The 55,190-nt window shown below is 71.6% G+C and carries 57 protein-coding genes and 1 pseudogene (2 of these 58 cut by a window edge); 25 read left to right on the plus strand and 33 right to left on the minus strand.

Annotated features, from left to right (window positions below):
• A protein-coding gene (locus ACZ4Z1_RS20245) for an aldehyde dehydrogenase (NADP(+)) (protein ID WP_468487971.1) crosses the window boundary here: on the minus strand, positions 1-566 show its start. It extends 985 nt beyond the left edge of the window; 566 of the gene's 1,551 nt are visible here — the first part of the coding sequence; it begins with the start codon at positions 564-566; the stop codon falls past the left edge of the window.
• Positions 567-693: 127 nt separating this feature from the next.
• Between ACZ4Z1_RS20245 and ACZ4Z1_RS20250 the strand changes: the two genes are divergently transcribed.
• The 6 genes from ACZ4Z1_RS20250 (at position 694) to ACZ4Z1_RS20275 (ending at position 6,071) form a co-directional block, all read left to right on the plus strand.
• Positions 694-1,464, plus strand: a complete 771-nt coding sequence (locus ACZ4Z1_RS20250; protein ID WP_468487972.1) for an IclR family transcriptional regulator — start codon at positions 694-696, stop codon at positions 1,462-1,464.
• Between the two features lie 93 nt (positions 1,465-1,557).
• A complete protein-coding gene (locus ACZ4Z1_RS20255; RefSeq protein ID WP_468487973.1) occupies positions 1,558-2,286 on the plus strand; it encodes a hypothetical protein in 729 nt (242 codons plus the stop codon).
• Positions 2,277-3,608, plus strand: coding sequence for a sensor histidine kinase (locus tag ACZ4Z1_RS20260; protein ID WP_468487974.1), 1,332 nt, complete (start codon positions 2,277-2,279; stop codon positions 3,606-3,608). Before ACZ4Z1_RS20255 ends, ACZ4Z1_RS20260 begins: the two co-directional genes overlap by 10 nt.
• Positions 3,605-4,318, plus strand: coding sequence for a response regulator transcription factor (locus ACZ4Z1_RS20265; RefSeq protein ID WP_468487975.1), 714 nt, complete (start codon positions 3,605-3,607; stop codon positions 4,316-4,318). Before ACZ4Z1_RS20260 ends, ACZ4Z1_RS20265 begins: the two co-directional genes overlap by 4 nt.
• 349 nt (positions 4,319-4,667) lie before the next feature.
• A complete protein-coding gene (locus tag ACZ4Z1_RS20270) occupies positions 4,668-5,171 on the plus strand; it encodes a hypothetical protein (protein WP_468487976.1) in 504 nt (167 codons plus the stop codon).
• Between the two features lie 207 nt (positions 5,172-5,378).
• Positions 5,379-6,071, plus strand: a complete 693-nt coding sequence (locus ACZ4Z1_RS20275) for a class F sortase (protein WP_468487977.1) — start codon at positions 5,379-5,381, stop codon at positions 6,069-6,071.
• Positions 6,072-6,110: 39 nt separating this feature from the next.
• On the opposite strand, the gene ACZ4Z1_RS20280 is transcribed toward ACZ4Z1_RS20275, so the two are convergent.
• The 3 genes from ACZ4Z1_RS20280 to ACZ4Z1_RS20290 all read right to left on the minus strand — a co-directional run bounded on the left by ACZ4Z1_RS20280 (position 6,111) and on the right by ACZ4Z1_RS20290 (position 9,417).
• On the minus strand, positions 6,111-7,019 hold the full coding sequence (locus ACZ4Z1_RS20280) for a DUF7916 family protein (RefSeq protein ID WP_468487978.1): 909 nt from the start codon (positions 7,017-7,019) through the stop codon (positions 6,111-6,113).
• Between the two features lie 272 nt (positions 7,020-7,291).
• Positions 7,292-8,506 (minus strand): hypothetical protein, encoded by a 1,215-nt coding sequence (locus ACZ4Z1_RS20285; RefSeq protein WP_468487979.1) that lies wholly within the window; start codon positions 8,504-8,506, stop codon positions 7,292-7,294.
• Positions 8,506-9,417, minus strand: a complete 912-nt coding sequence (locus tag ACZ4Z1_RS20290; protein ID WP_468488140.1) for a 5-dehydro-4-deoxyglucarate dehydratase — start codon at positions 9,415-9,417, stop codon at positions 8,506-8,508. Before ACZ4Z1_RS20290 ends, ACZ4Z1_RS20285 begins: the two co-directional genes overlap by 1 nt.
• A 403-nt stretch (positions 9,418-9,820) precedes the next feature.
• On the opposite strand from ACZ4Z1_RS20290, the gene ACZ4Z1_RS20295 reads away from it, so the two are divergent.
• From ACZ4Z1_RS20295 to ACZ4Z1_RS20315, 5 genes are all read left to right on the plus strand, one after another.
• Positions 9,821-10,630, plus strand: a complete 810-nt coding sequence (locus ACZ4Z1_RS20295) for an NAD-dependent epimerase/dehydratase family protein (protein WP_468487980.1) — start codon at positions 9,821-9,823, stop codon at positions 10,628-10,630.
• Between the two features lie 150 nt (positions 10,631-10,780).
• Positions 10,781-11,053: a GlsB/YeaQ/YmgE family stress response membrane protein gene (locus tag ACZ4Z1_RS20300; protein WP_468487981.1), complete on the plus strand. Its 273-nt coding sequence runs from the start codon at positions 10,781-10,783 to the stop codon at positions 11,051-11,053.
• An 83-nt stretch (positions 11,054-11,136) separates the two neighbouring features.
• Positions 11,137-12,366, plus strand: coding sequence for a TerD family protein (locus ACZ4Z1_RS20305; protein ID WP_468488141.1), 1,230 nt, complete (start codon positions 11,137-11,139; stop codon positions 12,364-12,366).
• 1,047 nt (positions 12,367-13,413) lie between these two features.
• Entirely contained in the window at positions 13,414-14,418 is a 1,005-nt protein-coding gene (locus tag ACZ4Z1_RS20310; RefSeq protein WP_468487982.1) for a hypothetical protein, read from the plus strand.
• Positions 14,415-14,972 carry a flavoprotein gene (locus ACZ4Z1_RS20315; protein WP_468487983.1) on the plus strand — a complete coding sequence of 186 codons (558 nt, stop codon included), beginning with the start codon at positions 14,415-14,417 and terminating at the stop codon, positions 14,970-14,972. Before ACZ4Z1_RS20310 ends, ACZ4Z1_RS20315 begins: the two co-directional genes overlap by 4 nt.
• Before the next feature lie 11 nt (positions 14,973-14,983).
• Here ACZ4Z1_RS20315 and ACZ4Z1_RS20320 read toward each other — a convergent pair whose 3' ends face one another.
• Positions 14,984-16,024: an LLM class flavin-dependent oxidoreductase gene (locus tag ACZ4Z1_RS20320; RefSeq protein WP_468488142.1), complete on the minus strand. Its 1,041-nt coding sequence runs from the start codon at positions 16,022-16,024 to the stop codon at positions 14,984-14,986.
• 169 nt (positions 16,025-16,193) lie between these two features.
• A complete protein-coding gene (locus ACZ4Z1_RS20325) occupies positions 16,194-17,660 on the minus strand; it encodes an alkaline phosphatase PhoX (RefSeq protein WP_468487984.1) in 1,467 nt (488 codons plus the stop codon).
• Between the two features lie 474 nt (positions 17,661-18,134).
• On the opposite strand from ACZ4Z1_RS20325, the gene ACZ4Z1_RS20330 reads away from it, so the two are divergent.
• Together ACZ4Z1_RS20330 and ACZ4Z1_RS20335 are read left to right on the plus strand one after the other, a co-directional pair.
• On the plus strand, positions 18,135-19,292 hold the full coding sequence (locus ACZ4Z1_RS20330; RefSeq protein ID WP_468487985.1) for a chymotrypsin family serine protease: 1,158 nt from the start codon (positions 18,135-18,137) through the stop codon (positions 19,290-19,292).
• A gap of 23 nt (positions 19,293-19,315) precedes the next feature.
• Positions 19,316-19,756, plus strand: coding sequence for a hypothetical protein (locus tag ACZ4Z1_RS20335; RefSeq protein ID WP_468487986.1), 441 nt, complete (start codon positions 19,316-19,318; stop codon positions 19,754-19,756).
• Between the two features lie 100 nt (positions 19,757-19,856).
• Here ACZ4Z1_RS20335 and ACZ4Z1_RS20340 read toward each other — a convergent pair whose 3' ends face one another.
• A complete protein-coding gene (locus ACZ4Z1_RS20340; protein ID WP_468487987.1) occupies positions 19,857-21,356 on the minus strand; it encodes a hypothetical protein in 1,500 nt (499 codons plus the stop codon).
• A gap of 188 nt (positions 21,357-21,544) precedes the next feature.
• Here ACZ4Z1_RS20340 and ACZ4Z1_RS20345 point away from each other — a divergent pair, with 188 nt between their 5' ends.
• Together ACZ4Z1_RS20345 and ACZ4Z1_RS20350 are read left to right on the plus strand one after the other, a co-directional pair.
• On the plus strand, positions 21,545-23,476 hold the full coding sequence (locus ACZ4Z1_RS20345) for an endonuclease/exonuclease/phosphatase family protein (protein WP_468487988.1): 1,932 nt from the start codon (positions 21,545-21,547) through the stop codon (positions 23,474-23,476).
• 153 nt (positions 23,477-23,629) lie between these two features.
• Positions 23,630-23,849 (plus strand): annotated as a pseudogene (locus ACZ4Z1_RS20350) (dihydrodipicolinate synthase family protein); the annotation flags it as partial.
• Positions 23,850-23,998: 149 nt separating this feature from the next.
• Here ACZ4Z1_RS20350 and ACZ4Z1_RS20355 read toward each other — a convergent pair.
• The 7 genes from ACZ4Z1_RS20355 to ACZ4Z1_RS20385 form a co-directional block, all read right to left on the minus strand.
• Entirely contained in the window at positions 23,999-24,808 is an 810-nt protein-coding gene (locus ACZ4Z1_RS20355) for an EI24 domain-containing protein (RefSeq protein WP_468487989.1), read from the minus strand.
• Positions 24,809-24,865: 57 nt separating this feature from the next.
• Positions 24,866-25,576 carry a hypothetical protein gene (locus ACZ4Z1_RS20360; protein WP_468487990.1) on the minus strand — a complete coding sequence of 237 codons (711 nt, stop codon included), beginning with the start codon at positions 25,574-25,576 and terminating at the stop codon, positions 24,866-24,868.
• Complete coding sequence (locus ACZ4Z1_RS20365; RefSeq protein ID WP_468487991.1) at positions 25,573-25,737, minus strand: hypothetical protein; 165 nt, start codon at positions 25,735-25,737, stop codon at positions 25,573-25,575. The genes ACZ4Z1_RS20360 and ACZ4Z1_RS20365 overlap by 4 nt, the downstream gene beginning before the upstream one ends.
• A 223-nt stretch (positions 25,738-25,960) precedes the next feature.
• Positions 25,961-26,962: a 2,3,4,5-tetrahydropyridine-2,6-dicarboxylate N-succinyltransferase gene (dapD, locus tag ACZ4Z1_RS20370; protein WP_468487992.1), complete on the minus strand. Its 1,002-nt coding sequence runs from the start codon at positions 26,960-26,962 to the stop codon at positions 25,961-25,963.
• Between the two features lie 189 nt (positions 26,963-27,151).
• Complete coding sequence (locus ACZ4Z1_RS20375) at positions 27,152-27,427, minus strand: hypothetical protein (RefSeq protein WP_468487993.1); 276 nt, start codon at positions 27,425-27,427, stop codon at positions 27,152-27,154.
• Positions 27,428-27,475: 48 nt separating this feature from the next.
• A complete protein-coding gene (locus ACZ4Z1_RS20380; protein WP_468487994.1) occupies positions 27,476-28,021 on the minus strand; it encodes a TetR/AcrR family transcriptional regulator in 546 nt (181 codons plus the stop codon).
• Positions 28,021-28,341 (minus strand): DMT family transporter, encoded by a 321-nt coding sequence (locus tag ACZ4Z1_RS20385; RefSeq protein ID WP_360126518.1) that lies wholly within the window; start codon positions 28,339-28,341, stop codon positions 28,021-28,023. The genes ACZ4Z1_RS20380 and ACZ4Z1_RS20385 overlap by 1 nt, the downstream gene beginning before the upstream one ends.
• Before the next feature lie 130 nt (positions 28,342-28,471).
• On the opposite strand from ACZ4Z1_RS20385, the gene ACZ4Z1_RS20390 reads away from it, so the two are divergent.
• Entirely contained in the window at positions 28,472-29,347 is an 876-nt protein-coding gene (locus tag ACZ4Z1_RS20390; RefSeq protein ID WP_468488143.1) for an alpha/beta fold hydrolase, read from the plus strand.
• A gap of 10 nt (positions 29,348-29,357) precedes the next feature.
• Here the strand turns inward: ACZ4Z1_RS20390 and ACZ4Z1_RS20395 are convergent, their stop codons facing one another.
• From ACZ4Z1_RS20395 to ACZ4Z1_RS20405, 3 genes are read right to left on the minus strand one after another with little or no spacing between them, the layout of a single operon-like run.
• Entirely contained in the window at positions 29,358-29,723 is a 366-nt protein-coding gene (locus ACZ4Z1_RS20395; protein ID WP_468487995.1) for a VOC family protein, read from the minus strand.
• A 40-nt stretch (positions 29,724-29,763) separates the two neighbouring features.
• Positions 29,764-29,979 (minus strand): DUF397 domain-containing protein, encoded by a 216-nt coding sequence (locus ACZ4Z1_RS20400; RefSeq protein ID WP_468487996.1) that lies wholly within the window; start codon positions 29,977-29,979, stop codon positions 29,764-29,766.
• On the minus strand, positions 29,972-30,790 hold the full coding sequence (locus ACZ4Z1_RS20405) for a helix-turn-helix domain-containing protein (protein WP_468487997.1): 819 nt from the start codon (positions 30,788-30,790) through the stop codon (positions 29,972-29,974). The genes ACZ4Z1_RS20400 and ACZ4Z1_RS20405 overlap by 8 nt, the downstream gene beginning before the upstream one ends.
• 119 nt (positions 30,791-30,909) lie before the next feature.
• Between ACZ4Z1_RS20405 and ACZ4Z1_RS20410 the strand changes: the two genes are divergently transcribed.
• On the plus strand, positions 30,910-31,134 hold the full coding sequence (locus tag ACZ4Z1_RS20410) for a hypothetical protein (RefSeq protein ID WP_468487998.1): 225 nt from the start codon (positions 30,910-30,912) through the stop codon (positions 31,132-31,134).
• A 69-nt stretch (positions 31,135-31,203) separates the two neighbouring features.
• On the opposite strand, the gene ACZ4Z1_RS20415 is transcribed toward ACZ4Z1_RS20410, so the two are convergent.
• The 8 genes from ACZ4Z1_RS20415 to ACZ4Z1_RS20450 are packed head-to-tail and all read right to left on the minus strand — an operon-like array spanning position 31,204 to position 37,874.
• The gene (locus ACZ4Z1_RS20415) at positions 31,204-31,536 is read right to left on the minus strand and encodes a metal-sulfur cluster assembly factor (RefSeq protein WP_073760145.1); all 333 of its coding nucleotides are present in this window, start codon (positions 31,534-31,536) and stop codon (positions 31,204-31,206) included.
• Positions 31,533-31,991, minus strand: a complete 459-nt coding sequence (sufU, locus tag ACZ4Z1_RS20420; protein ID WP_003983960.1) for a Fe-S cluster assembly sulfur transfer protein SufU — start codon at positions 31,989-31,991, stop codon at positions 31,533-31,535. Before sufU ends, ACZ4Z1_RS20415 begins: the two co-directional genes overlap by 4 nt.
• Positions 31,992-32,011: 20 nt before the next feature.
• Complete coding sequence (locus tag ACZ4Z1_RS20425; RefSeq protein WP_468487999.1) at positions 32,012-33,268, minus strand: cysteine desulfurase; 1,257 nt, start codon at positions 33,266-33,268, stop codon at positions 32,012-32,014.
• Positions 33,265-34,029 (minus strand): Fe-S cluster assembly ATPase SufC, encoded by a 765-nt coding sequence (sufC, locus tag ACZ4Z1_RS20430; protein ID WP_468488000.1) that lies wholly within the window; start codon positions 34,027-34,029, stop codon positions 33,265-33,267. The genes ACZ4Z1_RS20425 and sufC overlap by 4 nt, the downstream gene beginning before the upstream one ends.
• A gap of 6 nt (positions 34,030-34,035) precedes the next feature.
• Positions 34,036-34,371, minus strand: a complete 336-nt coding sequence (locus ACZ4Z1_RS20435) for a non-heme iron oxygenase ferredoxin subunit (protein WP_125056971.1) — start codon at positions 34,369-34,371, stop codon at positions 34,036-34,038.
• A complete protein-coding gene (sufD, locus tag ACZ4Z1_RS20440; RefSeq protein ID WP_468488001.1) occupies positions 34,368-35,552 on the minus strand; it encodes a Fe-S cluster assembly protein SufD in 1,185 nt (394 codons plus the stop codon). Before sufD ends, ACZ4Z1_RS20435 begins: the two co-directional genes overlap by 4 nt.
• A 55-nt stretch (positions 35,553-35,607) precedes the next feature.
• The gene (gene sufB, locus ACZ4Z1_RS20445; protein ID WP_468488002.1) at positions 35,608-37,029 is read right to left on the minus strand and encodes a Fe-S cluster assembly protein SufB; all 1,422 of its coding nucleotides are present in this window, start codon (positions 37,027-37,029) and stop codon (positions 35,608-35,610) included.
• Complete coding sequence (locus ACZ4Z1_RS20450) at positions 37,026-37,874, minus strand: helix-turn-helix transcriptional regulator (protein WP_468488003.1); 849 nt, start codon at positions 37,872-37,874, stop codon at positions 37,026-37,028. Before ACZ4Z1_RS20450 ends, sufB begins: the two co-directional genes overlap by 4 nt.
• A gap of 306 nt (positions 37,875-38,180) precedes the next feature.
• On the opposite strand from ACZ4Z1_RS20450, the gene ACZ4Z1_RS20455 reads away from it, so the two are divergent.
• The 3 genes from ACZ4Z1_RS20455 to ACZ4Z1_RS20465 all read left to right on the plus strand — a co-directional run bounded on the left by ACZ4Z1_RS20455 (position 38,181) and on the right by ACZ4Z1_RS20465 (position 41,092).
• Positions 38,181-39,143: an ABC transporter ATP-binding protein gene (locus ACZ4Z1_RS20455; protein ID WP_468488004.1), complete on the plus strand. Its 963-nt coding sequence runs from the start codon at positions 38,181-38,183 to the stop codon at positions 39,141-39,143.
• Positions 39,140-39,946, plus strand: a complete 807-nt coding sequence (locus ACZ4Z1_RS20460; protein ID WP_468488005.1) for an ABC transporter permease — start codon at positions 39,140-39,142, stop codon at positions 39,944-39,946. The genes ACZ4Z1_RS20455 and ACZ4Z1_RS20460 overlap by 4 nt, the downstream gene beginning before the upstream one ends.
• Positions 39,947-40,054: 108 nt before the next feature.
• Entirely contained in the window at positions 40,055-41,092 is a 1,038-nt protein-coding gene (locus ACZ4Z1_RS20465) for a COX15/CtaA family protein (RefSeq protein WP_468488006.1), read from the plus strand.
• Here the strand turns inward: ACZ4Z1_RS20465 and ACZ4Z1_RS20470 are convergent.
• The 3 genes from ACZ4Z1_RS20470 to ACZ4Z1_RS20480 form a co-directional block, all read right to left on the minus strand.
• The gene (locus ACZ4Z1_RS20470; RefSeq protein WP_468488007.1) at positions 41,056-42,111 is read right to left on the minus strand and encodes an amidohydrolase; all 1,056 of its coding nucleotides are present in this window, start codon (positions 42,109-42,111) and stop codon (positions 41,056-41,058) included. The two genes, ACZ4Z1_RS20465 and ACZ4Z1_RS20470, sit on opposite strands and share 37 nt — an antisense overlap.
• A 176-nt stretch (positions 42,112-42,287) precedes the next feature.
• Entirely contained in the window at positions 42,288-42,662 is a 375-nt protein-coding gene (locus tag ACZ4Z1_RS20475; RefSeq protein ID WP_468488008.1) for a hypothetical protein, read from the minus strand.
• Between the two features lie 135 nt (positions 42,663-42,797).
• Positions 42,798-43,748, minus strand: a complete 951-nt coding sequence (locus tag ACZ4Z1_RS20480; RefSeq protein ID WP_468488009.1) for a heme o synthase — start codon at positions 43,746-43,748, stop codon at positions 42,798-42,800.
• Positions 43,749-44,267: 519 nt separating this feature from the next.
• Here ACZ4Z1_RS20480 and tkt point away from each other — a divergent pair.
• Genes tkt through pgl form a run of 5 tightly spaced genes read left to right on the plus strand, consistent with a single transcriptional unit; the run spans position 44,268 to position 50,930 of the window.
• The gene (gene tkt / locus ACZ4Z1_RS20485) at positions 44,268-46,346 is read left to right on the plus strand and encodes a transketolase (protein ID WP_468488010.1); all 2,079 of its coding nucleotides are present in this window, start codon (positions 44,268-44,270) and stop codon (positions 46,344-46,346) included.
• Between the two features lie 35 nt (positions 46,347-46,381).
• Positions 46,382-47,500: a transaldolase gene (gene tal / locus ACZ4Z1_RS20490; RefSeq protein ID WP_468488011.1), complete on the plus strand. Its 1,119-nt coding sequence runs from the start codon at positions 46,382-46,384 to the stop codon at positions 47,498-47,500.
• 6 nt (positions 47,501-47,506) lie between these two features.
• Positions 47,507-49,030, plus strand: a complete 1,524-nt coding sequence (zwf, locus tag ACZ4Z1_RS20495; RefSeq protein ID WP_468488012.1) for a glucose-6-phosphate dehydrogenase — start codon at positions 47,507-47,509, stop codon at positions 49,028-49,030.
• On the plus strand, positions 49,027-50,151 hold the full coding sequence (gene opcA, locus ACZ4Z1_RS20500) for a glucose-6-phosphate dehydrogenase assembly protein OpcA (protein WP_468488013.1): 1,125 nt from the start codon (positions 49,027-49,029) through the stop codon (positions 50,149-50,151). The genes zwf and opcA overlap by 4 nt, the downstream gene beginning before the upstream one ends.
• The gene (gene pgl, locus ACZ4Z1_RS20505) at positions 50,148-50,930 is read left to right on the plus strand and encodes a 6-phosphogluconolactonase (RefSeq protein WP_468488014.1); all 783 of its coding nucleotides are present in this window, start codon (positions 50,148-50,150) and stop codon (positions 50,928-50,930) included. Before opcA ends, pgl begins: the two co-directional genes overlap by 4 nt.
• A 1,039-nt stretch (positions 50,931-51,969) precedes the next feature.
• Here pgl and ACZ4Z1_RS20510 read toward each other — a convergent pair.
• From ACZ4Z1_RS20510 to tpiA, 5 genes are all read right to left on the minus strand, one after another.
• Positions 51,970-52,233, minus strand: a complete 264-nt coding sequence (locus ACZ4Z1_RS20510) for a hypothetical protein (protein WP_468488015.1) — start codon at positions 52,231-52,233, stop codon at positions 51,970-51,972.
• On the minus strand, positions 52,233-53,885 hold the full coding sequence (gene pgi, locus ACZ4Z1_RS20515) for a glucose-6-phosphate isomerase (RefSeq protein ID WP_468488144.1): 1,653 nt from the start codon (positions 53,883-53,885) through the stop codon (positions 52,233-52,235). Before pgi ends, ACZ4Z1_RS20510 begins: the two co-directional genes overlap by 1 nt.
• A gap of 214 nt (positions 53,886-54,099) precedes the next feature.
• Positions 54,100-54,435 carry an RNA polymerase-binding protein RbpA gene (locus ACZ4Z1_RS20520; protein WP_003986538.1) on the minus strand — a complete coding sequence of 112 codons (336 nt, stop codon included), beginning with the start codon at positions 54,433-54,435 and terminating at the stop codon, positions 54,100-54,102.
• A 157-nt stretch (positions 54,436-54,592) separates the two neighbouring features.
• Positions 54,593-54,829, minus strand: a complete 237-nt coding sequence (secG, locus tag ACZ4Z1_RS20525) for a preprotein translocase subunit SecG (RefSeq protein ID WP_003986537.1) — start codon at positions 54,827-54,829, stop codon at positions 54,593-54,595.
• Positions 54,830-54,960: 131 nt separating this feature from the next.
• Positions 54,961-55,190 carry the end of a triose-phosphate isomerase gene (gene tpiA, locus ACZ4Z1_RS20530; protein WP_468488016.1) on the minus strand. It continues 547 nt past the right edge of the window, so 230 of the gene's 777 nt are visible here — the last part of the coding sequence; its start codon lies off the right edge, out of view; its stop codon occupies positions 54,961-54,963.

A 55,190-nucleotide genomic window follows, 5' to 3' on the forward strand; every position in this document is an offset into this window, starting at 1 on the left:
GTTTCGGCCGCGGCGCGGCGCAGCAGGGCGGCGCTCAGTTCGGAGGTGGCCGGGTGGTCGGGGTGGGCCTTGACGACGACCGGGCAGCCGGCGGCGAGCGCGCTGGCGGTGTCGCCGCCGGGCACGGAGAAGGCGAGCGGGAAGTTGCTGGCGGCGTAGACGGCGACGACGCCGAGCGGGATCTTGTAGCGGCGCAGGTCGGGGCGGGGCGGGGTGAGGGCGGGGTCGGCGTGGTCGATCAGTACGTCGAGGAAGGCGCCTTCCTCGACGACGTCGGCGAACGCGCGCAACTGGTACGTCGTACGGGCGAGTTCGCCGGTGAGACGGCCGGAGCCGAGTGCGGTCTCCGCGTCGGCGGCCTCGACGATCCGCTCGCCGGCCCCGTCCAGCAGGTCGGCGGCGCGGCGCAGCAGGGCGGCCCGGACGCCGCGGTCGGCGAGCGCGTCCCTGGCGTCGTGCGCGGCCCGTACGGCGGCGTCGACCTCGGCCGCTGTGGCCTCCACCGCAACCTGTTCGCGCCGCTTCCCGGTACGGGGATCGGCACTGAAGACTGGTGCTGCTGCCACCGCGCATTCCTCCCAGCGAACTCTTGTCGCGCCCGGGACGCCGTTCGGTATGCTGAACGCCGTCCCAGGTGGTGAATGTGACGTCCGCTGGGACTCTATGGCTGTCCGAACTGAGGGGTCAAGGCCGATGGCCGCTGCCGAGACCACCGGAGCGCAGGTCAAGTCCGCTGTGCGCACGGTGGAGTTGCTGGAGTACTTCGCGGGCCGCCCCGGGATGCACAGCCTCGCCTCCGTCCAGGAGGCCGTCGGCTACCCGAAGTCCAGCCTCTACATGCTGCTGCGCACCCTCGTCGACCTGGGCTGGGTGGAGACCGATGCCACCGGCACCCGGTACGGCATCGGCGTCCGCGCCCTGCTGGTCGGCACCTCCTACATCGACGGCGACGAGGTGGTGGCCGCCGCCCGCCCCACCCTGGACCGGCTCGCCGACGACACCACCGAGACCATCCACCTGGCCCGGCTGGACGGCACCAACGTCGTCTACCTCGCCACCCGTCAGTCCCAGCACTACCTGCGCCCGTTCACCCGCGTCGGCCGCCGGCTGCCCGCCCACTCCACGTCCCTGGGCAAGGCGCTGCTCGCCACGTACACCGACGACCAGGTACGGGCGCTCCTCCCGGAGCGGCTCGACGCCCTCACCGAGCACACCATCACCGACCGCGAGCAGCTCATCGGCGAACTGCGCCTGGTGCGCGAACAGGGGTACGCCGTCGACCGTGAGGAGAACACGCTCGGCCTGCGCTGCTTCGGCGTCGCGGTCCCGTACCGCACGCCGGCGCGGGACGCGGTCAGCTGCTCGGTGCCGGTGGCCCGGCTGACCCCGGGGCACGAGCAGCTGATCAAGGACGCGCTGTTCGACGCGCGGGACCGGCTGACCCTGGCCACGCGGCGGCTCTGAGGCGGACGCGGGCGAGGGCCCTCCCCCGCGCGGCGGAGGGAGATCGTCGCCAGGGCCGAGGCCCGGGGAGCGCCGGGCCGGAAGTCTGGTGGCATGAACTCCTCACCGCCAGGGAGGCGCCCCGCCGGCGCCGTGCGCACCGCCCGCTCCCTTCTGCGCACGGTCACCCTCCTGGCGTGCGTCCCGTACCTCTCCCTCAAGATCGCCTGGCTCGCGGGCAGCCGCGTCGGTATCCCCGCGGGCAACGCCCTGCGCCGGGACGGCGACAACCTGATGACGCTGAACGCCCTGACGGTCCTGATGGACGCGGCCGTGATCGTGCTGGCGTTCCTGCTGACCCGCCCCTGGGGGCGCCGGGTGCCGTCCTGGCTGCCGGCCCTGCCCATGTGGTGCGCCACCGGCCTGCTCGCCCCGATCGTCGTGGTCTTTCCCGTGCAGACGCTGTGCTCGCTGGTACGCGGGGACGCCGCGGGCAGTGCGGGCGCGGACGGGCTCCTGGCGCCGTGGGTGTGGGACCTGGTCCACGGCGGGTTCATCGTGCAGGCCCTGGCGCTGGGTGCTCTGTTCCTGCTGTACGCGCGGGAGCGCTGGGGCCACCTGTGGCGCGGCCGGACCGGCGCGCTGCCGGTCACTCCGACGCTGCCCACCCCGCTGATGAGCCTGACTTACGCTGTACAGATGATCGTCGGGATGCTCGTCGCCGTCACCGGCGCCCACTTCTTCGCCGAACGGGGCGGTGCGAGGGCGACGGCCCGCACGGTCCCGGGGACGGCGGACACGGCTGCCGTCACCGCCCCCACGGGAGCCGCGCGATGCGGGTGACCCTCCGCCGCTGGGTGCACCTCATCCTCGGCGGCGCCCTGCTGATGCCGTTCTTCCTCCTGATGACGGTCCTCATCCCGCTGTTCATCCGCGACGTGAACCCGTTCACCGACTTCCCGTGGCAGTTCTTCGCGTTCGGCACCGCGCTGCCGCTCGCCGCCCTCGGCGCGCTGCTCTTCCCCGTGCTGCGCACGCTGGAGTCGACCGCGGCGCGGTCGCTGTGCGGCCTGCCCGCGGACGTGGCGGCCGGACTGGCCGAGGAGCCCGCCGACTCGTGGGCGGCCCGGCGACGTACGGCCCTGTGGTTCGTGGCGCACCTGGCCGCCGGCGGCATCGTCAGCGGCATGACCCTGGCCGCGCCGCCCGCCGCCGTGATGCTGATCCTCCTGCCGGTCACGGACCCGCTGCGGCACGAGGAGATGGGCTGGCCCGCGCTGGCGGGCGGCTTCCTCGGCCCGCTCCTCGGCATCGCGCTGCTCGCCCTGGTGGCGGGCACGTCCTGGGCGGCCGGCACGCTGCTGGCCCGCTGGGCGCCCACGCTGCTGGGCCGTACGCCTGCCGACCGGCTGGCCGCCGCCGAACGGCGGGCCGCCGACCTCGCCTCCCGCAACCGGCTCGCCCGCGAACTGCACGACTCCGTGGGGCACGCGCTCAGCGCGGTCACCCTCCAGGCGGGCGCGGCCCGCCGGGTGCTGGACCGCGACCCGGAGTTCGCGCGGCAGGCGCTGCTCGCCATCGAGGAGACCACCCGCGACGCGGTCGCCGAACTCGACACCGTACTGGGCCTGCTGCGGGAGGACGGGGACGGCCGGACCGGCGCGCCCGCACCCGCGCTGGACGCCCTGGACGGGCTGCTGGACCGCACCCGCGCCGCCGGGCTGCGGATCGACGCGGACGTGGACGACGGGTGCGGGCACCTGCCACCACTGGTCTCGCGGGAGGCGTACCGCATCGTGCAGGAAGGTCTCAGCAACGCTCTGCGGCACGCCGGTGCCGTACCGGTCCGGGTGCGGATCGCCCTGGACGCGGGCGAGCTGAGGATCACGGTGGAGAATCCGATGGGGGACACGATGGGGAGCACGATGGAGAACGCAGCGGGGAGTGCCATGGGGGATGCGGTGAGAGGAGCCGTGACGAGCGGTCAGACGGACACGCGAAGGGATACGGCGGACACGGCCGCGACCGCACCCCGTTCCGGCGGCGGCCGCGGCCTGCGCGGCATCGCCGAACGCGCCCGCCTGCTGGGCGGCGAGGCCCGGGCTGCGGGCCAGGACGGCGTGTGGCGGCTGACCGTACGGCTTCCGCTGGGGACGTCCCGGTGAGCGGCCCGGACGAGGGGCGCACGGACGCCCGTACGGATGCCACCGACGCCGCCCCGTTGCGCATCGTCCTCGCCGACGACGAGCGGATGGTGCGTACGGCGCTGCGCGCGATCCTCGGCGCCGAGCCGGACATGGAGGTCGTCGGCGAGGCGGCCACCGGCGCCGAGGCGGTGCCGCTGATCCGTGAACTGCGCCCGGACATCGTGCTGATGGACGTCCGGATGCCGGAGATCGACGGCATCCGCGCGACCGAACAGGTGCTGGCGGGCATGGCGGAGCCGCCGCGCGTCATCGTGGTGACGACCTTCGAGAACGACGCGTACGTGTACGACGCGCTGCGCGCCGGCGCCAGCGGCTTCCTGCTGAAGCGGGCCGGGGTGGAGGACCTGGTGCAGGCGGTGCGGATGGTGGCGCGCAGCGACTCACTGCTGTTCCCGGCGGCGGTGCGGGAGCTGGCCGCCCGGTACGCGGGGGCGCGGGCCGCGCGCGAGACGGCGCGGGCTCTGCGGGCGCGCCTGTCCGACCGTGAGGCGGACGTGCTGCGGCTGATGACCAAGGGCCTGACGAACGCGGAGATCGCGTACCGGCTGGCGGTGGGCCCGGCGACGGTCAAGACGCATGTCGCGGGGGTGCTGGCCAAGCTGGGCGTACGGGACCGGACCCAGGCGGTGATCGCGGCGTACGAGAGCGGGTTCGTCCGGCCGGGGTGAGGCGCGGGAGGAGCCCGGGGGACCGGACCCGGGAGGCGCCCACGCCCCTGCGGCCACCCTCCGTGACGCCCGATTACGCAGCGCCACTACCACATTCCGCGGGAAATATCCGTCACCCGTTCATCGCAATCCGCAACGTCACCGAACGTCACCACCACCCCGCCCCTGACCTGCCACAACGTACCCGATCATGCGCGACACGCCGACGGGGCACGGGAGTTCTGACATCGCGTCAACAGGCTCCCGGCGCGCCCGGCCGCTTACCTCGATTGCAGGAGGCGCGGAACTCCCCAACTTCCTTTGCGGTGCAGTGGTGTGCCGCGGTCCGTGCCTCGTGGAGGTTCGTCACATGCGTTCCACTCGCGTTCTCACCGGGGCCGCACTGTCCGTCGCCGCCCTCGGCCTGTCCACCTCCGCGGCGTTCGCCGCCGGCAGCCTCGAGGTGACACCCAACCCCGTCCAGGCCGGCAAGACGGTCAACCTCAACAGCAGCGCCTGCGGCAAGGACGGCTCGGCCACCGTAGACGCCAGCACGCTGGGCGCCGGCAAGGTCACGCTGTCCTCGAAGGGCCAGACGCACACCGAAAACGTGCAGGGCTCCCTGCGGGTGCCGGCCGGCACGAAGCCGGGCAACTACGGCATCGGCGGCAAGTGCTCCAACGGCACGGAGATCTCCGCGACGGTACGGGTCACCTCCCGCGGCACCCCGCACGGCCCGACCAGGACCGGCATCGGCACCACCAGTGAGAACTCCAACACCACGGAGATCGTCGCGGGTGCGGGCGTACTGCTGGCGGCCGCCGCCGGTGGCGTATGGATGGTGCGCCGCCGTCGCGCGGACGACTCGGCCTGACCCTTCCGCGCCCGGAAGAGCCGGCCGGCGCCGGCACCGCCCGATCCGCCGGCACCGCCCGGCCCGCCGGACCGCGTCCCCGCCTCCCGGACACGCCTGCCGTACCCGGGAGGCCGGGGGCCGCACCCCGGGCCCGGCCGTCACCGCAACTCCTCACCCGCGGACCGCGGTTCGCCGGTCCGCAGAAGCCCCGGAGGCACGACAGCCATGGGACACACCCGCCGCCGCCACGGCGACCAAGGCCTCATAGCCCTGCTCACCGCCGGCGCGATGTGCACCGGCATCTGGCTGATCGGTCACGGCGCCCGAGCCCAGGCCCCGCCTCCGCAGCCCTCCGCCGACCAGGGGTTCGCCGCCGGGGCGCGCAACCCCCGCCCGTCCGCGACCCCCACCCCGCCGCCCCCGCCGATGCCGGCCTCCCGGCCCCTGCGGGTCCGCATCCCCTCCGTCGGCGTGGACGCGCCGCTGATGCGCCTCGGCCTCGACGACAGCGGCAGCCTGGCGACCCCGCCGCAGGAGGACAAGAACCTGGCCGGCTGGTACGAGGACGGCAACACCCCGGGCACCACCGGCACATCGCTGGTGGCGGGCCACGTCGACAACCGCTCCGGCCCCGCGGTCTTCTACAATCTCGGCTCCCTGAAGAAGAACCACAAGGTGGAGATCGTCCGCTCGGACGGCCGGACCGCGGTCTTCTCCGTCGACGCCGTCGAGGTCTACGACGGCGGCAACTTCCCGGACAAGAAGGTCTACGACCCGGCCTCCCGCCCCGAACTACGGCTGATCACCTGCGGCGGCGGCTTCAACAAGGCCCGGCAGGAGTACCTGGGCAACGTGGTGGTCTTCGCCCACCTGACCGGGACGAAGCGCGAGCCGGCCCCGCGCCCGAGTGACGGCTGAAGCACCCGGCGAAAAGCCTTCGCGCGCGTCCCCCGCGCCTCACCCGGGAATGCGGTTGCCCCGCCCGTTGAGCGCCATCCGGTTCCAGGTGTGCCGCCGGCCGCGGACCGCCACGGAGTAGGCGTAGAGCAGTTCCGGATCGCACATGCCCGGCAGGAAGGCGTCCCCGAAGTGGTGCGCGTCCACCCCGATCTCCTTGGCGGTCAGGGCCAGCCGGGGCACGATGTCGGCGTGGGCGCCCTCCTGGCTCGTACCGATCGCGCCCATCACCACCGCACCCGCGTCCTGGACGGCGGCGACCGCCTCGGCGGCCCGCTCCTTGGTGAGGCCGGGCATGGTGCCGGGCAGCGGCAGCACGATGCCGTCGGCGCCCGCGTCCACCAGCGCGGTCAGCCGCCCGGCGGTGATCCGCTCGGGGTGGCCGGCGTGGTGCATCTTGCCGGACCACAGCGCCACGTCGTCGCCGAGGCCGCGGCGCAGTTCGTCGGTGACGCGGGCCAGCCCGTCGAAACTGCCGCCGGTGCCGGGGTTGGCGGTCAGACAGAGCAGCGCGGCGCCCATGTCGACCAGGCGGCGGGCCTGCTCAGGACCGGCCCGGCGGATCTCCGGCACGTCACCCGGTTCGAGGTTGACGCCGATCGGGCGGCCCACGTACGAGGCGAGGTCGGCGAAGCTGGTGAACGTACCCAGGCCGGGCAGCCGCAGACACTCCCCGTCCCAGGCCCGCTCGATGAGGTTGAGGATGACGATGTCCGCGCCGAAGGCGGAGACCAGCTCGATGTTGTGCACGCCCGCCCGGCCTTCGGGGTGCGGGGAGAGCGCCGCGCGCTCGGCGAAGACCTCGGCGATCATCGTGCGGCCCTCGGCGGCGGCGACCGCCGCGGTCAGCTCCCGGCCCCGCAGCGATGCCAGTTCCTCCCGGTCGAGGTCGAGGATGCGCTGTGTCATGACGTTCCTTCCAGGGTCTTCTCGTGGTGGTGCCCGCGGTGCGCACAGGGTGCGAGCGGCGGCGGACACGTTGACGTCTCAGGCGCGCGGCCCGGCCGTACGGCGAGGATCACGGCCGCGAACCGGAACGCGTTGTAGTAGATCACCGCGCGGTGCGCGCCGGTCGGAGGCGATGTGCGGCGGCCGTCACGAGCGTCGCGGTCACCGGACCGCCGAATGCGCCGTACGGTGCGCATGACCCGTGCGCACCGCCCTCACCGCACGGACCGCCCTCACCGCACGGCCGCCAGCCCCCGTCGTACGGCCGCCAGATCGCCGTCACCCGCGAGGCCCGCGTGGTACAGCCGCAGCTCGTCGGCGCCGAGGGCGGCTGCGTGCGTGGCGTCGGCGGCGAGGGTGCCGGGGCGGCCGCCCATGGCGGTGACGACGGTGAGGTTGGCGGCGACGACAGGGGCGGCCGCCGGGGCGCGTACGTCCGCGAACGGCGCCAGCGCGTCCGTACGGGCCGCGTCGTCGCCTGTGCACGGCACCACCACCCCGTCAGCGTGCGCCAGGACGTCCGCCGGGTCGACGCCCGCGTTCGCGCCGCAGCGGTGCGCGGCCGGATCGGCGTGCAGCAGCACGCGGAACCCGCCGTCCGCGACGGCCCGTACGGCCGCGACAACCTCCCGCTGGAGCGTGCGCGCGGCATCGTCGCGCCAGCACCGCACGAGCCCCGACAGTTCATCGCCCAGCAGTCCCCGGATCCCGCGCCACTCCCCCGCCCGGCCTCCATCCGCCTCGCCCTTCCCGCCGTCCGCACCCGTCCACACCGGCTCCAGCGCCCGTACGACCGCGCCGCGCACGTCCCGCGCCCGTGCCCCCAGCCCCGTATAGCCCGCCTCGCAGACCTCGCAGAAGCACAGCGACATCAGGTACTGGGCGGCGCCCGGGAGCGGCACGCCGCCCACCTTGTCGTGCGCGTGCAGATGCGCCAGCCCGTACCAGCCGCAGGACTCCAGCTCGGTGCCGCGCGTGCCGGGCCGTACCGCCGCCTCCGCGGCCAGGTCGCGCAGATAGGCGCGGACCTCGGGCCGGGCGATGCAGGGCGCCCACGGGTAACGGTCGCCGTAGGCGTTGCGTACGGCGATGGCGGGATGCTCGGTGCCCAGGCGCGTGTTGTGGGCCAGTACGGCCCAGCTGTGCACCTCCAGGCCCGCGTCCGCCAGCGCCCGTGCCGCCGCGCCGAAGGGGTCCGGGTCCGCCACCCAGTCCTGCGGGTACGGGCGCAGGGCGCGGCCCGCCCAGCGTTCGGTGTCCGGCGGGTACAGGACGGCCGCGTGCCGGGCGGTGACGACGCGGTGGCGGGGGTGACGCGGGGTCAGCGCACGGGTCGAGTGGTACGCGGCGGCCAGGGTGGCCTGCTGGACGCCGAGGTCCGCGACGCGCCGGGCGGCGGCCGGGTCGCCGACCACGTCCCACGGGTACAGGAACGCGGCAGCACGCATCACCGGCCGCCCGCCGGGGCGCCCGCCAGTGCCAGCCCCCGTTCGATCAGCGCGGCCAGCGCCTCGACGTGTTCCGGAGCCGGTTCGCTCAGCGGCGTCCGTACCGGGCCCACGTCCGTCCCGCGCAGCCGCACCCCCGCCTTGACCAGCGAGACCGCGTATCCCCTGCCCTGGTCGCGCAGCTCGACCAGCGGCCGGTAGAAGCCGTCCAGCAGCCGGATGACCACCTCGTCGTCGCCGCCGGTGAGGGCACGGTGGAAGGCGGTGGCGATCTCCGGGGCGAAGGCGAAGACGGCCGACGAGTACCGGCGGACGCCGAGCCCGCGGTAGGCGAGAGCGGTCAGCTCGGCGGTCGGCAGCCCGTTGAAGTACACGAACTCCGCCCCCTCCGCCTCGGTCCGCACCGCGCTGATGATCCGTTGCAGCAGACCGAGGTCACCGAGGCCGTCCTTGAGGCCGATGATGCCGGGGGTGCGCGCGAGGGCGACGACGGTGTCCGGGGTGAAGACGGCGTTGTCGCGCTGGTAGACGATGACGGGCAGCGCGGTGGCCGCGGCGAGGTCCGTGTAGTGCCGCAGCAGGCCCGCCTGGTCGGCGGCGACGAGGTACGGCGGCATGGCCAGCAGCCCGTCGGCGCCCGCCTCCTCGGCGAGCCGGGCGTAGCGCACGGCGAGCGCGGTGCCGTACCCGGCGCCGGCCAGCACCGGAACCCGTCCGGCCACTTCCTGCACGGCGGTGGCCACGCAGTCGCGGAACTCCTCCGGGGTCAGCGCGTGGAACTCGCCCGTGCCGCAGCAGGCGAAGACGGCGGCCGCGCCCGCGTCGACGCCCTTGCGTACGTGGGCACGGAAGGCGGCCGGGTCCACCAGGGCGCCGTCGGGGCCGTACGCCGTCACGGGGAAGAACAGCATTCCGTCGAGGCGTTCGGCGAGCGGCGGGGCTGAGGTCACGGGCTCTCCCTGGCATGCTCGTGCGGGACGTCCGCACGCCGCGCGCACATCACACGCACGTGGCTGTGACGCCACCCCGCGGTGCACGTGCACATCGCTGACCGATGTCCATACTCATGAACGCGTTCACGCTAGGGCAGCGCACCGGGGCCGGTCAAGGACCCAACACGCCCGCCGAGCCACCGGAACTCCCCTCCCCAGCACCGGATTTGACCGACCCACCCACTACCTTGACCCCGTCGGCACACCTTCCTACCGTGACCCCGATCGCCCACGACCGTCCACCCACCTGAACGCCATCCGCTGATGAGGCCGCCGGCCGAACGCCGTACACCGTGCCCCTGAGCCCGCCCGGAGGAGCCCCATGCCCGCACCCCGCACCGTCCTGCTCACCGGCGCCGCCGGCGGCCTCGGCACCCTGATGCGCGAGCTGCTGCCCCCGTACGGCTACCGGCTCCGGCTCCTGGACCAGCGGACCATCGACGACGCACCGGACGCCGTCACCGCCGACCTGGCCGACAAGGAAGCCCTCCGCGCGGCGGTACGCGGCGTCGACGCGATCGTCCACCTCGCCGGCATCTCCCTCGAAGCCCCCTTCGAGAAGATCCTGCGCGCCAACATCGAAGGCACCTACCACCTCTACGAGGCGGCGCGCGAGGAAGGCGTCCGCCGCGTCGTCTTCGCCTCCTCCAACCACGCCGTCGGCTTCACCCCGCGCCCCGCCGACGGCTCCGGCGCGATCCCGGTGGACACCCCGCGCCGCCCCGACACGTACTACGGGCTCTCCAAGGGCTTCGGCGAAGACCTCGCCTCCCTCTACTGGGACCTGCACGGCATCGAGACGGTCTCCGTCCGCATCGGCTCCTGCTTCCCGCGGCCCACCACCGTCCGGATGCTCTCGATCTGGCTGAGCCCGCCCGACTGCGCACGCCTGCTGCACGCCGCGCTCACCGCCGAAGGCATCGGCCACACCGTGGTCTACGGCTCCTCCGCCAACACCCGCCTGTGGTGGGACCTGACCACGGCCCGCTCACTCGGCTACGCGCCCCAGGACGACTCCGAGCAGTACGCCGCCGAACTGATCGCCGCGCACGGCGAACTCGACCCCGCCAACCCCGAACACGCACACCTGGGCGGCTCCTTCTGCGTGGCCCCGCCCATCTGGCCGTACTGAGAACCTGACCTGACCTGGCCTCTCCTCCCCCCTCCTCCCCTGACGTGTTTCATGCCACGTCAGGCCGGCGGCGCAACCCGCCCCCGTCTCCCCGCGTCCTTGCGTACGTATCAATCATTTGCGCAACCGCGCAGGAACGAGGAACGCACCATGGGTATCGTCAGCTGGCTCGTACTGGGACTGATCGCAGGCGTCGTCGCCAAGGTCCTGCTGCCCGGACGGGACCCGGGCGGACTCGTCGGCACCACCCTCATCGGCATCATCGGCTCCTTCATCGGCGGCTGGCTCTCCACGAAGTTCCTGGACAAGCCCATCCCGAAGGACTTCTACGACCCGTCGATGTGGGTGGCCGCCATCGCCGGCTCCCTGGTCCTCCTGATCGCCTACCGCCTGCTGTTCGGCAACAGCCGCGACCGCCGCTGACCCCTGACGGAGCCGGTGCCCCGTCCGGCCCTCGGTAATGGAACCGCAAAGGAAGGCCACTCGTTATCCCCGGCATGACCGCTATGACTCCTGGCTCGAACCTCCCGCTCACCGCCTCGCGGGTGGCGGTGGACGTCACCGCGCCCGTGCGGCTCGATGTGTCGGGCCTGCTGCTCACCGCCGACGGCAAGGTGCGTTCCGACGACGACTTCGTGTTCTACAACCAGCCGGCCGGCCCGGGCGTGACCCACTCGTCCGGCGCGGGCGGCGCGGGCGACACGATCACGGTGGACACCGCCGCGGTGCCCGCCGGCATCGAGAAGATCGTCGTGACCGCCAGCCTGGACGCCCCCGGCGCCACCTTCGCCGGCACCGAACCGACCGGCACGGTCCGCAACGCCGACGACGGCAGCGTCATCGCCTCCTTCACCCCGCCGCAGCTCGGCGCGGAGACCGCCCTCGTGGTCGTCGAGATCTACCGGCGCAACGGCGCCTGGAAGGTCCGCGCGGTCGGCCAGGGCTACGCGAACGGCCTGGCCGGCATCGCCACGGACTTCGGCGTCAGCGTCGAAGAACCGGCCGCGCCCGCCGCCCCGGCCCCGCAGGCACCCCCGGCACCTCCCGTTCCCCCGGCCCAGCCCGCCGCGCAGTGGGGCCCGCCCACCGGCGCCCCGGCGCCCATGGCCCCGCCCCCTGCCGCAGCCGCTCCTGCCCCCGCCCCCGCTCCCGGTGCGGGCAAGATCAACCTCGACAAGGGCCGGGTGAGCCTCCAGAAGAACCAGACCGTCTCCCTGGTCAAGGGCGGCAAGCCGCTCCTGTCCTCGGTCCGCATGGGCCTCGGCTGGGAGCCCGCCTACCGCGGCAAGGACATCGACCTGGACGCGTCCGTGATCGCCTACGGCCCGGACCGCAAGAAGGTCGACAACTGCTTCTTCGGCAAACTCCAGATCCTGGGCGGCGCCATCCAGCACTCCGGCGACAACCTCACCGGCGAGGGCGCAGGCGACGACGAGGCCATCACCGTCCACCTCGGCGGCATCCCCCCGCAGGTCACCGGCCTGGTCTTCACGGTCAACTCCTTCTCCGGCCAGAAGTTCTCCGACGTGGCCAAGGCGTACTGCCGTCTGCTCGACGCCCAGACCGGCGAAGAACTGGTCCGCTTCGACCTCACCCAGTCCGAACCGCGCACCGGCGTCATGATGGCCAAACTCATCCGCCAGTTCTCCGGCGAATGGGAAATGACCGCCCTGGGCGAATTCGTCGACTCCCGCACGGTCCGAGGCATGGTCAAGCCGGGGGGTGCGGCGCTCTGACCCACAGGGGCGGCGTGCTCCTCGGCCCGCCGCCCCTCCGCCGACGCCTCCGCTTGTCGTCACATCCCGCGCACAGCCCCACATCGGTTCCGCCCCCGCTGGCCGCATGCACGGTTCCGATGACGGTCACGTTCCGTACCGTGCCACAGTCCGCACACCCGGTCACCGTACGGCTCCCACCGCGATGACCGCCGCCCGCAAGGCCACCGCACTCTGACCAGCGCCCCGGCCTCCGGCCGCACCCGCCACCGCAGCCGCTCGTTACGCATCTCCAGGCCGGGTACGTACAGGGCAGCCCCCGATCCGGCATCGCCCCACAACGGCAACCGGACCCCACCGGCCGTCCCAACGGGCACCAGCCAGCACATGCCCGCCGGCCGCCGGTGATCCTCGATCACCGCCCCGGACCTGCCCCCCAGCCACCCCAGCGCCTTCTCCCCCACCGGCCGCCCCAGCCACACCACGTCGACTCCGAGTGCGGCCACGTCATGTACGACACGCAAACCGGCTCCGCGCGGGATCCAGTCGGGAAGGGGCGCTGAGGTATTTCTTTTCAGGGGAGTTGCCATACGTCCAAGGACACCGTGTGGTCCGTACATTGACGAGGCAAAGCCCGAGGCAACGTCACAGGACATGGGTGAGGACATTCGCGCCGTGACCGCTTCCCCACGCGCTTACTCTGGGTCGTGACGACACGCGGAGGCGCACATGCCAGGCCCACCGGGGAATATCTCGCTTGTCCGGACTCGCATCGAGGCGGGTCTGCACACTCAGGAAGACTTCGTGAATGCCTTCCAGGACATAGCCGTTGAGCTGGGAATCGACGCAACGGTGACAGTGCGCCAGGTGCGGCGGTGGGAGTCCCGGACGCCGGGCTGGCCCCACCCCGCCGCACGGACCGTACTCTCAGCTCTCTTCGGCCGCCCGCCCGAAGCCCTGGGTTTCCGCCGCCGCGTCCGCCCCCTGCCTCCTGCGAACAGCACGGCCGCCCGCCCAGGGGTCGAAGAAGAGCTGAGGCGGCGTACTTTCGTCTCCCGCTCTCTTGCCGTGGTCGGCTCGGCGGCGATTCCGACGACCGCGGACGATGTGCTGTCCTGCGTCGGCACCGATCCGCTGGACGGCCTCCGGGACGTGCTCACCAGCACGGTACGTACGCGGGAGCCGCGCAGTGTCGAGTCGCTGCGCCGGGCCACCGCCGTAGCCAAGCGACAGGTGCAGTCATGCGGCTACGAGCAGTTGGCCCGGCAGTTGCCCGCCCTCCTGGCCGCGTTCGAGTCTCCAGGGGGCAAAGGCGCCGAACGGCGCGCCACCGACCTGCTCGCCGTGCACGCGTATCACGTGGCGGCCACCCTGTTCCTCAAACGTGACGACGCGGCTTCAGCCTGGGTAGCGGCCGAAAAGGCCGCTTCGACAGCACGACGCACCGAGGAACCGGCCGCGCTCGCCTCGGCACACCGGATTCTGGCCCACGCCATCGCGGCGGCGGGCCATCGGAGGCAGGCTCTGCGCGTAGCGATCACCGGCGTCGACGAACTCCACGGCCAGGTGTCCAGGACGACACCCGACCACACCGCGCTCCTCGGCGCACTGCTGCTGCGGGGAGCGTGGGTTGCCGCGATGGGCGAGGACCGGGACGCGGCGGCGGAGTTGCTCGATGAAGCGGAGCGCGTCGCCGAGTCGCTCCATGAGGCGACGAACCGGCAGTGGACGGCGTTCGGTATCAACAACGTCGCCCTGCACCGGCTGTCCATCGCGCTGCGGCTCGGCGACGCCGGCCACGCGCTCCAAGCGGCCCGGTCCGCGATTCCGGCCCGGCTCGCCGTGGCCGAGCGGCAGGCCGCATACTGGTCGGACGTGGCCCTGGCGCTGCACGCCTGCGGCCGTACGGAGAAGGCGGTCCGGGCACTACTGGCTGCCGAACACGCCGCACCGGAAGAGGTACGGTCCCGTCCCGTGATGCGGAAGCTGATCGGCGAACTACTGCGGTGCGACCGCACCAGGCGCGCTCCCTCGCTCCGGACCCTGGCAGACCGAGCCGAGGTACCGACGTGAGCGAGCAGCGCGTGCTCCACGTCATCGTCTGCGCAGCCGGCCCCGCCTCCCGGGTCGTCCGGCTGGTCGAGGCAGCCGTTGCCGACGGGTGGGAGGTGTGCGTCATCGCCACGCCTGCTGCCGAGGCGGGTGGGTTCATCGACATCCCCGCCGTCGAGGCCGTCTCCGGGCGGCCCGTGCGCTGTGACTGGCGTCGGTCCGGCGAGCGGAAGCGCAACCCGCCGGCCGACGCCGTGATCGTGGCGCCCATGACGATGAATTCGGTGAACAAGTGGGCCGCGGGCATCGCCGACACCTACGCCCTCGGCCTGCTCACCGAGGCAGTGGGGCTCGGGCTGCCGGTGGTCGCGCTGCCGTTCTGGTCGACGGCCCTCGACGCTCATCCGGCCACCCGGCACTCGGTGCGGGTCCTGCGTGACCTGGGTGTGCACGTGCTGTACGGGCCGGGCGCGTGGGAACCGCACGCTCCGGGTACCGGCGGTGAGCAGTTGGACGCCTATCCGTGGCGGCTGGCGTTGGAGGCGGTCATTGAGTTGGTCGGCGATCTGCCGTAGTGGCCCGTGACCTACCCGCCCAAAAACCTCTCCCCATCACCCGACGCCTCCCGCCCCCCCAACCCCACAACCCCCGCCAGCCTCTCGTGAGACTCCAGGAGGGCCTCGCGGTCGTATGTGCTGGTGGTTACCAGGAATTCGTCGGGGGTGATCTGGGTGAGGAGGGTGTCCAGTTGGGCGGCTACCTCGGGTTCGGTGCCGTGGATGTGGCCGGTCAGGGCAGCTTCGTACAAGGCGCGTTGTTTCGGGGGGAGGGTGGGGGCGCGGGCGGCGATCGACTCGGCGGATTCCAAGGGCGGGAAGACGCCGTGGGTGCGGGAGTAGGCCATCGACCAGGCTTCGGGGAGGAGGAGGTCGCGGGCCCGGTCGCGGGTTTCGGCCACGGCTACGGTGCCGGAGACGATGACGTACGGGTGGGGCCACAGGGCCGAGGGCTCGAAGTTGGTGCGGTAGCGGTCGATGGCGGCCTGCATCGTGTCGCGGCCGCGCAGGTCGCCGATGACCAAGGCCAGGCCGGCGCGGGCGGCGATGTCCGCGCCGGCGCCGGTGGCCAGGACGAACGCGGGGACGCGCAGGCCCTCCGCCGGGCGGGCGTGCACCTGTGGGTGGGGGCGCGGGCCGTCGGTGAAGTAGGCGGTGAGTTCGGCGAGTTGGGCGGCGAAGGAGTCGGCGGCGTCCTTGTCGGTGCCGAGGGCGCGGCGGATGCCGTCGGTGAAGCCGACGGACCGGCCGAGGCCCATGTCGATGCGGCCGGGGAAGAGCGAGGCGAGGACGCCGAACTGTTCGGCGACCACCAGCGGGCGGTGGTTGGGCAGCATGACGCCGCCCGTGCCGACCCGGATGCGGGAGGTGGCGGAGGCCACCGCGGCGGCGAGGACGGTCGGGGCGGAGCCGGCGACGCCCGGCACGCTGTGGTGCTCGGAGACCCAGAAGCGGTGGTAGCCGAGTGCTTCGGCGTGCCGGGCGAGGTCCACCGTGTCGCGGAGTGCCTCGGCCTCCGGGTGGCCGTGGCGGGTCCGGGAGCGGTCGAGGAGGGAGAAGGGGGTGCGCAGGCGGGGGGACGGTGGTGCGGTCGGCTGTCCGCCCGCCGTGGCAGGGGTGTTCCCTGCCGGCCCGGGTGTCCGGCTCGTCGTACTGCTCCGCGTGCTCACACCTGGTGCAACGCGTACGGGGCCGGCCGGGATTCCCCGGGGCAGGGCCACGCACGGCCCTGCCCGCGCCTCACCCCTGCCGCCGCCAAGGCCCCCTGATCGCCAGCATGATCCCCGGGTCCTGGATGTTGGCGAACAGTGTGCGGCCGTCGGGGGAGAAGACCGGGCCGGTGAATTCGCTGTACTCGGGTTCGTCGGCGGTGCCTATGTTGAGGTCGTTGCGGGCGATGGGGTACGTACGGCCGTCGTCCGTGGCGCCGAAGAGGTGCTGGACGCCTTCGCCGTCCTCGGCGATGATCAGGCCGCCGTACGGGGAGACGGTGATGTTGTCGGGGCCGTCGAAGGCGCCGTCCTCGTCCGGGGCGGGGTTGACGCCGAGCAGGACCTTCAGGGTCAGGGTGCGGCGGCGCGGGTCGTAGAACCAGACCTGGCCGTCGTGGCGGACGGGGCTCTCCTCGCGGGCGTACGAGGAGACGATGTACGCGCCGCCGTCGGCCCACCACATGCCTTCCAGCTTGCGGGCGCGGGTGATCGGTTTGTCGGTGAACTGTTTGCGTACGGGGGTGCGGCGGGCGTCACGGTCGGGGACCTCGATCCAGTCGACGCCGTAGACGGTGCCGGTCTTCGTGGCGCGGGAGAGGTCGTCGACGAAGCGGCCGCCGGAGTCGTAGCAGCGGGGCGCGGCCAGTACGCCCGCGTCGTCGGCGAGCGTGCGCAGCCGGCCTCGGCCGTGCTGGAAGCCGTGCGGCGGGGTCCAGCGGTAGAGGAGGCCGTTGGGGCGGTCGGCGTCCTCGGTGAGGTAGAGGTGGCCGCGCCTCGGGTCCACGACGACGGCTTCGTGGGCGTAGCGGCCCAGGGCCTTGACCGGGCGCGGGTCGCGGGCGGCCCGGCAGTCGTGGGGGTCGACCTCGAAGACGTAGCCGTGGTCCTTGGTCATGCCGTTCTGGCCGGCCTTGTCCTCGGTCTCCTCGCAGGTCAGCCAGGTGCCCCAGGGGGTACGGCCGCCGGCGCAGTTGGTGGAGGTGCCGGCGATGCCGACCCATTCGGCGATGTGCCTGCCGTCCCGGGAGACCTCGACGACGGTGCAGCCGCCGGCCGCCGCCGGGTCGTAGACCAGGCCGTCGGCGAGCGGTACGGGGTGTGGCCACTTCGAGCGCGGCCCCTTCAGCTCGTGGTTGTTGACGAGCAGGGTGGCGCCGCGCGGGCCCTCGAAGGTGGCGGTGCCGTCGTGGTGGGAGGGGGTGGACTCGCCGCTCTCCAGTCGGGTGACGCCGGTCCGGGTGATGATCTGGTAGGTGAATCCGGCGGGCAGCGCGAGGATGCCCGCCGGGTCCGCGATCAATGGGCCGTACCCGGGCTCGCGCCGTCGTGCGCCGGCGGCCGGTGCGGGCGCGCCGGCTTCCGGAAGCCCCTGCTCCGGTATCTCCTGCCCGATGGCGCCGGGCGCGGTGGCCAGGACGCCCACGCTGCCGGTCAGTGCGACGCCGGCTCCGGCGACGGCGGAGCGTTTGGCGAAGTCTCTGCGGGTGAGCGGCATGTCATCTCCTGGACGGCCGGTTCTCGGTGTGCCCTGTCCCTGCGCCGCACACCCTCGCGCGCCGCGGCGAACACCGGTTGAACCCCGCACGACGCCGCGATGTCGGAAAGCGCTTCCCATCACTCCGGAAAACCATGGCAAACAAGGTCATCAGCGGCATCTGCGCAGCAAGCGCAAGAATCATCGCGTACCTCCTTGACCGCCGACCGGCCCGGCAATAGACAGTCCCTACCTGCATCACCCGTAGGGAGAGCGGAGGGCCCGCGGCCGCACGGAACTGCCCGGGGAGCAGTCCGTGCCGGGTTCCCGTCCTCCTCCGAGAGCCTGCCGCCGTGCGCGGTCCGGGCTCGTCAAGCGAACGCGGTCCCGCCCCGCAGCCGCAGCCGCCCGTGCGCAGGAGCATTCCCGCTCTTACGGCCCGGGCGCACGGCTGAGCGCCGCGCGGGACGCCCACCGGGGAAGAGGTGGTCTGGTGTGAACCAGCCCGAGATGATGCGTGGCCCCACCGGAGGTCAGGTCAGCGACACCTCCCGTCAACAGGCACTTTCCGACTTCATGCACCCGCAGAACCCGACCGCGAACGTCGTCGGCTTCGGTCACGGCGTGAAGTGGACCAACGGCGAGCCCACCGGCGAGGAAGCCGTCCTGGTCTTCGTCACGCAGAAGGTCCCGGAGTCGATGCTGCCCGAACGGGACGTGATCCCCAGGGAGATGGACGACGGCACCCCGACCGACGTGCTGGCCGTCGGCCACATCTCCGCGCAGGCCCAGCAACGCGTACCGGCCGGTCAGAGCCGGTCGATGCCGCAGGAGCAGGGCCTCGCGGGCAACGGCGGCCGGATGGGCGCCCTCACCCAGCCGCTGCTCGAAGAGCTGAGCCAGCTCGGCAGCGCCCTGGAACCGCAGCTCCTCAAGCGCCGGATGCGGCCCTGCCCGGCCGGCTTCTCGGTCGGCAACGTGCAGGTCACCGCGGGCACGCTGGGCAGCGTGGTGTACGACTTCCTGCCCGGCGCGCAGACCAACCCGCCGGCGCCCGGCCTCGGCGCACCGGGCAAGTTCTACATCCTGAGCAACAATCACGTCCTGGCGGACTCCAACCGGGCGCCGCTGGGCAGCTCCGTACTCCAGCCGGGCAAGTTCGACGGCGGTACGGACCCCGCGGACCGGATCGGCACGCTGGACCGCTTCATCTCGATCCAGTTCGCCCCGCAGATTCCGCTGACGCAGCACAACAACGTGGTGGACGCGGCGCTCGCGAAGATCGAGTTCGAGGACGCCACCCGGCAGCAGTACTTCAGCGGCGTGCCGCGCGCGTGGCGCCGCAAGTCGGCGGTGGCGGTGGGCGACCTGGTCAAGAAGACCGGCCGGACCACCAACATCAGCTTCGGGCGGATCGTCTCCACCGACGCCACGGTCGACGTCAATTACGGCACGGCCGGCACGGCGCGCTTCAAGGACCAGATCATGACCACGAACATCTCGGCGGGCGGCGACTCCGGTTCGCTGGTCACCTCGCTCGACGACGTCGCGGTCGGTCTGCTCTTCGCGGGCTCGTCGACGGTCACCATCGTCAACCACATCGAGACCGTCCGCACGCTGCTGCGCGTCGAGATCGCCGAGCAGCTGGCCTGACCCACCGAGCCCGAGGGAGAGCCATGACAAGCGCAGCGCAGAAGAGGAAGGGTCCGGGCCGCGAGCACCAGTTCGTCAACGCCCAGGGCTCCGAGGTCAAGACCCGGGACGAGGCGTTCGCCGTACAGCGTGACGTCTCCGCCGAGGCTCTTCAGGTCACCCAGAAGATGGCGCTGCACAACCAGGCGCTCACCTTCGACATGGAGGTCAACTACAACCCGAACACCAACGTCGTCACGGGCGGCCGGATCACCACCGGCATCTGCGGCGCCCCGTGGGACATCACCGGCGGCTCGATCGGCACCTCGCTGCGGATCGACGCCAAGCGGCCGGGCACCGGCGGCAGCTGCGCCGCGACGATCACCATCATCGGCCAGTTCCAGGTTCCGCTGTCCTACCGCGGCACGTACGGCTTCAACGGCCAGTCCACCTCGTTCAACCACACGACGCAGCTCGTGTGCTGACGGCGCGCCTCCGCCGGAAAGGGCCGGCGGGCGGCGGGAGCACCGAGGTGCTCCGGTCGCCCGCCGGTCGCGGCAGCCCGCAGGGGCCACCGCGAAACCCTCAACTCCCTTGTCGCGACCGCGCCTTGAACGCGGCCTTGCGGGCCTCCTTGGCGGCCTTCTTGTCCGGGTGGAGGCGTCCCATGGCCTCCAGGACGTCGGCGGTCGCCGGGTGGTCCACCCGCCAGGCGGCGTCGAAGAAGCCGTTGTGCTGGCCGACCAGGCCCTCGACCAGGGCGCGCAGCTCGTCCGCACCCTCGTCGGCGGTCTCGGCCGCGCCGAGCTGCGCCGCGATGGTGTCCACGGTCAGCCAGAAGATCATGTCCTGGGACGGCTCGGGGATGTCGGCGGCGCCGCGCTCGGCGAGCCAGACCCGGGCCAGACCGCCCAGCTGCCGGTCGTCCAGCACCTCGCGCAGCGCGGGCTCGGCCTCCGGCCCGGCCAGCGACAGCGTCTGCTGGCAGGCGAGCCGGCGCAGCGGCCCGTACGCGTCGTCGCCGCGGGCGGCCGAGAGCAGATCGCGGGCGGCGTCGACGGGCGTACGGGCGGCGAGCCACTGCTCGGACTCGGCCTGTGCCAGGGGCTCGGGGTAGCCGGGCAGCGCGTCCAGGAGGACGTCGGCGCCCTTGTCGGTGAGGTCGCCGATGGCCGGGGCGTCGACGCCCGCGTCCAGCATCCGGGCGCGTACGGCGTAGACGCCCAGCGGGGTGAGGCGGACCATGCCGTAACGGGAGACGTCCTCGTCCTCCAGGGGCTCCGGGGACCGGACGGTCGCGCCGTCCTCGTCCAGCTCCTCGATCAGCGCCTCGTCCACCGGCTGGTATGCGACCAGGCCGATCGGCTCCAGCACCCGGAACTGGTCGTCGAGCCGCATCATCGCCTCGGAGACCTCTTCGAGGATGTCGTCGGTCGGCTCGTCCATGTCATCCGGGACGATCATGGAGGCGGCGAGGGCGGGCAGCGGCACGGCCTGCTCGGGGTCCTCGTTCAGCGCGGTGAGCAGGTAGAGGTTGCCGAGGATGCCGTCCAGCAGCTCGGCCTCCTCCTCCGGGTTCCAGTCGATCGCGTCCAGGTCCAGTTCGCCGCCCTCGGCGATCTGGTCGGCGATGTCGGAGAGGTCCGGCGCCACGGCGTCGGCCAGCACGGTCTCCATGCCGCCGAGCCAGATGTCGAGGATGTCCCGCGGGCTGCCGGAGGTCAGCAGCGGCAGCTCCTCACCGGGGGTGGCGGTGCCGGCCGCGGCGTCGTCGGCCTGTTCCTCGCCCTCCTCGGCGGTCTCCGCGCTCTCCTCGATCTCCACCAGGCCGGTGTCGACGGCGAGCTGCCAGGCCTCGGCGGCGTACCCGGGGCCGTCCTCGTCGCCGGCCAGGCCGAGGTGGTCGACGGCACCGGCCAGCTGCTCCTGGAGGAGCTCGCCGCCGACTCCGACGGGGACGCCGGGCTCGGCCCAGCGGGCCAGCTGCGCGGCCCGGGCGAAGAGCGGCGCGCTCAGCGCGTCCCGCGCCAGCTCCGCGTCGGGGTGCAGCCGCACCGGCGGCAGGGTCGGGCGGTCTGCGGACATCTCGGGCTCAGCTCCTCGTGCGGACTACGGCTCGTACGAAGCCCCAGCGTAGACGGAATTCCGTGCATCTCGGGCGGTTCACCTTGGTTTCCGTACCCGTACACCCGGCGAGCCTTGACAACTGCCGTGGCCACACAAGAGATTGACGCGCGTAGAGGCTGCCGGACCGTTTCCGCTCCGCTGCGTTCATGCCTTCTCGCACCCTGTTCCCCACCCTTTCGCCCGCCTTCCGGAGGCCCTCCGTGTCCGCGCAGACACCGCCGCACATACCGCCGCACGCACCGACCCGTACCTCCCGCCGCCGCGCCCTGCGCAGGTCCGCCGCGCTGACCGCGGTGGTCGCCGCCGCGCTGACCGGCGGGCTGCTCGCCGTGCCGCAGACCGCCTCGGCCGCGGTCACCCGCATCCACGACCTCCAGGGCACGACCCGCGTCTCGCCCTTCGCGGGCAAGCAGGTCGCCGACGTGCCCGGCACGGTCACGGCGGTACGGGCCTTCGGCTCGGCCCGCGGCTTCTGGATGCAGGACCCGCGGCCCGACCGCGACCCGGCCACCAGCGAGGCGGTCTTCGTCCTCACCGGCAAGCAGACGCCGAAGGCCGCCGTCGGCGATTCCGTACGGGTCTCCGGCACGGTCGGCGAGTACTACCCCGGCGGCGAGCGGGCGGGCCTGCAGTCCGTCACCGAGATCACCGACGCCACCTGGACCACCGCCTCCTCCGGCAACCCGCTCCCGGCCGCCTTCAATCTCAACGCCGCGAGCGTGCCGGACCGTTACGCCCCGTCCGCGGGCGGCAAGAGCATCGAGGGCCTGCCGCTGCGCCCGGACGCGTACGCCCTGGACCGCTACGAATCGCTGGAGGGCATGCGGGTCTCCCTCGCCGACGCGTCCGTCGTCGGCCCGACGACCACGCACAACGAGCTGTGGGCCACCGCCGAGCCCCGCCACAACCGCACCGTGCGCGGCGGCGCGCTCTACGGCTCCTACCAGGACCCCAACCCCGGCCGCATCAAGATCACGTCACTCATCCCCTTCACCCAGCGGCCCTTCCCCGTCGCCGACACCGGCGACCGGCTGACCGGCACCACCGCGGGCCCGCTGGACTACGACAACTTCGGCGGGTACGGGATCGCCGCCACCGAACTGGGCACGCTCACCGACCGCGGCCCGGCCCGGGAGACCACGCGCAAGCAGCGCGCCGACGAGCTGGCCGTGGCCACGTACAACGTCGAGAACCTCTCCCCGAAGACGCCGCCCGCCAAGTTCGCGCGGCTGGCCGAGGCGCTGGTGAAGAACCTCGCCTCGCCGGACATCGTGGCCCTGGAGGAGGTACAGGACGACAACGGCCCCACGGACGACGGAACCGTTTCCGCGGAGGCGACGCTCAAGCGGCTCACCGACGCCGTCAAGGCGGCCGGCGGCCCCTCCTACGCGTGGCGGCAGATCGACCCGGCGAACAACCAGGACGGCGGCCAGCCCGGCGGCAACATCCGCACCGCGTTCCTCTACAACCCCGCCCGGGTCTCCTTCACCGACATCGCCGGCGGCGACGCCACCACCCCCGTCAAGGTGACCGGCTCCCACGGCAAGCCGCGCCTGACCGCCTCCCCCGGCCGCATCGACCCCGGCAACGCGGCCTGGGCCAACAGCCGCAAGCCGCTCGCCGGCCAGTTCTGCTTCCGGGGCCGCCCGGTCTTCGTCGTCGCCAACCACTTCAACTCCAAGGGCGGCGACCAGGGCCTCGACAGCCGCTTCCAGCCTCCGGCCCGTACGTCGGAGACCCAGCGCGTCCAGCAGGCGAAGGCCGTGCACGCCTTCGTCGAGGACGTACTGCGGGTGGCCCCGAAGGCCGACGTGGTCGTGGCCGGCGACCTCAACGACTACCAGTTCTCCCCCGCCCTGAAGGCCCTCACCGCCGGCGGCGACCTCACCGACCTCGTCGACCGCCTGCCGCGCGGCGAGCGCTACGGGTACGTCTACCAGGGCAACTCGCAGGTGCTGGACCACATGCTCACCAGCCGCCACCTGCGCCGCGTGGACTACGACATCGTGCACATCAACGCGGAGTACGCCGACCAGTCGAGCGATCACGACCCGCAGGTGCTGCGCCTGAAGCCGTAGCACTCCTTGACCTTTCCGCCAGCACAACTCAGTGGACCTGAAGGCTGCGGCGGGGACAGACTCCGCTCCGTGACCACGACGAGCGCCGTTCCGTCGCCGCCGCCCTTCGGCCGTACCAGCACCCCACCGCCCTTCGGCCGCACCACCGCCGCCATGATCACGCCATTCCACGCGGACGGCGGCCTGGACCTCGACGGCGCGCAGCGCCTTCGCCGTCCACCTCGTCGGCGAAGGCGGCGACGGACTCGCCCTCAGCGGCACCACCGGCGAGCCCCCGACGACCACCAACGCCGCGAAGAAAGCCCTGGTCCGGGCCGTGGTCGAAGCCGTCGGCGACCGCGCCCTGATCACCGCCGCCGGCGGCCCGGCCGAGGCCACCCGCCGCTGCCTGCGCCTGGTACCGCTCATCGCCACGATGACGGGAACGCAGCCCCGGCGCGGTCACCGCCAAGGCACTCCTGAACCTGCTCGGACTGCCCGCCGGATCGGTCCGCGCGCCCCTCCCGGCAGCAGGCCCGGAGGTCACCAGCGAGCCGGCGACGTCCCTGAAGGCCGCACAGCGGTAGCTTCTTCCGCCTCCTGCGCTTCTTCGTCCCCCTCACCCACGAGGTCGCGGACGAGCAGCGTCGCACCGGCCACCGCGCCCGGCATCAGGAACACGGCCACGAACGGCACGAGGAACAGCAGCACCAGCGGCGTACCGAACCCGACGGCGAGCCCCTTGCGGCCGCGCAGCATCCGCAGCCGCTCCCGCACCGGGATGCCGCGCCGCTGCATCGCCACCGAGGTCAGCTCCACCGTCAGGAAGAACCCCGACACACAAAACCCGATCGCGGGCACCACGGTCTGCCCGACGACCGGCACGAACCCCAGCACGAAGAAGAGCAGTCCGAAACCGGCGGCACGCACCAGCACATGCACACTGTCCCTGAGCGAAACCCACAGCTCCCGCCACAGCGACAGCCCGGACCCCGGCGGGCAGTGGCCCTCGCTCTCCTCCACCTTCTCCGACAACGACTCGTAGAACGGATCGCCGATCAGCAGCGTGACGGCGGTGAAGGTCAGCACCGACAGCAGCAGCCCGCCCGCGAAGAGCAGCGCGACGAACAGCCCGCGCAGCAGCCCCTGCCACGGCGAACCCCAGCCGTCGGCGAAGGGCGTCGCCCAGGCCGCGAGGTCACCCGCGAAGAACGCCAGCGCGACCAGCGCCCCCGCGTACAGCACGAGGGCGATGAGCGCGGGAATCATCCCGAACCCCCACCACCGGCCGTGCCGGGCAACCCAGCGCTGCCCCTTCCCGAGGTACCCCGTTCCCGCCACAAGATCGCGCATGTGCGTCAGCCTAACGGGCTCATGACAGGCGCTCGTCTCCGAACCGTACGGATACGGTTACGGAACCCGGCCCCCGCCGGTGAACCGGGCCAGCTGCCGCTGCAACCAGTCGAGCCGGGCCTGCATCAGCGAAGCCTCAGCGGCCAGCTCAGGCACGGTACGGGTTTCGGGCCCCGCCCCCGCGACGTCCTCCTCCCCCAGCTCCGGCTCACCACCCGCCACGATCCGCAGCGGCCCGCCCCCGCACCGTACGAACTCCGCGAAGCTCACCGCCGTCCACGGCGCGAACGCCGTCCGCCCGCGCCGGGCCGCGCACTCCGCACACACGGCCGTCAGCACCCGCCACCCCGTACGGCCCCACCCGGCATCCGCGAATCCCGACGGCATCCGACCACACGCGCACGCCCCGACCCGCGCCACCCGCACCCGCTGCCGCGCGTACCGCATCCCCCGCTCGAAGCGGATGTACGCCCCGAGCACCGTGACCTCCAGCAACACCGCCCGCCGGTACTCACTCGCACACGCCAGGGCCAGCGCCTGATCAAACGTGTGCAAGCAGTAGAAACCACAGTCACAGCGCAGAGCCGGGCAGCGGTGCCGTCTGCCGTACACACAGCGCGCCTCATCGACGAATCCATACGGAAGCGCGCCGCCGAGCGACACCCCGGCGAACCCGGCCCGGTTCCCGTCGTGCGAGATCACCGGATGCGCGAGCTTGAACCCGACGGGCGGGCTGGCGGGCCGCTCCTCGGGCAGCCGCAACCTCATCGCCCGGCCGGCACCGGTTCCTGCCGGGGCGCGTCGGCGACCACATCACCCGGGCCGTCGACAGCCGCGAGACCCGCGTCCGTCACCTTCGTCTCCGGCACGTCCTCCACGCACTCCACGTCCTCCGCGACACCGACAGCGAGCGCTTTCCCCAGCCTCATGACGCCTCCCGGTACGGATCGGTGCGGATCGGTCCGCCGGACTCCTCGGGGGCTTCGGGCTTCCCGGCCTACCCGCACTCCGTCGGACACCATCCCGCCATGGTGGCCCACGAAACCCCCGCTTGGCACCGTCCGATACCGGCCACAGCACCCACCGCACACGACCGCGGCCCGGCGGGAGTTCCCACCGGGCCGCGGTACGTGCCGTGTGCGGCGCGCGTGCTCAGTTGTGGCTGTGCAGCACGTCGTTCAGGCCGCCCCAGCTGGCCTTGTTCGGGCGGGCCTCGACGGTGCCGGTGGTGGAGTTGCGGCGAAAGAGGATGTTGTCGGCGCCGGAGAGTTCGGCGGCCTTGACGATCTGGCCGTCGGGCATGGTGACGCGGGTGCCCGCGGTCACGTACAGGCCGGCCTCGACCACGCACTCGTCGCCCAGCGCGATACCGATGCCGGACTCCGCGCCGAGCAGGCAGCGCTCGCCGATCGAGATGATCTGCTTGCCGCCACCGGACAGGGTGCCCATCGTGGAGGCGCCGCCGCCGATGTCCGAGCCGTCACCGATGACGACGCCCGCGGAGATGCGGCCCTCGACCATCGAGGTGCCGAGGGTGCCCGCGTTGAAGTTGACGAAGCCCTCGTGCATGACGGTGGTGCCGGCGGCGAGGTGCGCGCCGAGCCGTACGCGGTCCGCGTCGGCGATCCGTACGCCCGCCGGGGTGACGTAGTCCGTCATCCGCGGGAACTTGTCGACGCTGGTGACCGCCAGGTGCAGGCCCTCGGCGCGGGCGTTCAGGCGCGCGGTCTCGACCTGGTCGACGGGCACCGGGCCCAGCGAGGTCCAGGCGACGTTGGCGAGCAGGCCGAACATGCCCTCCAGGCTCTGGCCGTGCGGCTTGACCAGCCGGTGGCTGAGCAGGTGCAGGCGCAGGTACACGTCGTGGGCGTCCAGCGGCTTGTCGTCCAGCGACGAGATGACCGTACGGACGGCCACCACCTCGACGCCACGGCGCGGGTCGGGGCCGACCGCCTTCGGCGCGGCCTCGCCGAGCAGCTCGACGGCGCGCTCGTCGGTCAGCCGCTCGGTCCCGGCGGGGCCGGGGTCGGCCACCAGTTCCGGCGCGGGGAACCAGGTGTCGAGGACGGTGCCGTCGGTGGTGACGGTGGCGAGCCCGGCGGCGACGGCGCCAGTCGTACGGGAGGAAGCGGAGGAGGTAGCAGCATCGGTCATGTCGAAAACTTAACCGGGAGGGGGCTGCGGAGGCGAACCGGTCCGGGAGGCGGGACGCCGACCGGACGTGGGGACCGGGCGCGCCGCCCGCACCTCGCGTTCAGATGCGGCGCACCGTACCGTAGCCGGTCACCTTGCCCTCGCTCAGGTCCTTGCTGCGGTCGGACGGGCCGGTGGCCGGCCCCGACGTCACGGGTCCCGGCCGCCCCTCCGAGAACTGCGGGTGCAGGATCCGTCGTACACGTCGCAGGTGTGGTTGCCGGCCTCGTACGGGCAGCCGGACAGGGACAGCTTGCCCGGCGTCGTCGGGAAGCGTTCGGGGTCGTCGATCTCGAAGTCCGCCACCCGGCGGACCACCGTATGGGTCACCTCGGAGGCGCCCGGCGCGGCCCGCACGACCGGGTGGACGAAGGTGTGGTCGGTGTGTACGGCCAGTGCGCCGCCCCGGCCCTTCTCGAACATCATCCACCCCGCGGCCCACCCGTCCCGACCCCGCCAGGCCGCCCCGCCACCTCACCCGATCGCCCTCGCCACCGCGTCCCGCACCTCTCCCCGGTCGAACTTCCGCCCCGTCAGCAGATGTTGCAACATCAGCCCGTCGATCAGTCCGACCAGCGCCCGCGCCGTCCTCTCGTCACCGGTCCGCCGCGCCAGCAGTTCGACCATCGCGTCGAGACACTCGGCGGCCAGCGGCCGTACCGCCTCGTGCCGCAGCGCCGCCAGGTACAGCTCGTACTCCAACTCCACCCGCGACCGGTCGCCGCCCCCGCCCAGCGACTCCTCGACCAGCCGCGTCACCTCGTCCGCGAGCGGGGCCACGGGGTCCACGCCCTGCACCCACGCCTCGATCCCGGCCAGCCATTCCCCGTTGACCTGCCGCAACGCCGCCACCAGCAGGTCGTCCAGCGAAGCGAAGTGGTACGTCGTGGACCCCAGCGGTACGTCCGCCTCGGCCGCCACCACGCGGTGACTGAGCCCGGCGATGCCCCGCTCGCCCACCACGCGGATCGCCGCGTCGATGATCCGCTGCCGCCGGTCCGGGTCGTATCGGCGCGGCATCAGTGTGCCCCGCCCAGATTCAGCACGACGACCCCCGCGATCACGAGCACCACCCCGATGATCCGCGCAGCGGTCGCCGCCTCCCCGAGAAACACCATGCCGATCGCCGCGACCACGGCCGTCCCGGCCCCGGACCAGATCGCGTACGCCGTACCGACATCCATCGTCTTCAGCGTCTTGGCCAGCAGCACGAACGCGACGACGTACCCCAGCACCGTGCCCAGCGAGGGCCACAGCTTGCTGAAGCCGTCGCTGTACTTCATCGCGGTCGTCGCGAGGATCTCGGAGGCAATCGCTCCGGCAAGCGTCAGGTACACCATACGTACGATCGTACACAACGTTGCGTACGGTCGTACACAAAGCGGAGCGCGCCCCTCCGCACCGGCGTCTTCAGCACAGCGTGCGGAAAGTCGAGTGCGGGGCACCCTGTCCCTGGCCATGATGTTGATCATGTCTGAATTTTTCGATGCGCCTGATCGGCTGGGCGAAAGTGCTCTGCCTGACGGGCGGTTGCTCGGCTGGGCCGAGTGGGGGCCGCTGGACGGCGTGCCCGTTCTGTTGTGTCCGGGTGCGGCTACGAGCCGGTGGCTCGGCTTCGGCGCAGGCGTTGTCGACGCGCTCGGAGTGCGCCTCGTCTCCGTGGACCGTCCGGGGCTCGGTGCGTCGACGCCCGCTCCCGGACGGACCTTCTCCGAGTTCGCTGAAGACATGCGACAACTCTGTCTGCTGCGCGGACTGGGGCACCCGGCCGTGGTCGGGAACTCGCAAGGCGCACCCTTCGCCCTCGCCTGCGCCGCGGAGGGGGTCGCCTCGGCACTGGCTGTCGTCTCCGGTGCGGACGAGGTCGCCGCGCCGCAATTCGCTTCCGTTCTGGAACCGGACCTGCGCGGTCTCGTCGAGCGGACCGAGCGCGATCCGGCCGGTGCCGAAGAGCTGTTCGCGAGCTTCACCGCGGACGCGATGTGGAACATGGTCATGGCCGGAAGCCCGCAGTGCGACCTCGCCGTGTATCAGGACCCTGATTTCGCGGCCGGCTACCGCAGGGCCTTGGACGAGGCATTCGCCCAAGGTGCCGCCGGTTACGCCCGCGACACGGTCCTGGCGATGGGACGGTGGCCCTTCGCCCTCGACGAGATCCGTGTCCCGGTCGACATCTGGTACGGCGAGCAGGACACCAGCCACTCGCCCGACAACGGAGCACTGCTCGCTGCCCGTATACCCGGTGTACATCGTCATGTCGTGCCGGGAATCGGCGGTGCCCTGCTGTGGACACATGCCCGGTCGGTCCTCACGTCGCTCGTCGGGAGGGCCGTCTCCGGCGGGTAGGCGACGTCGGTCAGTCCAGCAACGACTTCTTCGGCCGCAGCACGCAGAACTCGTTCCCCTCCGGGTCCGCCAGCACCACCCAGGTCACGTCGTCCCCCTGCCCGACGTCCACCCGGCGCGCCCCGAGCCCGATGATCCGCTCGACCTCGGCCGCCTGGTCGTCCGGCGCGAGGTCGATGTGCAACCGGTTCTTCCCCGCCTTCGCTTCGGGTACGGAGAGGAACGTGATCCCCGGCAGCGCGTTCTCGTCCGCCGCGACGATCACCTCCTCCGGGTCCTCGTAGACGATGCGCCAGTCCAGCACCTGGGCCCAGAAGGTGGCGAGCCCCTTCAGATCGTGGGCGTCGACAGCGAGTTGGTACAGAGAAACGGCCATGCCCGTCAGTGTGCCGGGCGGGCATGGCCGTGTCAGGGGGTCAGGTCAGCCGGATGGCCCCGACGAACGACGCGAAGGTCTCGGCGGAGAAGATGAGCGCCGGACCGTCCGGGTTCTTGGAGTCCCGTACCAGGACTATGCCTGTCGCCCCATCCGCCACTTCGAGGCAGTTACCCTCACTGGACCCGCTGTAGCTGGACTTTCGCCACGTCGACAGCACCGACGCGTGGGCGATGACGTACTGGCTGCTACCCATGTTCGTACTCCTCCGCGACAGCCCTGATCAGAGCCAGGGATTCTTCGTGCGACCGCGCATCCCCCATGGCAAGGGCATAGGAAGACTGGCAGTTGTGGACCACGTCCGGGGTGTCCAGGATGGTGCCGGTACGCAGCCCCTCGACGTAGACGATGGGCGGCGCGTCATCGAACCACATCAACGTCGTACCGCTTTCCAGAATCGCGTGGACACCCACCGAGAACGGAATGACATGGACGCGAACCCGCCCTCGCTCCCCCATGTCCGCGATATGCCGAAGCTGCTCGGCCATGACGACCGGCCCGCCCACGGGGCGCCGCAACACCGCTTCGTCAAGGAGCACCCATAGCGCAGGCGTTACGGTGCCTTCGAGGATGCTCTGCCGCCCGACCCGCGTGACGACAGCGTCGTCACACTCCTTGTCGCTCAGGGGAGGGAACGCCGACTGGAACACCGCTCGGGCGTAGGCCGTGGTCTGCAGGAGCCCCGGCACGAGCGTGGCCCCGTACTCCCGAATCATCGTCGCCTGCTGCTCGAACAGCGCTGCCCGTTCGTAATGATCGGCCACCGGCCGACCGTCGAGTGTCGGCAGAAACCGGGCGAACACACCTCCCGTGTCCAACACTTGATCCAGGCGCCGCGCGTCGTCAGGTGCCGGCTTCCGGCGTCCTGCCTCGATGTGGGCGATATGCGTGCGCGACATGACCACGTACTCGCTCAGCTTTTCCTGGGTGAGGCCGGCCGCCTCCCGCCGCTTTCTCAGCTCTTCCCCGTAAGCCGTGCGTGACGGGGGAATGCGGCTGTCGCTCATACGGGCAACTCCTTTGCGTGACCTGCCCTTTGTCACCCTCTACTTACTGGCGAGCGTACTCGCGCGACTCCACCCTGTAAGCAGAAACAACCACCCCACCCCCCACGGAGGCACACCGCATGACCAACCGCTTCGAGAACATGTCCCCCGCCGAGACCGCCCGCGAAATCATGTGCGACCTTGGCGAGGCCGCACGCGCCGTCGGTATCCAGTTCCCCAGCCTGCGGCTGGACCCGCACCCAGTTGCCGGGCTCGGGTCGCCTACCCATCTCATCGAGACCGGCCGTATCAACCTCACCACCGCCATGCAGATGACCGACGTGTTCCGCGCGGCGCGCCCGTAAGGCAACGCAAAAACGGCTGTGCCCGCCGGGAAAATCCGGCGGGCACAGCCGCAAAAAGATCGCTTTCGATCAGACGTTGAACCCGAGCGCCCGCAGCTGCTCGCGCCCATCATCCGTGATCTTGTCCGGGCCCCACGGCGGCATCCAGACCCAGTTGATCTTGAGTTCGTTGACGATGCCGTCCGTGGCGGACTTCGCCTGGTCCTCGATGACGTCGGTCAGCGGGCAGGCCGCCGAGGTGAGCGTCATGTCGATGGTGGCGATGTTGGCGTCGTCGACGTGGATGCCGTAGATCAGGCCCAGGTTGACGACGTCGATGCCCAGCTCGGGGTCGACGACGTCGTAGAGGGCCTCGCGGACCTCTTCCTCCGAGGCCGGCTTCGTGGTTACTGCGTCGGTCATGCGGTCTTCGCCTCCTCGGACAAAGCCTTGGCCGTGGCGTCCTTCCAGGCCATCCAGCTCAGCAGCGCGCACTTCACGCGTGCCGGGTACTTCGAGACGCCGGCGAACGCCACCGCGTCCTCCAGCACCTCCTCCATCGCGTCGTCGGGCTCCAGCTGGCCGCGGGACTGCATCAGCTCCAGGAAGGTCTCCTGGATCTTCTGCGCCTCGCCCAGCTCCTTGCCGACCAGCAGGTCGTTGAGCACGGACGCGCTGGCCTGGCTGATGGAGCAGCCCTGGCCCTCGTACGACACGTCTTCCACGGTCGCACCGTTGAGCCGTACGCGCAGCGTGATCTCGTCACCGCAGGTCGGGTTGACGTGGTGCACCTCGGCGTCGCCGTCCCGAAGACCGCGCCCGTGGGGGTGCTTGTAATGGTCCAGGATGACGTCCTGGTACATGGAATCCAGCTTCACGGCTCAGTCAGTCCTCGTCCTCATCCGAAGAAGTTGCGGACGTGCTCCAGCCCCTCGACGAGGGCGTCGACCTCGGCCGGAGTGGAGTACAGATAGAAAGACGCTCGCGTGGTCGCGGGAATTCCGTAGCGCAGGCAGACCGGCCGCGCGCAGTGGTGGCCGACCCGGACCGCGATGCCCTGCTCGTCCAGTACCTGGCCCACGTCGTGCGGGTGGATGTCACCGAGCGTGAAGGAGATCGTCGCGCCGCGGTCCTCGGCCGTGGCGGGGCCGATGATGCGCAGGTCCGGGACCTCCAGCAGCCGCTTGACGGCGTACTCGGTGATCGCGTGCTCGTGCGCGGCGATGTTCTCCATGCCGATCGAGGTGAGGTAGTCCACGGCCGCGCCGAGGCCGACGGCCTGCGCGATCGGGGGCGTGCCCGCCTCGAACTTGTGGGGCGCGGGGGCGTAGGTCGAGGAGTGCATGGACACTGTCTCGATCATTTCGCCGCCACCCAGGAACGGCGGGAGGTCCTCCAGCAGCTCCTGGCGGCCCCACAGGACGCCGATGCCGGTCGGGCCGCACATCTTGTGGCCGGTGAAGGCCACGAAGTCGGCCTGGAGGGCCTGCACGTCCAGCGGCATGTGCGGGGCGGCCTGCGAGGCGTCGATGCAGACCAGCGCGCCGACCTCCTGGGCGCGGCGGATGATCGCCTCGACCGGGTTGACGGTGCCCATCAGGTTGGAGACGAGCGTGAAGGAGACGATCTTCGTGCGGTCGGTGATGACCTCGTCGATCGTGTCCAGGTCGAGCCGGCCGTCGTCGGTCAGCCCGAACCACTTCAGCTTCGCGCCGGTGCGCTGCGACAGCAGCTGCCACGGGACGATGTTGGAGTGGTGCTCCATCTCCGTGATGACGATCTCGGTGTCCTGGTCGACGCGGTACGGCTCGTCGGCCCAGCCGAGCATGTTCGCCACGAGGTTGAGCGACTCGGAGGCGTTCTTGGTGAAGATCACCTCGTCGCGGCTCGGCGCGTTGATGAACGCGGCGACCTTGTCGCGTGCGCCCTCGTACAGCGCCGTGGCCTCCTCGGCGAGCACGTGCACACCGCGGTGGACGTTGGCGTTGTAGCGCTCGTAGTACCCGTTCAGCGCGTCGAGCACCTGGCGGGGCTTCTGGGAGGTCGCCGCGTTGTCCAGATACACGACCTTCTTCCCGTCGTGGATGCGTCGCTCCAGGATGGGGAAGTCCTTGCGGATCGCCTCTGTGTCGAGGAGGCCCGGCAGCTTTGTCACGCGGTTGCGCCACCCTTCACGTACGCCTCGTAGCCCTCGGCCTCCAGCTTGTCCGCCAGCTCCGGGCCGCCGGACTCGGCGATCCGGCCGTTGGCGAAGACGTGCACGTGGTCGGGCTTGATGTACCGGAGGATCCGGGTGTAGTGGGTGATCAGCAGGGTGCCCACGTCACCGCCCTCGCGGACGCGGTTGACGCCCTCGGAGACGACGCGCAGCGCGTCGACGTCCAGGCCGGAGTCGGTCTCGTCGAGGATCGCGATCTTCGGCTTGAGCAGTTCCAGCTGGAGGATCTCGTGGCGCTTCTTCTCACCGCCGGAGAAGCCCTCGTTGACGTTGCGCTCGGCGAAGGCCGGGTCCATGTTGAGGCGCTGCATGGCCTCCTTGACCTCCTTGACCCACGTACGCAGCTTGGGGGCCTCGCCGCGGATGGCGGTGGCGGACGTACGCAGGAAGTTGGAGACCGAGACGCCGGGGACCTCGACCGGGTACTGCATGGCGAGGAAGACGCCGGCGCGGGCGCGCTCGTCGACGGACATCTCCAGGACGTCCTCGCCGTCGAGGGAGACGGTGCCGCCGGTGATCGTGTACTTGGGGTGACCCGCCAGCGAGTAGGCGAGGGTGGACTTGCCGGAGCCGTTGGGGCCCATGATGGCGTGCGTCTCGCCCTGCTTCACGGTCAGGTCGACGCCCTTCAGGATCTCGCGCGGGCCGCCTTCGGCCTCGACGGAGACGTGCAGGTCGTGGATCTCAAGCGTTGCCATGGGGACTCAGGACTCCTGGGTGACGGAGACGAGCACGGAAGCGTCCGCGCCCTCTCCTTCGATCTTTACGGGGTATACGGGGACGGGCTGCGTGGCGGGGAGGCCGGACGGCTTGCCGGTGCGCAGGTCGAAGCTGGAGCCGTGCAGCCAGCACTCGATCGCGCAGTCGTCCACCTCGCCCTCGGACAGGGAGACGTTCGCGTGCGAGCAGATGTCGTTGATCGCGAACACCTCCCCTTCGGTACGGACGAGGGAGACCGGTACGCCGTCGATCTCGACCCGCTTGGGGCTGTCCTCCTCCAGTTCGGCCAGCCCACAGGCGCGTACGTAGGCCGGACTCATGCCACGGACGCTTCCAGCTCGGCCTCGATCTTGGCGATCAGGCGCTCCTCGACGTCCGGCAGACCGATCTGCTGGACGAGCTCGGCGAAGAAGCCGCGGACGACCAGACGCCGGGCCTCGTCGGCCGGGATGCCGCGGGCCATCAGGTAGAACAGCTGCTCGTCGTCGAAGCGGCCGGTGGCGCTGGCGTGGCCGGCGCCGACGATCTCGCCGGTCTCGATCTCCAGGTTGGGCACCGAGTCGACCCGCGCGCCGTCGGTCAGCACGAGGTTGCGGTTGAGCTCGTAGGTGTCCGTGCCGGCGGCGGCGGCGCGGATGAGCACGTCGCCGATCCAGACGGCGTGCGCGTCCTGGCCCTGGAGGGCGCCCTTGTAGACGACGTTGGAGCGGCAGTTCTGCGCCTCGTGGTCGACGAAGAGGCGGTGCTCCTGGTGCTGGCCGTTGTCGGTGAAGTACAGGCCGTAGAACTCGGCCTCACCGCCGGGCGCCGCGTACGTGACGCGCGGGTGCAGCCGGACCAGGTCGCCGCCGAAGGTGACGACCACGGACTTGAAGCCGGCGTCCCGGCCGACCAGCGCGTTGTGCTGGGCGACGTGGACGGCGGAGTCGTCCCAGTCCTGCACCGAGACGACGGTCAGCTTGGCGCCGTCGCCGATGAGGTAGTCGATGTTGGCGGCGAGCGTGGCGTCGCCGGTGTGGTCCATCACGACGACGGCCTCGGCGAACGCGCCCAGCTCGATGACCTGGTGGCCGAAGGCCGTACCGCCCTCGCCGTGCACGGCGATGCGGATCGGCTCGGTGAGCACCGTCTCCTTGGGCACCGTGATCACGGAGGCCTTCTCGAAGGAGCTGTACGCCTGGGCGGCGATCCGGTCGACGGGCTTGCCGGCCTTGCCGACCCGCGGGTCGTCGCGCTCGACCAGCTCGTGGGTGACGCCCTCGGGCGCCGTGATGTCCACCTTCAGGTCGGCGCCCGAGGCGACGGCGGTGCCGTCGTGCAGGCCCTTCAGGCGCGCGAGGGGCGTGAAGCGCCACTCCTCCTCGCGGCCGTGCGGCACCGGGAAGTCCGCCACGTCGTAGGACGGCGGGGCGCTCATCCGGGTGGCGACGGTGGACTCGGCGGCCACCGCGATCGAGCCGGTGGTGGTGGAACCCGCCGGAATTGTCTGAGCCTCAGCCATGGCTGTCGTCGTGCTCTCTTCCTCGTTGAGAATCAGTCGCTGCTCGCTGCGGCCGTCAGCCGACCGCGCCTTCCATCTGCAGCTCGATCAGCCGGTTCAGCTCCAGCGCGTACTCCATGGGCAGCTCGCGGGCGATCGGCTCGACGAAGCCGCGCACGATCATCGCCATCGCCTCGTCCTCGGACAGGCCGCGCGCCATCAGGTAGAAGAGCTGGTCGTCGCTGACCTTGGAGACGGTCGCCTCGTGGCCCATCGTGACGTCGTCCTCGCGGACGTCCACGTACGGGTAGGTGTCCGAGCGGGAGATCGTGTCGACGAGCAGGGCGTCACAGAGCACGTTGGACTTGGAGCCCTCGGCGCCCTCGCCGATCTCGATCAGGCCGCGGTAGGACGTCCGGCCGCCGCCGCGCGCCACCGACTTGGAGACGATGTTGGAGGAGGTGTGCGGGGCCATGTGGACCATCTTGGCGCCCGCGTCCTGGTGCTGGCCCTCGCCCGCGAAGGCGATGGACAGGGTCTCGCCCTTGGCGTGCTCGCCCATCAGGTAGACGGCCGGGTACTTCATCGTCACCTTGGAGCCGATGTTGCCGTCGACCCACTCCATGGTCGCGCCCTCGTAGGCGACGGCGCGCTTGGTGACCAGGTTGTAGACGTTGTTCGACCAGTTCTGGATCGTCGTGTAGCGGCAGCGGCCGCCCTTCTTGACGACGATCTCCACGACCGCGGAGTGCAGCGAGTCGGACTTGTAGATCGGGGCGGTACAGCCCTCGACGTAGTGGACGTAGGCGTCCTCGTCGACGATGATCAGCGTCCGCTCGAACTGGCCCATGTTCTCGGTGTTGATCCGGAAGTAGGCCTGCAGCGGGATGTCCACGTGGACGCCCTTGGGCACGTAGATGAACGAGCCGCCGGACCACACCGCGCTGTTCAGCGAGGCGAACTTGTTGTCGCCGACCGGGATGACCGTGCCGAAGTACTCCTGGAACAGCTCCGGGTGCTCCTTGAGCGCCGTGTCGGTGTCCAGGAAGATCACGCCCTGCGCCTCCAGGTCCTCGCGGATCTGGTGGTAGACGACCTCGGACTCGTACTGGGCCGCGACACCGGCGACCAGGCGCTGCTTCTCCGCCTCCGGGATGCCGAGCTTGTCGTACGTGTTCTTGATGTCCTCGGGCAGGTCCTCCCAGGAGGCGGCCTGCTGCTCCGTGGAACGCACGAAGTACTTGATGTTGTCGAAGTCGATGCCCGACAGGTCCGAGCCCCAGTTCGGCATGGGCTTCTTGCCGAAGAGCTTCAGGCCCTTGAGGCGGAGCTTGAGCATCCACTCGGGCTCGTTCTTCTTCGCCGAGATGTCGCGGACGACCTCTTCGGACAGGCCGCGCTTGGCGGAAGCGCCGGCCACGTCGGAGTCGGCCCAGCCGTATTCGTACGTGCCCAGGCCCTCGAGCTCAGGGTGAGCAGTCTCCGTGGGGAGAGTCATGCGGGGTTCCTCCCGGCCGTGCTTGCAGAAGCGTTGGTGGTCTTGGTGGTGCTGTGGGCGGTCTTGCCGGCGGCCTCGCGGCCCTTCGGGACGAAGGTCGTGCAGACACCGTCGCCGTGGGCGATGGTGGCAAGACGTTGCACGTGGGTCCCCAGCAGGCGGGAGAAGACCTCGGTCTCCGCCTCGCACAGCTGCGGGAACTGCTCGGCGACGTGGGCGACCGGGCAGTGGTGCTGGCAGAGCTGCTCACCTTGCTGATGACTGGGCGCGCTGCGTGCCGTAGCAGCGTACCCGTCCGCGGTCAACGCCTCGGCAAGTGCCTGCGTACGCCCTTCGGGGGACGCGGCCTGCACGGCGGAGCGGTAACTCTCGGCCAGCGCGCCGAAGCGGGCCCGGGCGAACGCCGCGATGGCGGCCTCGCCCAGCTCGCCGCCGCCCGCGCTCTCCGCGATCCAGCGCAGCGCGTCGGCCGCGAGCTGGTCGTAGGACTGGTCGAAGGCGTCCCGGCCGCAGTCGGTGAGCGCGAAGACCTTGGCCGGGCGGCCGCGCGTGCGCGCGCCGTAGACGCGCTTCTCGCGGGGCTCGACGACGTTCTCCGCGACGAGGGTGTCGAGGTGGCGGCGGACGGCCGCCTGGGTCAGCTCCAGCCTGAGGGCCAGCTCGGCAGCGGTGGACGGACCGTGGTCGAGGATGGAACGCGCGACGCGGTTGCGCGTGCCCTGCTGTTCGTCGTGGGCCGGCGCGGCGCCGGAGACGGACCGCGGCGCCCGCGCGGGCGTGGGGCGGTCCGGCCCGCCGGCCGGGCGGGCCGCGGTGCCTTCCTGGTCCTCGCTCGCGTATTTCACAACGCCATTGTTGCGTAATTCCTCAGGCCGATACAACCCTCGACCGGATCACGGACAGGTGGCCTCGATCACTTAGGGTCACCTAATTGCCGCACCCGGCCGGGCCTCGTACGGGCGCACGAAAGCCCCCGCTGACCTGCGGTTTCGCGAACATCGACGGCCACCGGCAAGCCATTTTCCACCCCCGGTCCGGGGCGCGGATGATCTACGCCCCGCACAGGGCCGCCCCGCTCCCCCACCCGAGGGAGACCACGCCTTTTCGCCCCCGCTCCTGTGCGCACCCCCGCGCTTCGTAGACTGCCGGTCATGCGCAGCGCCTCCTCCGGGGCCACCCCCCGGACCCCCGGCCGTCCGCCTGCCGTCGAGGTCACCGGCCTGGTCAAGCGGTACGGGACCAAGACCGCGGTGGACGGCCTCGACCTCCGGGTCGAGGCGGGCTCGGTCACCGCCGTCCTCGGCCCGAACGGCGCCGGGAAGACCACCACCGTCGAGATCTGCGAGGGCTACCGCCGCCCCGACGCGGGCACCGTCCGCGTCCTGGGCCTGGACCCGGTCGCCGACGCCGCGACGCTACGGCCCCGTATCGGCGTGATGCTCCAGTCCGGCGGCGTCTACGCGGGCGCCCGGGCGGAGGAGATGCTGCGGCACACCGCGAGCCTGCACGCCCACCCGGTCGACGTGGACCTGCTCATGGACCGGCTGGGCCTGGGCAGCTGCGGACGTACGGGCTACCGGCGGCTGTCCGGCGGGCAGCAGCAGCGCCTCGCGCTGGCCATGGCCGTCGTGGGCCGCCCCGAGCTGGTCTTCCTGGACGAGCCGACGGCCGGGCTGGACCCGCAGGCCCGGCACGCCACCTGGGACCTCGTACGGGAACTGCGCGCCGACGGCGTCAGCACCGTACTGACCACCCACTTCATGGACGAGGCCGAGCAGCTCGCCGACGACGTCGCGATCATCGACGGCGGCCGGGTGATCGCCCAGGGCAGCCCCGAGGAGCTGTGCAAGGGCGGCGCCGAGAACACCCTGCGCTTCACCGGCCGGCCCGGCCTCGACCTGGGGGCGCTGCTCAAGGCGCTGCCCGCGGACAGCGCGGCGGCCGAGCTGACCCCCGGCACGTACCGGGTGACCGGCAAGATCGACCCGCAGCTGCTGGCGACCGTCGCCTCCTGGTGCGCGCAGCACGGCGTGCTGCCGGACGCCATAGCCGTCGAGCGGCACACCCTGGAGGACGTCTTCCTCGAACTGACCGGCAAGGAGCTGCGTTCATGACCGCCACCGGCACGACGGACCGGAGCGGCGCGGCCGGCGCCGCCGGCACCTTCGCCCCCCGGCCCGGCGCGGCGCCGCTGCCCCGGATGATCCGCGCCCAGGCCCTCCTCGAAACGAAGATGCTGCTGCGCAACGGCGAGCAGCTGCTGCTGACCGTCGTCATCCCGACGCTGCTGCTCGTGCTGTTCTCCGCCGTCGACATCGTGGACACGGGCGAGGGCAAGGCGGTCGACTTCCTGGCGCCCGGCATCCTGGCCCTGGCCGTGATGTCCACCGCCTTCACCGGGCAGGCCATCGCCACCGGCTTCGAGCGCCGGTACGGGGTCCTGAAGCGGCTGGCCGCGTCGCCGCTGCCGCGCTGGGCGCTGATGGCGGCCAAGACCTGCTCGGTGCTGGTGACCGAGATCCTCCAGGTCGTGCTGCTGACGGTGATCGCGTTCGTGCTGGGCTGGTCCCCGCACGGCAATCCGCTGTCGGTGGTGCTACTGCTCGTCCTCGGTACGGCGGCGTTCTCGGGCCTCGGTCTGCTGATGGCGGGCACGCTCAAGGCGGAGGCGACGCTGGCGGCGGCCAACCTCGTCTTCCTGCTGCTCCTGGTGGGCGGCGGCGTGATCGTGCCACTGGACAAGTTCCCGGACGCGGCGCAGTCGGTGCTCGGGCTGCTGCCGATCTCCGCGCTCTCGGACGGCCTGCGGGACGTCCTCCAGCACGGTGCGGGCATGCCCTGGGGCGACCTCGGCATCCTCGCCGTGTGGGCGGTGCTCGGGCTCGGCGCGGCGGCCAGGCTGTTCCGCTGGGAGTAGGCCGCTGGGAGCGGGCGTGAGTGGTGTGACCTGCGGGTACGTAAGCGGTCCGCGCGTTGCCCCACCCCCTCGTGAAACTTTGCACAAGCCGCGGCCTACGATGGCTGCGTGCCGAACACGTGGAACCCCTTTGAGCTGATCGCGCGCCGCTGGCAGCCGAGCGCCGCCTTCGTACGGCGGGCCGCGCTGGCCACCGTCGTGATGTCCGTCGTCATCGTCGTGACCGGCGGCGCCGTCCGGCTCACCCAGTCCGGGCTGGGGTGCTCGACCTGGCCCAAGTGCACCCCGGACAGCCTGACCCCGACCGCCGCGATGGGCATCAACGGCCTCATCGAGTTCGGCAACCGCCTGCTGACGTACGTACTGTGCGCGTTCATCGGCGTGTTCATCATCGCGGCCCGCGCCCGTACCCCCCGGCGCCGCTCGCTCACCCGGCTCGGCTGGGCCATGTTCTGGGTCGTCATGGGCAACGCGGTCTGGGGCGGCATCGTCGTCCTGACCGGCCTGAACCCGTACCTCGTCGCCGCGCACTTCCTCCTCACCACCGCCCTGCTCACGGTCTCCGTGCTGGCCTGGCGGCGGGCGGCGGAGGGCGACCAGGCGCCGCGCGACCTGGTCTCCCGGCCGGTGCGCCAGCTCGCCGGACTGCTGGTGCTGGCGACCGGCGCGCTGACCGTCCTCGGCACCGTCGTCACCGGCGCCGGACCGCACGCGGGCGACGCCAAGAAGGTCCACCGCATCCCGGTGGACTGGCGCGAGATCACCCAGCTGCACGTCGACTTCGTCTACATCGTCGTCGGCCTGTCGGTGGCCCTGTGGTTCACGCTGCGCGCCGTCAAGGCACCGGCCGCGCCGCGCCGCATGGTGCTGGAGCTGTTCGGCTGCATCGCGCTCCAGGGAGTCATCGGCTACGTCCAGTACTTCGCGGGCCTGCCGGAGATCGTCGTCGGGCTGCACATGCTGGTCTCGACGCTGGTGTGGATCTGCGTACTGCGCATCTACCTGGCGCTGCGCGACCGGGGGCCCGTACCGGCCGGTACGGACGAGGCGCCCACGACCGAAGCCGAGGTGCCCGCCCCCGCCGCCGAGGCCCGGACGGCCGCCGAGCCTCAGCCGGCCGCCGGCACCTCCGCCTCCAGCCGGTAGACGCGGCGCGCCGTCCCGGACGTGACCATGGCGGTGATCCGCCGCGCGTCCGCGGGCGCGCACATGCCCTCCTCCGCCCACTCCCGTACGACCCGCTCCACGGCCCGTACGAAGAAGCGCGTGCCCGTCACGTACAGCTCGGGCAGCGCCCGCGCCCCCGTGGAGAACATCAGCTTGCCGAACGGGGCCTGCGCGAGCGTCTCCTCGGGGCGCGGTCCGGCGTCCGCGTAGACATGCGGGTGGACCGCGGCCAGCTGCGCCGCCCGGCGGTGGTGCGGCGGCCGGGGCAGCAGCACCAGGTCCGTACCGATGCCGGTGGTGGCCGTCAGGAAGCCCGACAGCGGCAGCGGGTCGGAACAGTGCAGCTGTACGGGTACGCCGGTGGCGACCGCGCTCCACAGCAGGTGCCGCAGGAGCGACGGCTCGGTCAGCCGCTCCCCCGGCTTGCGGCCCCGCAGCCACCGGTCGGCCGCGCGCCGCACCTCGCCCGCCTCGGGGGCGCGGCCCTCGCAGAAGGCGGCGCCGGAGGCGAAGGCGGTGGCTCCCTGGGTGGCCGCGTAGATCGCTTCCGCGGTGTAGCCGATGAAGGAGTCGACGCTGCCGGAGGTGTCCGCGACCTGTTCGGCGAGCGCTTCGAGCCGTATGACCTCATGGGCGCGGGCCTCGGCCGCGGCGGCCAGCTCGCCGGCCGTGGTCAGCTCGCTGGGCGCACCCGTCTCCAGCAGGAACGTGCCGATTCCGGCGCCGCGCAGCAGCAGGCGGCCGGCGTGGAAGGCGCCCAGCTCCCGTCTGCGGGCGAGGTAGCGGGCCGGTGGGCAGTGCGCCTCCAGGCCGAGCAGCGGCGGGCACCAGCGGCGTACGCCGAGGCCGGTCCAGCTGTCGAAGAAGGTGGTGCCGGCGGGCGCCGGGCCTTGTCCGCCGGAGGCGGCGGCCAGCCGCGCCTCGAAGGCGCCGAGTCCCAGGTCACCGTGGAGCGCGCCGTGGCTGTGCTGGTCCACGAGCGGTGGCAGGTGGTCCATCCGCCCCTCCTCGCCGAAGCCGAAGGCGCCCGCTGCGCCGAAAGCCCACCAGGGGCGGCACGGATGCCGCCCCTGATGGGCTCAACGGACGACGCGGTCGTCAGGTAGCGGTCCCGGCCGGGCCGCGGCGCCGTCCGGCGCGGTCCGTGCCGGCGGAACCGGTGGCCGCGCGGGGTTCAGCTGTTGGACGGGCCGCCCACCTGGATGCCCGCCATCCGTGACCACTCGTACGGCCCGGTGCGCACCTTGGCCGCCAGTTCGCCGTCGAAGTCGTCGTGCAGTTCGGCGCCCGCCCGCTCGGCGGCGGCCCGTGCGATGTCCTGGGTGTCGGCGACCAGGTTGCCCCACTGGCCGTCGGCGCCGACCAGCGCGATCCGGACGCGGCCGCGGCCGATGTGGGCGAGCTGGGCCCCGGCGCTGCCGCCGTGGGCGGTGGCGAAGGCGCGGACGGCCTTGGCGAGGGCGGCCGTCCGCCGCTCGTCGCGCTTACGGGTCCAGCCCCCCGCCACCTGGTCGTCGAGCTGCTCGTCCGCCTGCTTGGTGTCTGCCATGGACAGGATGCTACCCGCCGGTAATCAGCGGGGGAAGAGCCGTACGGGCGGGCCGCGCGGGACGCCGCACACACGCCGCGGGCCCGCCACGAACGGATCGTGACGGGCCCGGCGGACGTCTCGGCGAACGCACCCCTACCGCAGGAACGGGTCCACGGCGACGGCGACGAACAGCAGCGACACATAGGTGATCGACCAGTGGAACAGCCGCATCTCCTTGAGCTTCGGCCCGGTGATCCCGGCCTTGGCGCGAGCCTGGAGGGCGTGCGCCTCCTTCAGCCAGAAGGCGCCGCACAGCACCGCCACCACCGTGTAGAACCAGCCGGTGTACCCCAGCGGCTGGAGCAGCAGCGACACCAGGACCATCACCCAGCTGTACGCCACGATCTGCCGCGCCACGGCCTTGTTCCCCGCGATGACCGGCAGCATCGGCACGCCGACCCGCTCGTAATCGTCCTTGGCCTTCATCGACAGCGGCCAGTAGTGCGGCGGCGTCCAGAAGAAGATGACAAGGAAGAGGACGGCCGAGGCCCAGGAAACGGTATTGGTGACCGCGGACCAGCCGATGAAGACCGGCATGCAGCCCGCGATGCCGCCCCAGACGATGTTCTGCGCGGTACGCCGCTTGAGGATCATCGTGTAAACGACGACGTAGAACAGCAGGGCACCGAGCGACAGCATCGCCGACAGCGGGTTGACCAGGAACCAGAACCAGGCCGTCGAGCCGACCGCCAGCGCGGTCGCGAAGACCAGGCACTCGCGGGGCGAGACCATGCCGGTGACCAGGGGCCGCTGCGAGGTGCGGTCCATCAGGGCGTCGATGTCGCGGTCGATGTACATGTTGAACGCGGCCGCGCCGCCGGCGGAGAGGTAACCGCCGACGCAGGTGGCCAGCACCAGCCAGAGGTCGGGGACGCCGCCGGCCGCCAGGAACATCACCGGGACCGTCGTCATGAGCAGCAGCTCGATGACGCGCGGCTTGGTGAGTGCCACGAACGCCTTGACGCGGGCCCCGAACGGACGGTGACCTGAACCCTGCGGGCCCTGGACTAGGACCCCCGCAGGACGGGATTCGACGGCCGTCACGCACACCCCTGGAAGTAACATCAGCGACTTGCGCCGCGAAGATAAGGCCAGCAAGCGTTCCCGGCCGTGAAGACCCGGTTAAGGCTTGCGCGTACCACGCCACTTTAGACGTTGGCCATACGACGGCCTTCGCGGGGGTGGGGTCGTGTTGAGGGGGTACCGGGGCCGCAAGGGCCGTACCGCCCACCGTTTCCCGCGCGTGCCGCGTACCGGTTGCGGCCGCCCGTCCGCGCCCCGCCGCCGCTCCCCGCGGGCGCGCCTTTCCGGGCCCTTCGCCCGCCGTTCACGCCGTTCAGGAGGCGAAGGCGGGCACCGCCCGGCAGTCTGGACAGTGGCCGTCCCGCCCGGGGCGGGAATACCCGGAGTCCGGATTTGGTTGCCTAAGGCGTCGAGTTTCGTCATGACGAGCCGTCGACGCTCCGTCGAAAAGACGCGCGTACATGCAGGGGTAGGCTCGACAACGCCCGGCGGACAAACCGTCCCCGGCATTCGACATGTGGAGAGGAGCCCTGACTCAGGGTGAGCACCAAGCCGACCACCACAGATTTCGAGTGGACCGATCTGGACCAGCGGGCCGTCGATACCGTCCGCGTCCTGGCCATGGATTCCGTGCAGAAGGTCGGTAACGGCCATCCGGGTACCGCCATGAGCCTCGCGCCGGCCGCCTACGTTCTCTTCCAGAAACTGATGCGGCACGACCCGGCGGACGCGAAGTGGACCGGCCGCGACCGGTTCGTACTGTCCGCGGGCCACTCCAGCCTGACCCTCTACATCCAGCTCTACCTGGCCGGCTACGGCCTGGAGCTGGACGACCTGAAGTCCTTCCGCACCTGGGGCTCCAAGACCCCGGGCCACCCGGAGTACGGCCACACGGTCGGCGTGGAGACCACCACCGGCCCGCTCGGCCAGGGCGTCGCCAACGCCGTGGGCATGGCCATGGCCGCCCGCTACGAGCGCGGCCTGTTCGACCCGGAGGCCGCCCCCGGCACCTCGCCCTTCGACCACACCATCTGGGTCATCGCCGGTGACGGCTGCCTCCAGGAGGGCGTGTCGGCCGAGGCCTCCTCGCTCGCGGGCCACCAGAAGCTCGGCAACCTCGTACTGCTGTGGGACGACAACCACATCTCCATCGAGGGCGACACCGAGACCGCGATCTCCGAGGACACGATCAAGCGCTACGAGTCGTACGGCTGGCACGTCCAGCGCGTCGACCAGCTGCCCAGCGGCGACCTCGACCCGGTCGGCCTGGCCAAGGCCCTCAAGGCGGCCCAGGAGGAGACCGAGCGCCCCTCCTTCATCGCCGCCCGCTCGATCATCGCCTGGCCCGCCCCGAACGCCCAGAACACCGAGGCCGCGCACGGCTCCGCGCTGGGTGACGAAGAGGTCGCCGCCACCAAGAAGGTGCTCGGCTTCGACCCGGAGAAGTCCTTCGAGGTCTCCGACGAGGTCATCGAGCACACCCGCACCGCCTGGAAGCGCGGCAGCGAGGCGCACGCCGAGTGGGACAAGAAGCTCGCCGCCTGGCGCGAGGCCAACCCCGAGCGCGCCGCCCAGTTCGACCGCATCCAGGCCGGCGAGCTGCCGGACGGCTGGGAGAAGGCGCTGCCCGCCTTCGAGACCGGCAAGGGCGTCGCCACCCGCGCCGCCTCCGGCAAGATCCTCCAGGCGCTGGGCGCGGTCGTGCCCGAGCTGTGGGGCGGCTCCGCCGACCTCGCCGGCTCGAACAACACCACGATCGACAAGAACTCGTCGTTCCTGCCCGAGGGCAACCCGCTGCCCGAGGCCAGCCCGTACGGCCGCACGGTCCACTACGGCATCCGCGAGCACGCCATGGGCTCGACCATGAACGGCATCGCGCTGCACGGCAACACCCGCATCTACGGCGGCACCTTCCTGGTGTTCTCCGACTACATGCGCCCCGCCGTCCGGCTCGCCGCGCTCATGCAGCTGCCGGTGACCTACGTGTGGACGCACGACTCCATCGGTCTCGGCGAGGACGGCCCGACCCACCAGCCGGTCGAGCACCTGTCCGCGCTGCGCGCCATCCCGGGCCTGAACATCGTGCGCCCGGCCGACGCCAACGAGACCGCCACCGCCTGGGCCGAGATCCTGCGCCGCCACCAGTCCAAGCCGGCGCCGCACGGCCTCGCGCTCACCCGTCAGGGCGTACCGACGTACGAGGCGAACCCGGCCGCGGCCAAGGGCGGCTACGTACTCTTCGAGGCCGAGGGCGGCGAGCCGCAGGTCATCCTGATCGGCACCGGCTCCGAGGTGCAGCTCGCCGTCGAGGCGCGCGAGGTGCTCCAGGCCGAAGGCATTCCGACGCGCGTCGTCTCGATGCCGTCCGTCGAGTGGTTCGAGGAGCAGGACCAGGGGTACCGCGACAGCGTGCTGCTGCCGACGGTCAAGGCCCGGGTCGCGGTCGAGGCCGGCATCGGCCTGACCTGGCACCGCTACGTGGGCGCCCAGGGCCGCATCGTCTCGCTGGAGCACTTCGGTGCCTCGGCGGATGCCAAGGTCCTCTTCCACGAGTTCGGCTTCACCGCCGACGCGGTGGCCACGGCGGCCCGGGAATCCCTCGCAGCGGCCACGCGCTGACGCCCGTACACGAACCAGTAGGAGATGCAAACCCCATGACAGACGCACTCAAGCGCCTCTCCGACGAAGGCGTCGCGATCTGGCTGGACGACCTGTCCCGCAAGCGGATCACGTCCGGCAACCTGGCCGAGCTGATCGACCAGCAGCACGTCGTCGGTGTCACCACCAACCCGTCGATCTTCCAGAAGGCCATCTCGCAGGGCGACGGGTACGACACCCAGCTCACCGACCTCGCGGCCCGCAAGGTGACCGTCGAGGAAGCCATCCGGATGATCACCACGGCGGACGTCCGGGACGCGGCCGACATCCTGCGCCCCGTCTTCGACGCCACCGACGGCCAGGACGGCCGGGTCTCCATCGAGGTCGACCCGCGCCTGGCGCACAACACCCGCGCCACCGTCGCCGAGGCCAAGCAGCTGGCCTGGCTGGTGGACCGCCCCAACGCGCTCATCAAGATCCCGGCCACCAAGGCGGGCCTGCCGGCGATCACCGAGACGATCGCCCGGGGCATCAGCGTCAACGTCACGCTGATCTTCTCGCTGGAGCGCTACCGCGAGGTGATGGCGGCGTACCTGGAGGGCCTGGAGAAGGCCAAGGCCGCCGGCCTGGACCTGTCCAAGATCCACTCGGTGGCGTCCTTCTTCGTCTCCCGCGTGGACACCGAGACCGACAAGCGCCTGGACGCGATCGGCACCGACGAAGCCAAGGCCCTCAAGGGCAAGGCCGCCGTCGCCAACGCCCGCCTGGCCTACCAGGCGTACGAAGAGGTCTTCACCTCGGACCGCTGGGCCGCGCTGGACAAGGCGCACGCCAACAAGCAGCGTCCGCTGTGGGCCTCGACCGGCGTCAAGGACCCGGCCCTCAAGGACACCATGTACGTCGAGGAACTGGTGGCGCCGAACACGGTCAACACCATGCCCGAGGCCACCCTGGAGGCCACCGCCGACCACGGCGGGATCTCCGGTGACAAGGTGCGCGGCAGCTACGAGCAGGCCCAGGCCGACCTCGACGCGCTGGCGAAGATCGGCATCTCGTACGACGACGTCGTGCAGGTGCTGGAGGACGAGGGCGTCGAGAAGTTCGAGGCGTCCTGGAACGACCTGCTCAAGTCCACTGAGGCGGAGCTCAAGCGCCTCGCTCCTTCGGAGGGCTGACCCACCTTGTCCAGCAGCAATCCGCTGCGTGACGCCGCGGACCGACGGCTCCCGCGTATCGCGGGGCCGTCGGGCCTGGTCATCTTCGGCGTCACGGGCGATTTGTCCCGTAAAAAGCTGATGCCTGCCGTCTACGACCTGGCCAACCGCGGGCTGCTGCCGCCGGGCTTCTCCCTCATCGGCTTCGCCCGCCGCGAGTGGGAACACCAGGACTTCGCACAGGAGGTGTACGAGGCCGTCAAACAGCACTCCCGTACACCGTTCCGCGAAGAAGTCTGGCAGCAGCTCGTCCAGGGCTGCCGGTTCGTCCAGGGCAACTTCGACGACGACGAGGCCTTCGAGACCCTCAAGGACACCATCGAGGAACTCGACAAGGCCCAGGGCACCGGCGGCAACTTCGCCTTCTACCTGTCCGTACCCCCCAAGTTCTTCCCCACCGTCGTCCAGCAGCTCAAGAAGCACGGCCTGGCCGACCAGCAGGGCGACTGCTGGCGCCGCGCCGTCATCGAGAAGCCCTTCGGACACGACCTGGCCAGTGCCAAGGAACTGAACCGGATCGTCCACGAGGTCTTCCCGCCCGAGTCGGTCTTCCGCATCGACCACTACCTCGGCAAGGAGACCGTCCAGAACATCCTGGCGCTCCGCTTCGCCAACACGCTGTTCGAGCCGCTGTGGAACCGGTCCTACGTCGACCACATCCAGATCACGATGGCCGAGGACATCGGCATCGGCGGCCGCGCCGGCTACTACGACGGCATCGGCGCCGCCCGTGACGTCATCCAGAACCACCTCCTCCAGCTGCTCGCGCTGACCGCCATGGAGGAGCCCGCCTCCTTCGACGCGGACGCGCTCGTCGCCGAGAAGACCAAGGTGCTGGGCGCCGTACGGCTCCCCGCCGACCTGGGCAAGGAGACGGTGCGCGCCCAGTACGCGGCCGGCTGGCAGGGCGGCGAAAAGGTCGTCGGCTACCTGGAGGAAGAGGGCATCGACCCCAACTCCCGCACCGACACCTACGCCGCCGTCAAACTGGAGGTCGACAACCGCCGCTGGGCGGGCGTCCCCTTCTACCTGCGCACCGGCAAACGCCTGGGCCGCCGCGTCACGGAGATCGCAGTCGTCTTCCAGCGCGCGCCGCACTCCCCCTTCGACCACACCGCCACCGAAGAGCTCGGCCAGAACGCCCTGGTCATCCGCGTCCAGCCGGACGAGGGCGTCACCATGCGCTTCGGGTCGAAGGTGCCCGGCACCTCCATGGAGGTACGGGACGTCTCGATGGACTTCGCGTACGGCGAATCCTTCACCGAGTCCAGCCCGGAGGCGTACGAACGCCTGATCCTGGACGTCCTGCTCGGCGACGCCAACCTCTTCCCGCGCGTCGAGGAGGTCGAGCAGTCCTGGCGCATCCTCGACCCGATCGAGGAGTACTGGGACCAGCACGGCAAGCCCGCACAGTACGCGGCCGGGACCTGGGGACCGGACGAGGCGGACGAAATGCTCGCACGAGACGGACGGAGCTGGCGTCGGCCATGAAGATCGATCTGACGGAAACCACGGCCAGCAAGGTCAACAAGGCGCTGGTCCAGGGCCGTCGTAGCATCGGCACCCCCGCCATCGGCATGGTGCTCACCCTCGTCATCGTCACCGACGAGGAGAACGCCTACGACGCCCTCAAGGCCGCCAACGAGGCATCCCGCGAGCACCCCTCGCGCACCCTCGTCGTCATCAAGCGCGTCAGCCGGTCGCCCCGCGACCGCGCCAAGGCCCGCCTGGACGCCGAGGTCCGTGTCGGCGCGGACGCCGGCACCGGCGAGACGGTCGTACTGCGGCTCTACGGCGAAGCCATCAACCACGCCCAGTCCGTGGTCCTGCCGCTTCTGCTGCCGGACGCGCCGGTCGTCGTATGGTGGCCGGTCAACGCCCCCGTGGACGCCGCACGCGACCCGCTCGGCGCGCTCGCCCAGCGGCGCGTCACCGACATGTACACCGCCGAGAACCCCATCCGGGAACTGGCCGAACGCGCCGACGCGTACTCGCCCGGCGACACGGACCTGTCCTGGACCCGCATCACGCCCTGGCGCTCGATGCTGGCCGCGGCACTCGACCAGCTGCCCTGCAAGGTCGCCGAGGTCGAGGTCGAGGGCGAGGAGTTCAACCCCAGCGTCGAACTCCTCGGCATGTGGCTCGCGGACCGCCTGGACGTCCCCGTCCGACGGCTGCTCTCGGCCGGCCCCGGCCTGACCGCCGTCCGGATGGAGACCGACTGCGGCCCCGTCGCACTGGACCGCGCGGACGGCTCCCTGGCCACGCTCTCCATGCAGGGCCAGCCCGACCGCAACGTCGCGCTCAAACGGCGCGAGACCGCCGAACTCCTGGCGGAGGAGCTGCGCCGGCTCGACCCGGACGACACGTACGCCTCCGCGCTGAAGTACGGCGTCGACCGGCTCGGCGAACCCCAGCGGGCGCAGACACCGCTGGCCGCGAAGGCAGCCGCGTCCTCCGACGAGCCGGTCGCCGCCGACGCGGATACCGCGGACGCGACGGAGGCCTCGGACACGGCCGAGCCCCGGTCCGACGCCTCCGGCTCCAAGGCCAAGGCGCCCGCCAAGAAGTCCGCCTCCAAGAAGGCGGCCTCCAAGGCGGCCTCCGAGTGAGCGCGCCGCAGGTCGTCGTCCACCGCGACAAGGAGCTGATGGCCAAGGCCGCGGCGGCCCGGCTGATCACGAAGATCGTGGACGCCCAGGCCGCCCGCGGCTCCGCCTCCGTCGTCCTGACGGGCGGCCGCAACGGCAACGGGCTGCTCGCGGCCCTCGCCGAGGCGCCCGCCCGGGACGCGGTGGACTGGTCCCGCCTCGACCTGTGGTGGGGCGACGAACGGTTCCTGCCCGACGGCGACCCGGAGCGCAACCACACCCAGGCCCGTGAGGCCCTGCTGGACAGCGTTCCGGTGGACCCGGCCCGGGTGCACGTGATGGCCCCGTCCAACGGCCCGTACGGCAACGACGCGGACGCCGCGGCCGAGGCGTACGCGGTCGAACTGGCCGCCGCGGCGGGCCCCGAGGACCACGGTCCCGTACCGTCCTTCGACGTCCTCCTGCTGGGCGTCGGCCCGGACACCCACGTCGCGTCGCTCTTCCCGGAGCTGCCGGCCGTCCGCGAGACGGAACGCCCGGTCGTCGCCGTGCACGGCGCTCCCAAGCCCCCGCCCACCCGCATCTCCCTGACCCTGCCCGCGATCCGCGCGGCCCGCGAGGTCTGGCTGCTCGCGGCGGGCGAGGACAAGGCGAAGGCCACGGCGATGGCGCTCTCCGGAGCCGGCGAGATCCAGGCACCGGCCGCGGGCGCGTACGGCCGCAGCCGCACCCTGTGGCTCCTGGACGAGGCAGCCGCCTCGCAACTGCCGCGCGGTCTCTACCCGCCGGCTTCGGCCTGACACCGCCGCACGACGAACGGCCCCGTTCCCGGGTGGGAGCGGGGCCGTTCGTCGTGCCACCTGGGTTTCGACGGCCGGTGGCAGACCAGCCGCCGTGGCCGACTTGCTGCCCGTACCGGGTGCCGCTCCCCGTTCCGGGGTACGGGTCCGGTCCTCCGGACTCCGTCCTACGGCCCGCCCCCTTCCGTTGTACGGCGGCGAACGGCCGGTGGGGGCAGGCGCCCCCCACGCACGCACGTGGCAGCCTGACACGTACGGGAGGGTCCGGGACCGGAGGACGAAGTCCGCAGGGCCCGGGCCCGCGCCCCCGCCGTACCGGTGAGTTTCGACGGCCGGCGGCAGACCAGCCGCCGTGGCCGACTTGCTGCCCGTACCGGGCGGCGCTCCCCGTTCCCGGGCACGGGACCAGTCCTCCAGACTCCGTCCTACGGCCCGCCCCCTCCCGCCGTACGGCGACCGACGGCCGGTGGGGGCAGGCGCCCCCCACCCACGCACGTAGCAGCCTGACACGTACGGGAGGGTCCGGGACCGGAGGACGAAGTCTGTAGGGCCCGGGCCCGCCCCCCTACCGGTAGCCGCCGCCCCGCACCCGGGTACGGGACCGGTCCTCCAGACTCCGTCCTACGGCCCGCCCCCTCCCGCCGTACGGCGATCAACGGCCGGTGGGGGCAGGCGCCCCCACCCACGCACGCGGCAGCCGAGTACGTACGGGAGGGTGCGGGACCGGAGGACGAAGACCGCAGGGCCCGGGCCCGCGCCCCCGCCGTACCGGTGAGTTTCGACGGCCGGCGGCAGACCAGCCGCCGTGGCCGACTTGCTGCCCGTACCGGGCGGCGCTCCCCGTTCCCGGGTACGGGACCGGTCCTCCAGACTCCGTCCTACGGCCCGCCCCCTCCCGCCGTACGGCGACCGACGGCCGGTGGGGGCAGGCGCCCCCCACCCACGCACGCGGCAGCCTGACACGTACGGGAGGGTCCGGGACCGGAGGACGAAGTCCGCAGGGCCCGGGCCCGCGCCACCCGACACCGTGCTCAGCCGGTCACGACCTCCGCTCGCGCTCCTGGCGGACCATCGCGTTGGCGAGGTGGGCGGGATCCTGGAGGTCGCCCACCGCCACACCAGACACGTCAGTGTCATGCGTGTCGTACGGGCCCAGGGCCTGCTCCTTGTCGCCCTGTACGGCCGCGAGGTGACGAGACGCCACATCCCGCTGCTCGGGCTGCGGGAGGGCCTGCAACCAGGCGCGGTTCTCCGGGGTGAGGAGGTCCAGGAAGCTCGCCAGGACTTCCTCGTCCGCCGCCATCAGCGGCCCCGCATCGCGCGGTAGGTGGCGACCAGGGACTTCGTCGAGGCGTCCAGGCCCTCGATGTCCGCGCCCTCGGTCAGCGCGGGCTCGACCCGCTTCGCCAGGACCTTGCCGAGTTCGACGCCCCACTGGTCGAAGGAGTCGATGTTCCAGATGGCGCCCTGGACGAACACCTTGTGCTCGTACAGGGCGATGAGCTGGCCCAGGACGGACGGGGACAGTTCCTCGGCGAGGATCGTGGTGGTGGGGCGGTTGCCCTGGAAGGTCTTGTGCGGGACCAGTTCCTCGGGGACGCCCTCGGCCCGTACCTCGTCGGGGGTCTTGCCGAAGGCCAGTGCCTGGCCCTGGGCGAAGAGGTTGGCCATCAGCAGGTCGTGCTGGGCCACCAGGCCCGGCTGGAGGTCTTCGACGGGCTGGGCGAAGCCGATGAGGTCGGCCGGGATCAGCTTCGTGCCCTGGTGGAGGAGCTGGTAGTACGCGTGCTGGCCGTTGGTGCCGGGGGTGCCCCAGACGACGGGGCCGGTCTGCCAGTGGACGGGGTTGCCGTCGCGGTCGACGGACTTGCCGTTGGACTCCATGTCCAGCTGCTGGAGGTACGCGGTGAACTTGGAGAGGTAGTGGCTGTAGGGCAGGACGGCGTGCGACTGGGCGTCCCAGAAGTTGCCGTACCAGACGCCGAGCAGGCCGAGCAGGAGCGGGACGTTCTCCTCGGCGGGGGCGCAGCGGAAGTGCTCGTCGACGAGGTGGAAGCCGGCCAGCATCTCGCGGAACCGCTCGGGGCCGATCGCGATCATGAGGGAGAGGCCGATGGCGGAGTCGTAGGAGTAGCGGCCGCCGACCCAGTCCCAGAACTCGAACATGTTGTCGGTGTCGATGCCGAAGTCGGCGACCTTCTCGGCGTTGGTCGACAGCGCGACGAAGTGCTTGGCCACCGCGTCCTCGCCGGCGCGCAGGCCGGTCAGCAGCCAGTTGCGGGCGGAGGTGGCGTTGGTGATCGTCTCGATGGTGGTGAAGGTCTTCGAGGCGACGATGAAGAGCGTCTCGGCCGGGTCGAGGTCGCGGACGGCCTCGTGCAGGTCGGCGCCGTCCACGTTGGAGACGAAGCGGAACTGCATGTCGCGGTGGGTGTAGGCGCGCAGCGCCTCGTAGGCCATCGCCGGGCCGAGGTCGGAGCCGCCGATGCCGATGTTGACGACCGTCTTGATGCGCTTGCCGGTGTGGCCCTTCCACTCGCCCGAGCGCACCCGGTCGGCGAAGATCTGCATCTTGCGCAGGACGGAGTGCACGGCGGGGACGACGTTCTCGCCGTCGACCTGGACCGAGGCGGATTCGGGGGCGCGCAGCGCGGTGTGCAGCACGGCCCGGTCCTCGGTGAAGTTGATCTTCGCGCCGCGGAACATCGCGTCCCGCAGTTCCGCCACGCCCCGGGCCGCGGCGAGCTCGCGCAGCAGGCGCAGGGTCTCGTCGGTGACCAGGTGCTTGGAGTAGTCCAGGTGCAGGTCGCCGACCTTGAGGGTGTAGCGTGCGGCGCGCTCCGGGTCCTGGTCGAACAGCTCGCGCAGTCGCACCTCCCCGAGCTGCTCCCGGTGCTTGTTCAGCGCGGTCCACTCAGGCGTCTGGTCGAGCCTGGTGCGGCCTTCTGCGTTCATCTCGGACATCAGCCTTCTTCTTCTCGTACCGGCCCCGCCGTCTCCCAACCTAATTGATCAGGGTGCGGGATGAGGTGTCCCCCCGCTGTCGGCCGCCCCGGCGAACCGTTTCGGCACCTCCCGCCGGTACCCGGCCGACCGGCCGGATACGCGACGGCCCGGCCGGGAGGGCGTATTCCCTCCGGCCGGGCCGGTCGTCGTGGGTGCTGGTCCGTCAGATCTCTCCGCGGAGCTTGGCGAGGGCCTCGGCGAGGATCGCCTCGCCGTCGGCGTCGCTGCGGCGCTCCCGGACGTACGCGAGGTGCGTCTTGTACGGTTCGGTGCGCGGCGGGTCCGGCGGATTGTCCCGGTCCTTGCCTGCCGGGAAGCCGCAGCGCGGGCAGTCCCAGGTGTCAGGAATCTGCGCGTCGCCGGCGAAGCTGGGCTGAGTCTCGTGCCCGTTCGAGCACCAGAAGGAGATGCGGATGCGCGGTGCGGACTCGCCCCGCTCCGCCTCCCCCATCGGCCCCGCCCCGACCCGACTTCCTCGGATCGCGTTGCCACTTGCCACGGTTGTAACTCCCTGCGTAATGGTGCTGCGAAGCATCGAACAGCAGTCGCGCTGCGAGCGCCCCAGTCTACGTAAGGCCCAACGCGCGTCCAGTGACAGGAGTTACACCCCCACCGAGGACGCCGCCTTCATGATAGGCCGCGTCCCCGATACGGCGTCAGCTGTCCAGCTTCATCAGGACGCCGAGTACGACGATGCAGGCGAACCAGAGCAGGGCGATCACAATGGTGATGCGGTCCAGGTTGCGTTCCGCGACGGAGGAACCGCCGACCGAGGACTGCATGCCGCCGCCGAACATGTCGGACAGGCCGCCACCCTTCCCCTTGTGCATGAGCACCAGCATCATCAGCAGCAGGCTGAAGACGATGAGGGCTACCGAGAACCCGATGACCACGGCTGGACCAACTCTCTAGGACTGGCGGACGGGACGTACAAGAAGATCGAATGGTACGGGGCCGGGCGGCGCTGCTGGCACCGGGCCCGGCCCCGACAGGGTACGACGGGCCCGGCCCGTCGTCATAGCTGCTACTGGTCGCGGAACCGGACGATCTTGACGAACTCGTCCACGTCCAGCGCCGCGCCGCCGATCAGGGCGCCGTCCACGTCCGGCTGCGCCATGATCGCGGCGACGTTGCCCGACTTGACCGAGCCGCCGTACTGGATGCGGACCTTGTCGGCCAGCTCCTGGCTGTACAGCTCGGCGAGGCGGCGGCGGATCGCGCCGCAGACCTCCTGCGCGTCCTCGGGCGTGGCGA

The organism is Streptomyces sp. NPDC030165, from assembly GCF_055573595.1.

Coding starts and splice junctions, on each gene's coding strand:
- ACZ4Z1_RS20250 (WP_468487972.1), top strand. CDS start 694: ATGGCCGCTGCCGAGACCACCGGAGCGCAGGTCAAGTCCGCTGTGCGC.
- ACZ4Z1_RS20255 (WP_468487973.1), top strand. CDS start 1,558: ATGAACTCCTCACCGCCAGGGAGGCGCCCCGCCGGCGCCGTGCGCACC.
- ACZ4Z1_RS20260 (WP_468487974.1), top strand. CDS start 2,277: ATGCGGGTGACCCTCCGCCGCTGGGTGCACCTCATCCTCGGCGGCGCC.
- ACZ4Z1_RS20270 (WP_468487976.1), top strand. CDS start 4,668: ATGCGTTCCACTCGCGTTCTCACCGGGGCCGCACTGTCCGTCGCCGCC.
- ACZ4Z1_RS20275 (WP_468487977.1), top strand. CDS start 5,379: ATGGGACACACCCGCCGCCGCCACGGCGACCAAGGCCTCATAGCCCTG.
- ACZ4Z1_RS20280 (WP_468487978.1), bottom strand. CDS start 7,019: ATGACACAGCGCATCCTCGACCTCGACCGGGAGGAACTGGCATCGCTG.
- ACZ4Z1_RS20285 (WP_468487979.1), bottom strand. CDS start 8,506: ATGCGTGCTGCCGCGTTCCTGTACCCGTGGGACGTGGTCGGCGACCCG.
- ACZ4Z1_RS20290 (WP_468488140.1), bottom strand. CDS start 9,417: ATGCTGTTCTTCCCCGTGACGGCGTACGGCCCCGACGGCGCCCTGGTG.
- ACZ4Z1_RS20295 (WP_468487980.1), top strand. CDS start 9,821: ATGCCCGCACCCCGCACCGTCCTGCTCACCGGCGCCGCCGGCGGCCTC.
- ACZ4Z1_RS20300 (WP_468487981.1), top strand. CDS start 10,781: ATGGGTATCGTCAGCTGGCTCGTACTGGGACTGATCGCAGGCGTCGTC.
- ACZ4Z1_RS20305 (WP_468488141.1), top strand. CDS start 11,137: ATGACTCCTGGCTCGAACCTCCCGCTCACCGCCTCGCGGGTGGCGGTG.
- ACZ4Z1_RS20325 (WP_468487984.1), bottom strand. CDS start 17,660: ATGCCGCTCACCCGCAGAGACTTCGCCAAACGCTCCGCCGTCGCCGGA.
- ACZ4Z1_RS20335 (WP_468487986.1), top strand. CDS start 19,316: ATGACAAGCGCAGCGCAGAAGAGGAAGGGTCCGGGCCGCGAGCACCAG.
- ACZ4Z1_RS20340 (WP_468487987.1), bottom strand. CDS start 21,356: ATGTCCGCAGACCGCCCGACCCTGCCGCCGGTGCGGCTGCACCCCGAC.
- ACZ4Z1_RS20345 (WP_468487988.1), top strand. CDS start 21,545: ATGCCTTCTCGCACCCTGTTCCCCACCCTTTCGCCCGCCTTCCGGAGG.
- ACZ4Z1_RS20355 (WP_468487989.1), bottom strand. CDS start 24,808: ATGCGCGATCTTGTGGCGGGAACGGGGTACCTCGGGAAGGGGCAGCGC.
- ACZ4Z1_RS20360 (WP_468487990.1), bottom strand. CDS start 25,576: ATGAGGTTGCGGCTGCCCGAGGAGCGGCCCGCCAGCCCGCCCGTCGGG.
- ACZ4Z1_RS20365 (WP_468487991.1), bottom strand. CDS start 25,737: ATGAGGCTGGGGAAAGCGCTCGCTGTCGGTGTCGCGGAGGACGTGGAG.
- dapD (WP_468487992.1), bottom strand. CDS start 26,962: ATGACCGATGCTGCTACCTCCTCCGCTTCCTCCCGTACGACTGGCGCC.
- ACZ4Z1_RS20375 (WP_468487993.1), bottom strand. CDS start 27,427: ATGATGTTCGAGAAGGGCCGGGGCGGCGCACTGGCCGTACACACCGAC.
- ACZ4Z1_RS20380 (WP_468487994.1), bottom strand. CDS start 28,021: ATGCCGCGCCGATACGACCCGGACCGGCGGCAGCGGATCATCGACGCG.
- ACZ4Z1_RS20385 (WP_360126518.1), bottom strand. CDS start 28,341: ATGGTGTACCTGACGCTTGCCGGAGCGATTGCCTCCGAGATCCTCGCG.
- ACZ4Z1_RS20390 (WP_468488143.1), top strand. CDS start 28,472: ATGTCTGAATTTTTCGATGCGCCTGATCGGCTGGGCGAAAGTGCTCTG.
- ACZ4Z1_RS20395 (WP_468487995.1), bottom strand. CDS start 29,723: ATGGCCGTTTCTCTGTACCAACTCGCTGTCGACGCCCACGATCTGAAG.
- ACZ4Z1_RS20400 (WP_468487996.1), bottom strand. CDS start 29,979: ATGGGTAGCAGCCAGTACGTCATCGCCCACGCGTCGGTGCTGTCGACG.
- ACZ4Z1_RS20405 (WP_468487997.1), bottom strand. CDS start 30,790: ATGAGCGACAGCCGCATTCCCCCGTCACGCACGGCTTACGGGGAAGAG.
- ACZ4Z1_RS20410 (WP_468487998.1), top strand. CDS start 30,910: ATGACCAACCGCTTCGAGAACATGTCCCCCGCCGAGACCGCCCGCGAA.
- ACZ4Z1_RS20415 (WP_073760145.1), bottom strand. CDS start 31,536: ATGACCGACGCAGTAACCACGAAGCCGGCCTCGGAGGAAGAGGTCCGC.
- sufC (WP_468488000.1), bottom strand. CDS start 34,029: ATGGCAACGCTTGAGATCCACGACCTGCACGTCTCCGTCGAGGCCGAA.
- ACZ4Z1_RS20435 (WP_125056971.1), bottom strand. CDS start 34,371: ATGAGTCCGGCCTACGTACGCGCCTGTGGGCTGGCCGAACTGGAGGAG.
- sufD (WP_468488001.1), bottom strand. CDS start 35,552: ATGGCTGAGGCTCAGACAATTCCGGCGGGTTCCACCACCACCGGCTCG.
- sufB (WP_468488002.1), bottom strand. CDS start 37,029: ATGACTCTCCCCACGGAGACTGCTCACCCTGAGCTCGAGGGCCTGGGC.
- ACZ4Z1_RS20455 (WP_468488004.1), top strand. CDS start 38,181: ATGCGCAGCGCCTCCTCCGGGGCCACCCCCCGGACCCCCGGCCGTCCG.
- ACZ4Z1_RS20460 (WP_468488005.1), top strand. CDS start 39,140: ATGACCGCCACCGGCACGACGGACCGGAGCGGCGCGGCCGGCGCCGCC.
- ACZ4Z1_RS20470 (WP_468488007.1), bottom strand. CDS start 42,111: ATGGACCACCTGCCACCGCTCGTGGACCAGCACAGCCACGGCGCGCTC.
- ACZ4Z1_RS20475 (WP_468488008.1), bottom strand. CDS start 42,662: ATGGCAGACACCAAGCAGGCGGACGAGCAGCTCGACGACCAGGTGGCG.
- tal (WP_468488011.1), top strand. CDS start 46,382: ATGACAGACGCACTCAAGCGCCTCTCCGACGAAGGCGTCGCGATCTGG.
- opcA (WP_468488013.1), top strand. CDS start 49,027: ATGAAGATCGATCTGACGGAAACCACGGCCAGCAAGGTCAACAAGGCG.
- ACZ4Z1_RS20510 (WP_468488015.1), bottom strand. CDS start 52,233: ATGGCGGCGGACGAGGAAGTCCTGGCGAGCTTCCTGGACCTCCTCACC.
- pgi (WP_468488144.1), bottom strand. CDS start 53,885: ATGAACGCAGAAGGCCGCACCAGGCTCGACCAGACGCCTGAGTGGACC.